At 66.6% G+C, this 56916-nt stretch carries 52 protein-coding genes and 2 riboswitches (2 of these 54 running past the window's edge); of the genes, 31 read left to right on the top strand and 21 right to left on the bottom strand.

Going from position 1 to position 56916, the window contains the following annotated elements; genetic code table 11:
• On the top strand, window positions 1–266 hold the final stretch of the coding sequence (locus WIX39_RS07960) for an ABC transporter permease (protein ID WP_106935806.1). The gene continues 538 nt to the left of window position 1, outside the view; the window shows 266 of its 804 coding nt (coding positions 539–804); its start codon lies beyond the left edge, outside the window; its stop codon occupies window positions 264–266.
• Between the two features lie 3 nt (window positions 267–269).
• Window positions 270–971, top strand: a complete 702-nt coding sequence (locus tag WIX39_RS07955) for an ABC transporter ATP-binding protein (RefSeq protein ID WP_106935807.1) — start codon at window positions 270–272, stop codon at window positions 969–971.
• 3 nt (window positions 972–974) lie between these two features.
• Here WIX39_RS07955 and WIX39_RS07950 read toward each other — a convergent pair whose 3' ends face one another.
• The 11 genes from WIX39_RS07950 to rfbB form a co-directional block, all read right to left on the bottom strand.
• Window positions 975–2048 (bottom strand): glycosyltransferase family protein, encoded by a 1074-nt coding sequence (locus tag WIX39_RS07950; RefSeq protein ID WP_409194827.1) that lies wholly within the window; start codon window positions 2046–2048, stop codon window positions 975–977.
• 95 nt (window positions 2049–2143) lie between these two features.
• Window positions 2144–3496: a hypothetical protein gene (locus WIX39_RS07945; protein ID WP_409194826.1), complete on the bottom strand. Its 1353-nt coding sequence runs from the start codon at window positions 3494–3496 to the stop codon at window positions 2144–2146.
• A 170-nt stretch (window positions 3497–3666) separates the two neighbouring features.
• Complete coding sequence (locus tag WIX39_RS07940) at window positions 3667–4071, bottom strand: GtrA family protein (RefSeq protein ID WP_409194825.1); 405 nt, start codon at window positions 4069–4071, stop codon at window positions 3667–3669.
• A gap of 56 nt (window positions 4072–4127) precedes the next feature.
• A complete protein-coding gene (locus WIX39_RS07935) occupies window positions 4128–5084 on the bottom strand; it encodes an NAD-dependent epimerase/dehydratase family protein (RefSeq protein WP_409194824.1) in 957 nt (318 codons plus the stop codon).
• Entirely contained in the window at window positions 5081–6052 is a 972-nt protein-coding gene (locus WIX39_RS07930; RefSeq protein ID WP_409194823.1) for a glycosyltransferase, read from the bottom strand. The genes WIX39_RS07935 and WIX39_RS07930 overlap by 4 nt, the downstream gene beginning before the upstream one ends.
• Window positions 6053–6230: 178 nt before the next feature.
• Window positions 6231–6998: a glycosyltransferase family 2 protein gene (locus WIX39_RS07925; RefSeq protein ID WP_409194822.1), complete on the bottom strand. Its 768-nt coding sequence runs from the start codon at window positions 6996–6998 to the stop codon at window positions 6231–6233.
• Complete coding sequence (locus WIX39_RS07920) at window positions 6985–8913, bottom strand: glycosyltransferase family 4 protein (protein ID WP_409194821.1); 1929 nt, start codon at window positions 8911–8913, stop codon at window positions 6985–6987. The genes WIX39_RS07925 and WIX39_RS07920 overlap by 14 nt, the downstream gene beginning before the upstream one ends.
• A gap of 153 nt (window positions 8914–9066) precedes the next feature.
• The gene (gene rfbC, locus WIX39_RS07915) at window positions 9067–9615 is read right to left on the bottom strand and encodes a dTDP-4-dehydrorhamnose 3,5-epimerase (RefSeq protein ID WP_409194820.1); all 549 of its coding nucleotides are present in this window, start codon (window positions 9613–9615) and stop codon (window positions 9067–9069) included.
• Entirely contained in the window at window positions 9612–10508 is an 897-nt protein-coding gene (gene rfbA / locus WIX39_RS07910; RefSeq protein WP_409194819.1) for a glucose-1-phosphate thymidylyltransferase RfbA, read from the bottom strand. The genes rfbC and rfbA overlap by 4 nt, the downstream gene beginning before the upstream one ends.
• A 29-nt stretch (window positions 10509–10537) precedes the next feature.
• Window positions 10538–11428: a dTDP-4-dehydrorhamnose reductase gene (gene rfbD, locus WIX39_RS07905; RefSeq protein ID WP_409194818.1), complete on the bottom strand. Its 891-nt coding sequence runs from the start codon at window positions 11426–11428 to the stop codon at window positions 10538–10540.
• Window positions 11425–12495: a dTDP-glucose 4,6-dehydratase gene (gene rfbB, locus WIX39_RS07900; RefSeq protein ID WP_409194817.1), complete on the bottom strand. Its 1071-nt coding sequence runs from the start codon at window positions 12493–12495 to the stop codon at window positions 11425–11427. The genes rfbD and rfbB overlap by 4 nt, the downstream gene beginning before the upstream one ends.
• Window positions 12496–12620: 125 nt before the next feature.
• Window positions 12621–12724, top strand: a riboswitch (glycine riboswitch).
• Between the two features lie 17 nt (window positions 12725–12741).
• Window positions 12742–12849, top strand: a riboswitch (glycine riboswitch).
• Between the two features lie 93 nt (window positions 12850–12942).
• On the opposite strand from rfbB, the gene WIX39_RS07895 reads away from it, so the two are divergent.
• The gene (locus WIX39_RS07895; RefSeq protein WP_409194816.1) at window positions 12943–14244 is read left to right on the top strand and encodes a D-amino acid dehydrogenase; all 1302 of its coding nucleotides are present in this window, start codon (window positions 12943–12945) and stop codon (window positions 14242–14244) included.
• Window positions 14245–14262: 18 nt separating this feature from the next.
• Here the strand turns inward: WIX39_RS07895 and WIX39_RS07890 are convergent, their stop codons facing one another.
• From WIX39_RS07890 to WIX39_RS07880, 3 genes are all read right to left on the bottom strand, one after another.
• Window positions 14263–15543, bottom strand: a complete 1281-nt coding sequence (locus WIX39_RS07890; RefSeq protein ID WP_285413482.1) for an FIST signal transduction protein — start codon at window positions 15541–15543, stop codon at window positions 14263–14265.
• 45 nt (window positions 15544–15588) lie between these two features.
• Entirely contained in the window at window positions 15589–16368 is a 780-nt protein-coding gene (locus WIX39_RS07885) for a PhaM family polyhydroxyalkanoate granule multifunctional regulatory protein (protein WP_409194815.1), read from the bottom strand.
• A gap of 91 nt (window positions 16369–16459) precedes the next feature.
• The gene (locus tag WIX39_RS07880; protein WP_409194814.1) at window positions 16460–17923 is read right to left on the bottom strand and encodes a PLP-dependent aminotransferase family protein; all 1464 of its coding nucleotides are present in this window, start codon (window positions 17921–17923) and stop codon (window positions 16460–16462) included.
• A gap of 122 nt (window positions 17924–18045) precedes the next feature.
• Here WIX39_RS07880 and WIX39_RS07875 point away from each other — a divergent pair, with 122 nt between their 5' ends.
• The 10 genes from WIX39_RS07875 to WIX39_RS07830 are packed head-to-tail and all read left to right on the top strand — an operon-like array spanning window position 18046 to window position 26334.
• Window positions 18046–18645 carry a LysE family translocator gene (locus WIX39_RS07875; RefSeq protein ID WP_081268328.1) on the top strand — a complete coding sequence of 200 codons (600 nt, stop codon included), beginning with the start codon at window positions 18046–18048 and terminating at the stop codon, window positions 18643–18645.
• Entirely contained in the window at window positions 18642–19628 is a 987-nt protein-coding gene (locus WIX39_RS07870; RefSeq protein WP_409194813.1) for a DMT family transporter, read from the top strand. Before WIX39_RS07875 ends, WIX39_RS07870 begins: the two co-directional genes overlap by 4 nt.
• Window positions 19629–19681: 53 nt before the next feature.
• Window positions 19682–20884, top strand: coding sequence for a PLP-dependent aminotransferase family protein (locus WIX39_RS07865; RefSeq protein ID WP_409194812.1), 1203 nt, complete (start codon window positions 19682–19684; stop codon window positions 20882–20884).
• 26 nt (window positions 20885–20910) lie between these two features.
• The gene (locus WIX39_RS07860) at window positions 20911–21549 is read left to right on the top strand and encodes a LysE family translocator (protein ID WP_409194811.1); all 639 of its coding nucleotides are present in this window, start codon (window positions 20911–20913) and stop codon (window positions 21547–21549) included.
• A 12-nt stretch (window positions 21550–21561) separates the two neighbouring features.
• Window positions 21562–22398: a PhzF family phenazine biosynthesis protein gene (locus WIX39_RS07855; protein WP_409194810.1), complete on the top strand. Its 837-nt coding sequence runs from the start codon at window positions 21562–21564 to the stop codon at window positions 22396–22398.
• Window positions 22399–22433: 35 nt separating this feature from the next.
• The gene (locus WIX39_RS07850; RefSeq protein ID WP_106935840.1) at window positions 22434–23075 is read left to right on the top strand and encodes a glutathione S-transferase; all 642 of its coding nucleotides are present in this window, start codon (window positions 22434–22436) and stop codon (window positions 23073–23075) included.
• 5 nt (window positions 23076–23080) lie between these two features.
• Window positions 23081–24004, top strand: coding sequence for a PhzF family phenazine biosynthesis protein (locus WIX39_RS07845; protein WP_409194809.1), 924 nt, complete (start codon window positions 23081–23083; stop codon window positions 24002–24004).
• 14 nt (window positions 24005–24018) lie between these two features.
• Entirely contained in the window at window positions 24019–24711 is a 693-nt protein-coding gene (locus WIX39_RS07840) for a VOC family protein (RefSeq protein WP_409196331.1), read from the top strand.
• Between the two features lie 5 nt (window positions 24712–24716).
• A complete protein-coding gene (locus WIX39_RS07835) occupies window positions 24717–25349 on the top strand; it encodes a LysE family translocator (RefSeq protein ID WP_106935842.1) in 633 nt (210 codons plus the stop codon).
• A 13-nt stretch (window positions 25350–25362) separates the two neighbouring features.
• On the top strand, window positions 25363–26334 hold the full coding sequence (locus WIX39_RS07830) for a threonine dehydratase (RefSeq protein ID WP_409194808.1): 972 nt from the start codon (window positions 25363–25365) through the stop codon (window positions 26332–26334).
• Window positions 26335–26343: 9 nt separating this feature from the next.
• On the opposite strand, the gene WIX39_RS07825 is transcribed toward WIX39_RS07830, so the two are convergent.
• Window positions 26344–27174, bottom strand: coding sequence for a creatininase family protein (locus WIX39_RS07825; protein ID WP_106935843.1), 831 nt, complete (start codon window positions 27172–27174; stop codon window positions 26344–26346).
• Window positions 27175–27563: 389 nt separating this feature from the next.
• Between WIX39_RS07825 and pgaA the strand changes: the two genes are divergently transcribed.
• From pgaA to WIX39_RS07800, 5 genes are all read left to right on the top strand, one after another.
• Window positions 27564–30068, top strand: a complete 2505-nt coding sequence (gene pgaA / locus WIX39_RS07820; RefSeq protein WP_409194807.1) for a poly-beta-1,6 N-acetyl-D-glucosamine export porin PgaA — start codon at window positions 27564–27566, stop codon at window positions 30066–30068.
• A gap of 23 nt (window positions 30069–30091) precedes the next feature.
• Window positions 30092–32164, top strand: a complete 2073-nt coding sequence (gene pgaB / locus WIX39_RS07815; protein WP_240204940.1) for a poly-beta-1,6-N-acetyl-D-glucosamine N-deacetylase PgaB — start codon at window positions 30092–30094, stop codon at window positions 32162–32164.
• Window positions 32161–33438 (top strand): poly-beta-1,6-N-acetyl-D-glucosamine synthase, encoded by a 1278-nt coding sequence (gene pgaC / locus WIX39_RS07810; RefSeq protein ID WP_081268316.1) that lies wholly within the window; start codon window positions 32161–32163, stop codon window positions 33436–33438. The genes pgaB and pgaC overlap by 4 nt, the downstream gene beginning before the upstream one ends.
• A complete protein-coding gene (gene pgaD, locus WIX39_RS07805; RefSeq protein ID WP_081268315.1) occupies window positions 33428–34012 on the top strand; it encodes a poly-beta-1,6-N-acetyl-D-glucosamine biosynthesis protein PgaD in 585 nt (194 codons plus the stop codon). Before pgaC ends, pgaD begins: the two co-directional genes overlap by 11 nt.
• 127 nt (window positions 34013–34139) lie before the next feature.
• Window positions 34140–34937 (top strand): SDR family oxidoreductase, encoded by a 798-nt coding sequence (locus WIX39_RS07800; protein ID WP_106935847.1) that lies wholly within the window; start codon window positions 34140–34142, stop codon window positions 34935–34937.
• A 290-nt stretch (window positions 34938–35227) separates the two neighbouring features.
• Here WIX39_RS07800 and WIX39_RS07795 read toward each other — a convergent pair whose 3' ends face one another.
• Window positions 35228–36136: a LysR family transcriptional regulator gene (locus tag WIX39_RS07795; RefSeq protein WP_106935848.1), complete on the bottom strand. Its 909-nt coding sequence runs from the start codon at window positions 36134–36136 to the stop codon at window positions 35228–35230.
• An 85-nt stretch (window positions 36137–36221) separates the two neighbouring features.
• On the opposite strand from WIX39_RS07795, the gene WIX39_RS07790 reads away from it, so the two are divergent.
• A complete protein-coding gene (locus tag WIX39_RS07790; RefSeq protein ID WP_409194806.1) occupies window positions 36222–37232 on the top strand; it encodes a zinc-binding alcohol dehydrogenase family protein in 1011 nt (336 codons plus the stop codon).
• 6 nt (window positions 37233–37238) lie between these two features.
• On the opposite strand, the gene WIX39_RS07785 is transcribed toward WIX39_RS07790, so the two are convergent.
• Window positions 37239–39008: a chloride channel protein gene (locus WIX39_RS07785; protein ID WP_409196330.1), complete on the bottom strand. Its 1770-nt coding sequence runs from the start codon at window positions 39006–39008 to the stop codon at window positions 37239–37241.
• 5 nt (window positions 39009–39013) lie between these two features.
• The gene (locus tag WIX39_RS07780) at window positions 39014–39439 is read right to left on the bottom strand and encodes a MarR family winged helix-turn-helix transcriptional regulator (protein ID WP_081268311.1); all 426 of its coding nucleotides are present in this window, start codon (window positions 39437–39439) and stop codon (window positions 39014–39016) included.
• A 74-nt stretch (window positions 39440–39513) separates the two neighbouring features.
• Between WIX39_RS07780 and WIX39_RS07775 the strand changes: the two genes are divergently transcribed.
• On the top strand, window positions 39514–40068 hold the full coding sequence (locus WIX39_RS07775) for a GNAT family N-acetyltransferase (protein WP_409194805.1): 555 nt from the start codon (window positions 39514–39516) through the stop codon (window positions 40066–40068).
• Window positions 40069–40074: 6 nt separating this feature from the next.
• Here the strand turns inward: WIX39_RS07775 and WIX39_RS07770 are convergent, their stop codons facing one another.
• Entirely contained in the window at window positions 40075–41463 is a 1389-nt protein-coding gene (locus WIX39_RS07770) for a PQQ-dependent sugar dehydrogenase (protein ID WP_409194804.1), read from the bottom strand.
• Window positions 41464–41594: 131 nt separating this feature from the next.
• Here WIX39_RS07770 and WIX39_RS07765 point away from each other — a divergent pair, with 131 nt between their 5' ends.
• The 8 genes from WIX39_RS07765 to WIX39_RS07730 all read left to right on the top strand — a co-directional run bounded on the left by WIX39_RS07765 (window position 41595) and on the right by WIX39_RS07730 (window position 52137).
• Window positions 41595–42368 (top strand): alanyl-tRNA editing protein, encoded by a 774-nt coding sequence (locus WIX39_RS07765; protein WP_409194803.1) that lies wholly within the window; start codon window positions 41595–41597, stop codon window positions 42366–42368.
• Window positions 42369–42411: 43 nt separating this feature from the next.
• Entirely contained in the window at window positions 42412–44640 is a 2229-nt protein-coding gene (locus WIX39_RS07760; RefSeq protein ID WP_409194802.1) for a protein-disulfide reductase DsbD family protein, read from the top strand.
• A 94-nt stretch (window positions 44641–44734) separates the two neighbouring features.
• Entirely contained in the window at window positions 44735–45427 is a 693-nt protein-coding gene (locus WIX39_RS07755) for a thioredoxin family protein (RefSeq protein WP_409194801.1), read from the top strand.
• Window positions 45427–46035: a class I SAM-dependent methyltransferase gene (locus WIX39_RS07750; protein ID WP_409194800.1), complete on the top strand. Its 609-nt coding sequence runs from the start codon at window positions 45427–45429 to the stop codon at window positions 46033–46035. Before WIX39_RS07755 ends, WIX39_RS07750 begins: the two co-directional genes overlap by 1 nt.
• Before the next feature lie 84 nt (window positions 46036–46119).
• Window positions 46120–47460, top strand: coding sequence for an MFS transporter (locus WIX39_RS07745; RefSeq protein WP_409194799.1), 1341 nt, complete (start codon window positions 46120–46122; stop codon window positions 47458–47460).
• Window positions 47461–47507: 47 nt separating this feature from the next.
• On the top strand, window positions 47508–48617 hold the full coding sequence (hemE, locus tag WIX39_RS07740) for a uroporphyrinogen decarboxylase (protein ID WP_409194798.1): 1110 nt from the start codon (window positions 47508–47510) through the stop codon (window positions 48615–48617).
• Between the two features lie 480 nt (window positions 48618–49097).
• Window positions 49098–51173, top strand: coding sequence for a primosomal protein N' (locus WIX39_RS07735; protein WP_409194797.1), 2076 nt, complete (start codon window positions 49098–49100; stop codon window positions 51171–51173).
• Between the two features lie 49 nt (window positions 51174–51222).
• On the top strand, window positions 51223–52137 hold the full coding sequence (locus WIX39_RS07730; protein ID WP_409194796.1) for a hypothetical protein: 915 nt from the start codon (window positions 51223–51225) through the stop codon (window positions 52135–52137).
• A gap of 22 nt (window positions 52138–52159) precedes the next feature.
• On the opposite strand, the gene WIX39_RS07725 is transcribed toward WIX39_RS07730, so the two are convergent.
• Window positions 52160–52369, bottom strand: coding sequence for a hypothetical protein (locus tag WIX39_RS07725; protein ID WP_081268301.1), 210 nt, complete (start codon window positions 52367–52369; stop codon window positions 52160–52162).
• Between the two features lie 270 nt (window positions 52370–52639).
• Here WIX39_RS07725 and WIX39_RS07720 point away from each other — a divergent pair, with 270 nt between their 5' ends.
• Window positions 52640–53329: a hypothetical protein gene (locus tag WIX39_RS07720; protein WP_409194795.1), complete on the top strand. Its 690-nt coding sequence runs from the start codon at window positions 52640–52642 to the stop codon at window positions 53327–53329.
• Between the two features lie 12 nt (window positions 53330–53341).
• Here WIX39_RS07720 and WIX39_RS07715 read toward each other — a convergent pair whose 3' ends face one another.
• Window positions 53342–54361 (bottom strand): AEC family transporter, encoded by a 1020-nt coding sequence (locus tag WIX39_RS07715; protein ID WP_409194794.1) that lies wholly within the window; start codon window positions 54359–54361, stop codon window positions 53342–53344.
• Window positions 54362–54473: 112 nt separating this feature from the next.
• On the opposite strand from WIX39_RS07715, the gene WIX39_RS07710 reads away from it, so the two are divergent.
• Together WIX39_RS07710 and WIX39_RS07705 are read left to right on the top strand one after the other, a co-directional pair.
• Entirely contained in the window at window positions 54474–56576 is a 2103-nt protein-coding gene (locus tag WIX39_RS07710) for an ATP-dependent helicase (RefSeq protein ID WP_081268299.1), read from the top strand.
• A protein-coding gene (locus WIX39_RS07705) for a hypothetical protein (RefSeq protein WP_409194793.1) crosses the window boundary here: on the top strand, window positions 56573–56916 show its 5' portion. Its footprint extends 136 nt past the window's final position; 344 of the gene's 480 nt are visible here — the first part of the coding sequence; the start codon lies at window positions 56573–56575; its stop codon lies off the right edge, out of view. Before WIX39_RS07710 ends, WIX39_RS07705 begins: the two co-directional genes overlap by 4 nt.

Below are 56916 nucleotides of genomic sequence, written 5' to 3'. Positions count from 1 at the left end.
ACGTGACGCAGATCGTCACCAGCGTCATGCAGATGCTGATGTTCCTGACCCCAGTGTTCTGGCTGCCCGAGAACCTCCCGGGCCGCGCCAAGTACGTGCTGTGGAACCCTTTCGCGCAGATGCTCGACCTGCTGCGCACCCCGCTCATGGGCGGCGTGGCCCACATTCACAGCTGGATCGGCATCGGCGTTTGGACAGTGCTGTGCCTGTCGCTTGCCAGCGTGCTGTTCGTCAAATACCGCCGTCGCGTCGTCTACTGGCTCTGATCCATGGCTTCCATTTCACTCAAGAACGTTTCGGTCAGCTTCCCCATCTACGGCGCGGGCTCGGCATCACTCAAGAAGACACTTGCGGCTTCGGTTACCGGGGGGCGCTTCGGCAAGGAAACCGGGGTCACCGTGGTGCAGGCCCTCAGCGGCCTCAACCTCGAACTGAAAAGCGGCGACCGGCTGGGCCTCATCGGCCACAACGGCGCGGGCAAGTCCACCCTGCTGCGTACGCTGGCGGGTGTCTACGAGCCGTCATCGGGCGAGTTGACGCGCCAAGGCTCGGTAGCCAGCCTGATCGATCCCGCGCTCGGCATCGAGATGGATGCAACCGGCGTCGAGAACATCATGCTGCGCGGCCTCGTGATGGGCATGAGCAAGAAAGAAGTCGACCGGCTCACACCCGAAATCTGCGAATTCAGCGGACTGGGTGAGTACGTGAACATGCCCGTTCGCACCTACTCCACCGGCATGATGATGCGCCTCGCATTCTCGATCTCGACCAGCGTAGAAGCCGACATCCTGCTGATGGACGAGTGGCTCTCCGTGGGCGACGCCGCCTTCACTGAAAAGGCCGAGCAGCGCATGCGGGACGTGGTGTCGAAGTCAGGCATTCTGGTGCTGGCATCTCATTCACCCGAATTGATTGCCAAGGAATGCAACCGGGTGATCCACATGGAGCACGGGCGGATCGTCGAGCGCTGAATTTCAGGCCAGTTGCAAGGCGTTGAGGATGGTTTCGCGCTGGTGCTGCCAGCCGAACTTGCGCAACGCATCCTCACGCGCCCGCGCTGCCATCGACGCATACACCTCGGTGCTCTGGTCTATCGCTCGAAGAATCGATTCGGTCCATTCGTGGGCCTTCGACAGATAGCCGGTTTCGCCGTCGCTGATGGCGCGGCTGTAAGTGAAGCTGGGTGACGCGATGCTCAAGGTCCCAACGCTTGCCGCTTCGAAGTATTTCAACTCCGACTTGCAGTCGGTGAAAGCATTCGATTGCAGCGGCATCAGGTTGAATTCCACCGTGCCGAGCAGTCGCTGCAGGTTCACGTAGTCATGGAACGGCTGGCGGCTTATTCGATGCCGGAACTCGCGCATGGCAGGGCCGTGGTCAATGTAGCCAACGACCATCACCTCCACATTCGGCCGCTCGGCGAGCACATCCACCAGCGATGGCTCCACGATCGCGTAATCGAGGCGGTGCGACGGCGAACCGCTGAAATACCCAAGGGTGGTCTTTCCGTTGCCTGAGAAGCGCGCGCGTTCCTTCGCTGCAAAGACCTTCTCCGCCAAGTCGAGCTGCTCCTTGTTCATGAAGTTCGGGATGACCGCCACAGGCAGGCCGGAGCAGTCTGCGATCTTCTGTGCGAGGAACGCGTTTGTCGTGATCGCGCCGTCACACAGTCTCAGCGTCTGGTGCATCCGGGCGATCATCGCAAACCAGTCGTCCCAAACGCCCTTCTGGGTCACGTCGAGGCCCAGAGTCGCCACGACGAGGTGCGCGTAGTCGGTGTCGACCACCAGGTCATCGACATCGAACAGCACGCGCTTGCCGCGCGCCCTGAACTTGGTGATCAGGCCATTCACTTGATGGCAATACCGCGACCGGCAGATCACAAGCAGATCAGCGGCGTCGGCGATCTCGTCGAACCGATCGCTGTCCGACAGGAAAAAATAGCTGGCCGACACGTCGCCTGCGTCAGGCTCATTCAGCACCTGGACCATGTTGTAGGCACGGTAGCGGAAGGTGCTGTTGTTGGGCTCTTCGTAGAAGTAGGCCACGCGGACCTTGCTTCTGTACAACATGGACAGCCGAGTCGACAGCGGCTGCAGCCACGGGTCCGCGTAGGGGACGGGAGGGATGTCCAGGGCAAACATCAGCGTCGCGCAACAAGGGTTTGGAGCGTTTGCTCGAACGACTGAACCCAATCCGCGCCCAATCCGTTGGCCGCCAGATTTCGAGTTCGCGTTTCGTTGTCGTCGGCAAGCGCGACACCAGCGCGAAGCGCATCGACCAACACATCGGTGTTTAAGTCTGCGCACAGAATGTTGGCCGAATAGTTCGACAGGTCCTGCTTGTTGGCAAACCTGTTGGTAACAACCACGGCACCGCTGGCGGCAAGATCGAAAGGTGGATAGCTGGGATGCGGCGTGTACATCAGGCACAGCCCAAGATCGATCGTTCCCGCCAAGTCGGCATACGCTTCCCAATCAAGCCCTTCACATCGCTCTGGCACGTAACCATCGCCGAAGCTCACGTTCGGAATGTCCTTGCCGACCAGAAAAATGTCCCACTGCGCGAGATCGAGCACACCTTCGTTGACTGCACGGTCGATAAGGTCGAGGCCAATGTGGAACAGATTGCGTGGATTGTTCGGCCTTGCATAGAAGAAGAAGCGTTTCTTGCCACCTGCCTCGCGCGACCGCTGGTGGAAGAGCGTCTTGGGAAATGAGGGCTCGAACCACAGGCTATTGCGTTCAAGGTTCGTCAACCCGGTGGCGACGAGGTGTTCGAACAGCAACCGTGTGTTGACCACGAAGCGGATCTGCTGATTGCGCAACACGCGCTCGCATTGAACGCGGTCTTCGCCGAACGGATAGAACATCCGCTCATCCTCTTGAAGCAAATAGATGATCGAGGCGGGCGGCACGCTGGCAAGTGTTGCGGCGGTGGTCCACCACGACGTCGTGATGAAAAGTTCTTCGGCGTGGATATCCAGGCTGGCCCGCGCCTCTGCGGCTGGAAGCAGTCCAGTATCCGCCCCCGAGTGCGCAGCGAAGGCAAACTGAATTTCATGCACCAGTTCGATGCCGTACGCGCTCAGGATCTGAGCCGCGTTCGCGGGCGAAGGTGCTTCGGTCCGGGTCACGATACGCAGCGTTGCATTCATCCGGTTTGCCAGCAGTGCCGCAAACAACAATGCTGTGCCCACACCACCGAAAAGACTGCCTGAGCCGATGCTGTCGGTTACCAAGCTGACCCGCGGCAGTTCTGGCCGGGGAATTGAGTATGTACGCAGCGGCTCTTGCGCCACGAAACGTTTGCCCAGCAGTTCGGGAACCGTGGTCTGTACGCGATTCGCAGCGCCGCGAAGCGCCGCCGCGTCTTGAATGGCCTGCACAGGATGCCCGGCTACAGCCGCACCTAGCTTTGCGCGAACCAACCTTGCGGTCGCAACCGTTCCTTTTGCTCGCCAGAAGGCGATAAATCTTCGAATTCGCGCACTCATTTATTAATTCCAGTCTTATTATTTGACTTCAGCATTCAATTTCGAAGAAGACGCATGGATCAAACCAGGATTCAACCAACTCATCCCAGCAAAAATACAAAAATTTCCATCGACTTATTAATCTTGGAAAGCAACATCATCTAAAGCCTGGCGCAATGATCAGTCCAAAGCTAACCAGCACCGCCCACCTTGCGAAACACTATATACCGGCTGGCCAAGTAAGCTGTAACCGTGTAAACCGGCATACCCATCGCCTGGGCAAGGTAGGTATTCAGATTTAACAAATCTATCGCAGTCACAACTGTCGCCAGATTTGCCACATAGGCAATGCCCGTAGCAACAAAAAATTTCACAACCGCCGGAACCCAGTCACCTTTATATGCAAAAGTCCAGCGACTGTTCAGCGTAAAACTCACGCAAATTCCAACCGCATATCCGATTGCATTAGCAACCACGTCACGAGCGTCGAAAAAATATTTAGCAGCAAAAATTACAGACAGTCCAACCAATGTATTGGCAACGCCGACCACCAGAAACCGAGCGAACTGAAATGAAAGGATTTTTCCGGCGATCATAGGAGTACAGCCAAGTCAATCCAGCATTACGATAGGATGCAATATTTGCATGCGACTTAAGTTTCGCGCCGGTTCGGATTGGCGTGCAATGCACGCTCAAAACTAAGAAGTTGAGCAATTCCGACAGTCAAACTGCGAGCATAAGACTTTCCATTCTCATTCAACACAATTGAACGGAACTGAACACGCCGAAGATACAGGCTTGAAGCCTTGCTTGCACCAGTGGTGATTCGAGGCGTTTTCCTCGCGATTCGCCTGAATATCGAAATTATTTCTGCAATTGTCGCGGGACGTTCGGACGCAATTATTTTCATCCAGACGCCGCTTTGCCTAGCCAGGCCACGCAATACCTTTACGATGCTCATCGCCGCGTCGTCGACAGATATGTAGTCGCGTATCGTATCGATGGGTACATAGATACTGACTGGCCGGTTACGAACAATGCTGCGAGCGATGTGGGTCAACAAACCCTGGGGCTTTCCCGGCGCTTGGCCTGCACCATAAAGTGTGGAAATTCGGGCAAGAAGCACAGCCATATTCGAGTTGCCAGCACCAAAAGCCCGAAGCAACTCTTCCTGTTTCAGTTTTTCCCGAGCATATGCGTTGCTTGGGGCAATGGGTGACGCTTCCGTCACTACATCAACACCACAAGCGCCGTAGATTGCGCCTGCGGAGCTGGAAAAAACAATGCCACCCGGCATTGCCATCAGAGGTTTGCTTGCTTGAAGCAACGACAGCAGTCTTTCGATCGCACGCGTTTCGGGCATCAGGTCTTCAGCAGTGCTGCCCATCGTTCCTACGCCTGCCGCCCAGTAGATCTCCCATCGCTCATGGGAATAAGCATTCAAAGCGAACGTCTCGACCGCCTCTTCAAGCTGCGCAGCCAGTCGCAATTCGTCTGACCATTGAAAGCGCTCAACCGGTGCAAATGACGTTGTTTCATCAAATGAAAGCGCTCGACCGAAAGCCGAACCCAGCAAACCACGAGCACCAATCACCCAAGCCAACGTCATGGTCGATTCGATCGCGTCGGCTTCGAACTGACCACGTATAACGGCTTCCCCATAACGATACCCATCGTCACTGCCAAATACTCCGCAATTACGCCGAGCGCGGTGAGAATCACGCCGGAGAAAAAAGCCACAACTACTGCGAGCGAAGTCCAGCCTTCGACCGGCACCTGACCGGTATATTTTTCATAGACTGCGTAAAGAGCAAACCCAAGTGCGAGAAGAATCGAGAAGAAACCAACGACCGTGATAAGGCGAAGAGGTCTTGTTCCCGTCGTAAGAACGAGGCTCCAGAAATGCCTGATCAAAGAAAGGAACGAGTATCCAGATGGCCTTCCCATTTCTTCTCTGAGACGCAAAGGACAATGCCCAACCCGGCCGGTGATCCAAAACAGTCCGACATCAAGGTAAACGCCGTTTCCACAGTAGGCAGAGAGCGTGCGAGCAATTTCTCCGTCTATCAATCTGAAGCTATTGAAGCGACCAATTGATTTGTTGCCCAGCAACCGCTTACTGATCGCCTTGGCAGTAAAGCTGGCCAAATTCCTTAACCACCCGTGCGGAGGAGGATTGGTTGGCTGTGCGTAAACAAGCTGAAGCGCATCTTTTTGCGCCATGTCGAGCATTTCAGCAATGCTTTGTGGATCCTGCTGCCCATCTTCGTCCATTGTGACGACCCAGTCCCCGGTCGCGCTCGCCATTCCAGCCAACGTTGCAGCATGTTGTCCATAATTACGCGACAACCATATCGGGTGAACAAATTCGTGGATCTTAGCCAATTCTTCAATAGCGAGATCCGAGCGATCCGGCCCACAATCATGAACAAGCAATACTTCGCAAACGACGAACTCATTGCCATCATGTGTCACCTGAGGCTCAGTGAGTTTCGCGAGTTCGTCCATAAGCACAGGCAGCGTTCGCTGCCCAGCATAAACTGGGATCACTACAGAAACCCGTTGAAACGTCTTCATGGCAAGGCCCTGATAACTAACTCTTTAATGATTGACATCGGAATGCAGGGCACATTTCGTGAATTATTCGCGATTCGCAACAACGACCAAAATTGGCGATTCAGAGACAATTCGCCGGACTTGCAACTCAAACAATGCATACGGCGTAAAATGGGGAACCTGATCATCCTCATTAAAACTACGCCGCGATACGAATCATAGAATTTGCTTTTTTCGACCGATTCTTCAATGCAGCTGGAAAAATATCGCTTGGCTCGGCAATGCATGCAGCAGAATTGGTCTGACGAACAAGTGACACGCGTTTCATACGTATAGCATGCCCTGTTTCTGGAACACACTTGTGGAGTGCGCCTGCAGAAATCGCCTTTAGATTCCAACCCCAATCTTCATACCCCATTTGCTCCAGCAAGTTTGTTTCTGGATAGGGATTCGAAACCAAGAAAGCCGTACGCACGAAGCAAAGAGACGTCCAATAATTAACCAATGCGAGTCCTGCCAGATCAAATTTCAGGTCTTCGCTATCAATGTGTACAAAGACATGGGGATCCTGGCCGAAATAGACATTAACTTCAGGGTGAAGCACCAGTTCGCGAGCATCGGCCTGTGCCATCTTGAACGCGTCTACGATCCAGTTTTTTCCCCATAAATCGTCGCCATCGAGAAATGCAACATATTTCCCTTGGGCCAGCAAGGCGGCTTGATTTCGGCAATGTCCCACATCGCCATAGTCCATCGGAACGATTCGAGCGTTATCAATATCCGCGATGCCGTGTTGGACAACCTCAAGGGTTAGCTCATCCGAACGATCCATAGCTACTAGTAGTTCAACCGCTAGCTTTTTTTCCCGCGCCAACTCGAAGCATCTGCGAACGCTGTCCAGCGTCGGCTTCAACAATAGACCTTCCCTGTGCGCGTTGACAACTGCAGTTACATCAACCTTCGGCAAATCCGTCTCCAAAAGAACTTTTCGAAGGAACGAAAAGCTTTGATTTAAAGGCGCTCCACGAACGCTCCGTTCCTAATTTTTTCCTCATCGACTCCGAACGCCTTGCTACCTCTTCTGGATCGTTAATAATCTGACGGATTGCCTCGCAATATGCGGCCTCATCGTCTAAATCGTCAATCAGCCAGCCTGTCTCATGAGTAACCAACTCCGAAACTCCACCGACATTGCTTGCGATGATCGGCAGTCCTGCTGCTGCCGCATTGATCAATACAGTTGGCATTCCTTCGAACCTAGAGGTAAAAAGAAACGCACTGTATTTTTCCAACGGAAGCTTGTTGAATGAAGGGAAAAGCCCTAATACATTTACTCCTGGATACTCAGCTGCGAGCTGCAGTAATTCGGTCTCTATTCTTGCCTCTCCGCCTCCATAAATGTCCAAAGACACCTTCGGTCGACTTTTGATGATTCGCGCCAGTAGCTCAGTATTTTTTTGATAACAAAATCGCCCAGCCCAAAATATTGCCGGAACAGATTCAAATTGATGTTTGTTGACAGTTATTTCTTTAATATCATCCAGCACAGGCTGAGGCAGGAACTTCAACTTCTTCTTCAGCGACACAGTAAGCCCAAATCTTTGCGCCACCTCGTCGAGAAAAATTTGGGTATCGAAATAGACCAAATCGACATTTGCGATACCAGCTCGAAAATGAGTATCCGCGTAGCCCGCACCGCGGCCATCTTCAGTGAAGTCACGACAAAATAATGCAACGTGAATACGGCATATTTTTTTGAAAGCACGACCTTTTTCGAGAATTGCATCCCAACAGGCCATACTGTTCACATTCATTATGGAGGCGGGTTGAACAGAAAATATGAGCGCCTCAACAATGCGCTGCCTGTGTTTCGGACTTAGTTTTCTATCGTAATCGGAAAGAACCAGTACTTGCGTTCCCTCGGGCAACCAATCGAAGGCATCCACATTTGCATGATCAGTCAATACCAGAAGCACAGCTTTGACACCTAGTTTTTCCTGGGCGGCGCGAATCATATTCACACCAGCTAGATCGGCCCCCCCCTTAACCAGCCAAGGCATAAAAACGATATGCTCAATCTCACCTGGAAGATCATCAAAAATGCGGCGCCATGCAACGCCCACCTCATCAGAGGGAATGCTGAAATTCGGTCGCAACCTCAGGTGTTTACCATGCAAAGAGTGGCATGCTTCGATTTCGGGATCGAGAACCATCAGATCTGCAACAGTCTTTTTCACAACCTCCGAAATGCTTGGATTCATGCCCTTGAAGCGGCCCTCCTTAATTCCATGCTCGAGGTAATGAAGCAAGGGATGCACGTTGTGCAAAACAACATCAGGATATATATCTCTGTACCATGCACAATCAAATTCTTCGCTCGCCTTAAGCCCTTCAAATCCGCCGTGCCTGAGGAAGTGTAGATAAGGGTCCTGACCCTCTAGATGAGGATAGGTTTTTAAATACCACTCGGGATTGAATAGATCCGTGCCGCGAAGTATTTCAACATCCCGCACCTCTTGTTCTGTCGGCGGGTCGCTGCCGAGGGAAGGAATCGGCGCTCCTTCGGCATCTGAGTCAGTGCCGGTTGTTTCACGACCTTCGCGGCTTCCCCAACGGAGATAATGGACGAGAGGATTTGTACCGCTGATCGCCACATCGCCATATTTTTTCAAATACCATGCTGAGTCGAATTTTTCGCTTGGAGATCTTCCCTCATTTCCTCCGAAGCGAATAAAGTGGGACAAAGCATTTTGGACTGGAACATCAGGGTTCTGACCAGCATACCAATCCTTGTCAAAGAAACCCGAATTTTTTACGAGCTTGGCGGCTCGATATTCACTCACATATCGAACAACTCGGGCCAGCACATCCTTGACATTCATCATCTACTTCCAGCGACCATAAGCTGCAGAACTTCAAATGCATTCATTATTTCCACGCTTTCATGCCTAACACACGACTTCGACTACAGTGAACTTAAAAACATCGTGACATCAAGCATGAGACCTTAGTTTGAAAAGCAAGAATCTCATTTTTTAAGCGAACGTATTCGCCTGCTTCAGAAAAACACCCTCGCTGTCCTTTTTTGACAACTGAGGTGATATGCCGATATCTGGCCATTTGATGTTCAAATCGACGTCATTCCAAGCAATACACCTTTCATACTCAGGAGAGTAGTAGTCAGTAGTCTTGTATAAGAAGTCCGCACTTTCGGTTAGCACGAAGAAGCCGTGGGCGAAGCCTGGCGGGATCCACAGCTGCCTTTGGTTCTCTTCGTTGAGTTCGGTACCAACCCAACGGCCAAACGTCGGCGACGAGCGCCTGATGTCTACAGCCACGTCAAAGACCGCCCCCCGCGCCACCCGCACCAGCTTGCCTTGTGCATTCTGAATCTGGTAGTGCAAGCCACGGAGCACGCCGCGCGAAGATCTGGAATGGTTGTCTTGAACGAATTCAAACTTCTTGCCAACCGCCTCGTCAAATGCGCGCTGGTTGAAGCTCTCGAAAAAGAAACCACGCGCATCGCCGAATACTTTCGGCTCGATGATCAGCACCTCTGGAATGGCGGTTTTGACCACATTCATGAGCGAACCTCCTCGGCGAGCAGGTGGTTTAGGTATTTGCCGTAACCATTCTTTTGCAGCGGCGCGGCAAGCTTGGCCAACTGATCGCGATCGATAAATCCGTTGCGCCAAGCGATTTCTTCCGGGCAGGCAATCTTCAGCCCTTGGCGATGCTCAAGCGTCGCAATGAATTGGCCCGCTTCAAGAAGGCTCTCGTGCGTGCCAGTATCCAGCCACGCGTAGCCGCGCTGCATGATCTGCACATTGAGCTGGTCGAGGTCTAGGTACGCCTGATTTACAGCCGTGATTTCCAGTTCCCCGCGCGAGCTCGGCTTCACCGCCTTCGCGATATCCACGACCTGGTTGTCGTAGAAGTAGAGGCCCGTCACCGCATAGCTACTCTTAGGCTTCAGCGGCTTTTCTTCGATGCTGCTGGCCTTGCCCTTGGCGTCGAATGCCACCACTCCATACCGCTCGGGGTCGTGCACGTGATAAGCAAAGACGGTGGCACCAGAGTTCTTCGCATCAGCACCGCCGAGCAGGTGTGCCAGGTCATGCCCATAAAAGATGTTGTCACCCAAAACCAGAGCGCTTGGCGAATTGCCAACGAATTTCTCGCCAATGATGAAGGCTTGCGCCAGCCCATCCGGACTCGGCTGCACTGCGTACTGCAGATTGATGCCCCACTGGCTGCCATCGCCCAACAGTTGCTGGAACCGCGGCGTGTCCTGCGGCGTGCTGATGATCAAAATGTCGCGCATGCCGCCGAGCATCAGCGTGCTGAGCGGGTAATAGATCATCGGCTTGTCGTACACCGGCAGCAGTTGCTTGCTCATGGCAAGCGTGGCCGGGTGCAGGCGAGTGCCCGAACCGCCGGCCAGGATGATGCCTTTGCGTTGCGTCGTCTTGGTCATGCTTTTGTTTTTTCGTGGGTGTTTGTTCTTCAAAGCGTCTCGCGCAGCATGCGCGCAACGCCTTCCTGCCAAGGCGGCAGGCGCAGGCCGAAAGTGGTCTGCAGCTTGGTGGTGTCAAGACGCGAGTTGTGCGGGCGCTTCGCCGGGGTCGGGAAGGCGCTGGTCGGCACGGCCTCGACAGCCTGCGGGCCGGCCTTGAGCTCAACGCCGGCCTGCTGCGCCATTTCGAGCACGAAGCGCGCATAGCCGTGCCATGTCGTTTCACCACCCGCAATCGCGTGATAGAGCCCGGCCTTGGTCGGATCCTGCAGCGTGGCGCGGATGGCATGGGCCGTCACGTCGGCCAGCAACTCGGCCCCTGTGGGCGCACCGAACTGGTCGTCGATGACGGTCAGCTTGTCGCGCTCCTTGGCCAGGCGCAGCATGGTCTTGGCGAAGTTGCCGCCGCGCGCCGCGTACACCCAGCTTGTGCGGAAGATCAGGTGGCGCGGGCAGTGCTGCGCCACCAGTTGCTCGCCTTCGAGCTTGGTCTGGCCGTACACGCTGAGCGGGCCGGTCGCGTCGTCTTCCTTCCAGGGCTTGCTGCCGCTGCCATCGAAGACGTAGTCGGTCGAGTAGTGCACCATCAGCGCGCCGATCTGCTGGGCGGCCTGGGCCACCACGCCGGGCGACGTGGCGTTGAGCTTGCGCGCGAATTCGGGTTCGCTCTCGGCCTTGTCGACGGCCGTGTGTGCTGCGGCATTCACGATCACGTCGGGGCGGACCTTCAGCACCGTCTCGGCCAATTGCTCCGGCCTGCTGAAGTCGGCGTGGAAATCGGTGCTGTCGAAGTCGAGCGCCACCAGTTCGCCCAGCGGCGCGAGGCTGCGTTGCAGTTCCCAGCCGACCTGTCCGCCCTTGCCCAGCAGCAGCAGCTTCATGCCGCGGCCTTTGCGTCGTATTGCTTCTCGACCCACTCGCGGTAGGCGCCGCTTTGCACGTTGCGCACCCACTCGCTGTTCGCGAGGTACCACTCGACGGTCTTGCGGATGCCGGTGTCGAAGGTCTCGGCGGGCTTCCAGCCGAGTTCGGCTTCGAGCTTGCGTGCGTCGATGGCGTAGCGGCGGTCGTGGCCGGGGCGGTCGGTGACGTAGGTGATCTGCTCCTTGTAGGGCTTGCCGTCTGCCTTGGGGCGCAGCTCATCCAGCAGCGCGCACACGGTATTGACGATCTCGATGTTCGGCTTCTCGTTCCAGCCGCCCACGTTGTAGGTCTCGCCCAGTTTGCCGGCCTCGAGCACGCGGCGAATGGCGCTGCAGTGGTCCTTCACGTACAGCCAGTCGCGCACCTGCATGCCGTCGCCGTACACGGGCAGCGGCTTGCCGGCCAGCGCGTTGACGATCATCAGCGGGATGAGCTTCTCGGGGAAGTGGAACGGGCCGTAGTTGTTGGAGCAGTTGGTGGTGAGCACCGGCAGGCCGTAGGTGTGGTGCCACGCGCGCACGAGGTGATCGCTGGCGGCCTTGCTGGCCGAGTACGGGCTGTTGGGCTCGTACTTGTTCTCTTCGGTGAAGGCCGGGTCTGTCTTCGAAAGCGAGCCGTAGACCTCGTCCGTCGACACATGCAGGAAGCGGAAGGCCGATTTCTGCTCGGCCGGCAGCGCGCTCCAGTAGCCGCGCACCGATTCGAGCAGGCGGAAGCTGCCGAGCACGTTGGTCTGCACGAAGTCTTCGGGACCGTGGATCGAGCGGTCCACATGCGACTCGGCGGCAAAGTTGACCACGGCGCGCGGCTTGTGCTCGGCCAGCAGGCGGTCGACCAGGGCGCTGTCGCCGATGTCGCCCTGCACGAAGATGTGCCGTGGGTTGTTCTTGAGCGATGCGAGCGTCTCGAGGTTGCCGGCGTAGGTCAGCTTGTCGAGGTTCACGACAGGCTCGTCGCTGCTCGCGATCCAGTCGAGTACGAAATTGGCGCCAATGAAGCCAGCGCCGCCGGTAACCAAGATCATGGGGTCCCCTGAAGTTGAAAGTCATCGCCGTGTCGCAATGAACCTTAACGTTCGATTATCCCATTGGGCCAATTGGCGGAAACACAAGACGTTACCGTTCTGCCCTCGGCGTGTTTACAATCGTTCGCGATACCGCAGGAGAGCGGGCCACCCCGGTGGCCCTACCGAAGGCGCAAACTCCCATAAACGCTCAGGTCGGCCCGACGAAGTCTTGGATTTCGGCAAGGGGTCAGTACTGCATCAACTGAAACGCCGTCTGGAGAGACGCCACTTCACGTGGCGCACCGAAGGAGCAAATTCGTTGCAATGGCGCAACGAATGAATCTCTCAGGTACCGAGGACAGGGGGAGCGGCAACTTGGACAGCGGTCGTCCGGTTGCTTGCTATTAATTCAATAGTATTCATCCTCGCCCGCCGTTCAAGCGCAGCACCTCAAAGGTACTTGAAATGCGCGTGATCGTTCTTGGCGCCGGCCTGCTCGGCGTGACCTCGGCTTACTACCTCCAGCAACTCGGCCACGAAGTGACCGTGATCGACCGGCAGGCCACCCCGGCCGCCGAAACCAGCTTCGCCAATGGCGGGCAGATTTCCGTCAGCCATGCCGAACCCTGGGCCAACCCCAGCGCGCCGCTCAAGGTGCTGCAGTGGCTGGGCAAGGAAGACGCCCCGCTGCTGTTCCGCATCCGCGCCGACATGCGCCAGTGGCTGTGGGGCCTGCAGTTCCTGCGCGAATGCACGCCGGCGCGCACCCGCCACAACATCGAGCAGATCGTGCGTCTTGGCACATACAGCCGCTCGATGTTGCAACAGTTGCGCCGCGACACCGGCATCGCCTACGACCAGCGCACCCAGGGCATCCTGCACTTCTATACGACGCAGAAGGAATTCGACGGCGCCCTCGCGCCCGCCGAGCAGATGCGCGCGCTGGGCTGCGAACGCCAGGTCATCTCCGCCGATGAGGCCGTGAGGATTGAGCCCGCCCTCGCGCACATCCGCCCCAAGCTGGCCGGCGCCACCTACACGGCCGAGGACGAATCCGGCGATGCCAACCGCTTCGCGCGCGAACTGTCCCGGCTCGCGGCCGAAGCCGGCGTGAAATTCCTCATGAGCCACACCGTCACCGCCCTGCGCGAGGCCGGCGGCAGCATCGACCACGTGGAGGTCACCGATGCCGAAGGCCGCTTCCAGCGCATTCGCGGCGACGCCTTCGTGATGGCGATGGGCTCGCTGAGCCCGTTGCTCGCCGCGCCGCTGGGCATCCGCCTGCCGATCTATCCGGCCAAGGGCTATTCGGTCACGCTGCCCGTCAAGGACGCCTCCAAAGCGCATCAGGTCTCGCTGACCGACGACGAATTCAAGCTCGTGTTCTCGCGCTACACCTCGGAGTCCGGCGACCGCCTGCGCATCGCGGGCACGGCCGAACTCAACGGTTACGACCGCGACCTGAACCGCGTGCGCTGCGAAGCCATCGTGCGCCGTGTCGAAGAGCTGTTCCCCGGCGCCGGCGACACCACGCAGGCCCAGTTCTGGACCGGCCTGCGCCCCGCCACGCCAAGCAACGTGCCGCTGATCGGCAAGACGAAGCTCGCCAACCTGTTCCTCAACACCGGCCACGGCACGCTCGGCTGGACGCATGCCTGCGGCTCCGGCAAGTCGATCGCGCGCATCGTGAGCGGGCTGGCGCCGGAGGTGGATTTCGCGTTCATGGGAATGCCGGCGCCGCAGCCGCGCATGCTGCAGCCGGCGTGATCCGCGGCTGAAAGGTGTTCAGTCGTTGGACGTGAACACCGTCAGCACCCCGGTATAGCCATACAGGTGGTGCCGCGCGATCTCCCCGGCGGCAAAGAACCCGACCAGCGGCACGTCGCCCAGCGCGTGCCGCACGATCTGCAACTCGGCGCCCGGCGCGCCGAAATGCGGGCCGCCGCGCCCGGAACAGCTCACGTACACCGCACCCGCGATGCGCCGCGCGGGGTGCGGCGCCGCCTCGGCCTCGCCGGCAGCCACGGCGCGCGCGGTGGCCAGCGTCTGCTCTTCGGGCTCCAGCTCTTCGCGGATCTCGGCGCAGATGCGCATCAGGTCGGCCCGCGCCGCCTGCGCATTGCGGCGGCAGAAGGTCAGCCGCATGCCGGCTTCGGCCGTGTCGGCAATCGCGATGCCGCGCCGCGTCGGGTCGAGCCCGATGATGTGGCGCACCAGCACGTCGGCGCCCAGGTCGCCGGTGCGGCGGATGCCGTCGCTGCCCGCGTCGGCCAGCCCGACCAGCGTGTTGCGCACGGCGTCGATGGCTTCCTGCGGCCTCTCCAGCGACACCTGCAGGTCGGCCAGCAGCACGTCCAGGGCGGGTTCGCCGTCGAGCCTGAGCAGCAGGTTGCCGTCGGCTTCGGTGATCTCGCGCTCGCGCACCGCGCCCGAGCGCAGCGGCTGGCAGCCCTGCGTGACGCGCGACACCAGCCGCACGCCGTCGCCGAACACCACGCCCGACAGGCCGCCTGAGAACACACCGCCCGCCGCCCCATGGCCGCGGATGTTGCCGTTGCCGCCGACCGCGAACTGCAGCGCGCCGCCACGGCCCGACGAGAGCCCGCCGAACAGGTAGCCGGTGTCGGTGCGGCCCGCCATCTCGGCGATCAGCTCGGTCAGGTCGGGCGTGGCCGGGTCGGCGTGCACCAGCGCGGTGTGGGCCTCGAAGCCGCTCATTTCGGAGTTGCCCAGCGGCGCGACGCCGGAGAACACGCGGTACTGGTCGCTCGGCAGCGCGCAGAGCATCAGCGTCATGCCCGGCTCGTCGAAATATTCGGCGTTGTTGGCCGCCACGCCGATGCCGACGGTGCCCGACCAGTCGGTCACCTCGGGCAGTTCGGCGCTCAGGTGGTCGAGGATGTCCTGCGCCTCGGCGGCGTAGTGGTCGGTGATGTAGAGCAGCCCGAGCGTCGGCGACGGCGCGTAGTCGGGCAATGCCATCTGTGCGCGCAACTGGGCCAGCACGAGGCCGGCCGCCATGCGCCATTGCGGATGGGTGGCATGACCGGAGGGAAACAGTTTCATGATGCGTGCCAACCCGTTCTTTCCAAAAAATGTATGGGTATGACGTCAGCGCCGGCTGGAGGTTCGCTTGCGCGCGGCGGTCGTCGTCTTTTTCCTGGCGGCCGGAGCCGCCGCCTTCTTTGCCGCGGCAACGGGCTTGCGGGCCTTGGTTGCCGCCGGCTTGCCGCCCATCGCCTTGCCGACCGCGTCGGCCAGCGGCTGGGCCATGGCCGGCACCTTCAGCTGCGCGGCGTCCTGCAGCGCCGAGCTGGCGATCTGCTGGAACTGCTCGGTGAGCGAGCCCCACCACTGCATGGGATCGATCACGCCGGCGCCCTCGCCGGCCGTCGATTTCGCGGCGGCCGGACGCGCGCGCGTCTTCGTCTTCTGCGGCGCCGGCGCTTCCTCTTCCTCTGGCAGCTCGTCTTCTTCCTCGACCTCCTCGGGCTCCGGCTCGGCTGGGGCTGCCGAGGCGGCCGGGGCTGCTGCCGCGGGCGCCGGGGCCATGGCCGCGGCCTGCTTGGTGAACGCGCTGGCGATGTCCTCCATGCGCACGTTCATGCCGCGCAGCGTCGACAGCGTCATCTTCTGCACCTCGAGCGCCTGGATGGTGGCCTTGAGCGCATGGCCGTTCTGCTCGAGCCAGTACTGGACCGTCTTGAGTTCCTGGATGCGCTTGTCGACTTCTTCCACGCTCAGCGTAGGCGCGACCCAGCTCGCGAGGCTCGGAATTCCCGGCACCGAACCCGCACCGGCACCCGCCGCGGCACCGCCGGCGAGGTTCTTCAGGAAGTCGAATCCGGGGACGAACTGGCTGAAGTCGAAGGGCTTGCTGGCGTTGCTCATGCGGAAGGTCTCCTGGGAGGGTTTTCTTGTGTTCCCAGCTTACTCCAAGCCCTTGCCGTCCGGCCCGGCCGGCGCGGGGATTTACCTGCCGTCAGAGTTCGTCGCGGACCTTGCTGAAAACCTTCCAGAAAGTGGCGTCCTGCGAGGTCGCGAAGTTGATGCGCATCATGGTGCTCGGCGGCCGGCGCGCATGGAACAGCGAGCCCGGCGCCAGCAGGTAGCCCTGGTCGAGCATGCGCTGCGTGAGCGCGTCGGTGTCCACGCCCGTGTCGACCCAGCCGAACAGCCCCGCCGGCTCCGACGCGAAGGTGCAGCCGTGCGACATGGCGAGCTTCACCGCCCGCCCTCGCGCCCCGTCGAGGCGGATGCGCACCCGCTCCGAATGCCGGCGCAGCTGGCCTTGGTCGATGCACCACGACAGCGCCCGCTCGAAGAGCGTGGGCGAGGTCAGCGTGGCCAGCAGCTTGGTCTCGAGCAGCCGCTCCTTCAGCGCGGGCGGCGCGGCCAGGAAACCGATGCGCCAGTTGGGCGCCAGGATCTTGGCGAAGCCGCTCACGTAGATGGTGCGCTGCAGCCCGTCGAGCGCGCTGAGCCGGGTGGCGTGCTCGGGCGCGAGGTGGCTGTAGGTGTCGTCCTCGACAACGTGGAAGTCGTGCTCGTTGGCCAGCTTGAGCACGCGGTGCGCGCTGCCCGGCGTGAGGCTGTAGCCGGTCGGGTTGTGCAGCACGCTCACGCTCACGAACAGCTTGGGGCTGTGCAGCTTGCAGTACTGCGCCATCACCTCCAGGTCGGGCCCGTCGGCACGGCGCGGCACCGGCAGGATGCGCATGCCCAGCGCCTCGAGCCGCGCGAATTCGAGCGCCCATCCCGGCTCCTCGACCATCACCGGGTCGCCCGCGCGCAGCAGCGTGCGGCTCACGATGTCCAGCGCGTGGGTGGCGCCGATGGTGGTCACGATCTGGTCGGGCGTGGCCGGCACGTTGATGCCCACCAGCTTCTGCGACAGGCTGCGCCGCAGGCTCATGTCGCCGGCGGGCTCGCCGTACTGGAGCGACAGCTCCTGCAGGGCGGCCGTGCTGGTCATGCGCCGCACGGCCGTGGGCATGAAGGTCGACGACATCCAGTCGGGCGGGAACACGCCCATGCCCGGCTGCGGCTTGTCGCTGGGCCGGTGGAACATGCTGCGGATCAGCGAACTGGCGTCCGCCGGCACGCGCGAGGCCATCATCTGCACGGCGATGGCCGCCGGCATGCCGATGGCATCCGGGCCATTGGTGCCATGGGTGCCATTGGTGCGGCTGGCCAGGCGGCCTTCCTGTACCGGCGCGGCGTCGCGCACGTAGAAGCCGCGCTGCCGGCGGGCCTCGACCAGCCCCTGCGCCAGCAGCTGGTCGTACGCGGCGACGACCGTGTAGGGGCTCACCCCCTGCTGCCGCGCGCATTCGCGCACGGAGGGCAGCCGCGCGCCGGGCGGCAGCAGCCGGGTACGGATGCGTTCGGCCAGCCGGTCTGCCAGCTGCCCCGTGAGCGACTGGGTGGAGGTTCTTGTCAGCATGCGTGCCCGTGTTCCAGAAGAGCCTTGTGGGCTCTGTGCCGAGGGAATGACCAATACAGTTTCAGTGTTTGTTCGATCATCTGTACTGGAACTGTAATGGTCTCAAGTTTAGAGTGTGTGTCATGAACTGGCAAGAATTCACCGCGCTGCTGGTGCTGGCCACGGCGATGAGTTTCTCGCCCGGTCCCAACACCACGCTCTCGACCGCCCTGGCGGCCAACGGCGGCCTGCCGCGCGCGATGCGCTTCGTGGTCGCGGTGCCGGTCGGCTGGACGCTGCTTCTGGTGCTGTGCGCCGCAGGCATCGGCGCGCTGGTGGTGGCGGTGCCGCCGCTGCGGGTGGCCATCAAGGCCCTGGGCATCGGCTACCTGCTGTGGCTGGCCTGGAAGCTCAGCGGCAGCGCGACGCTCGGCAACGCCGACAGCGCCAGGCTGTCGGTCGGCTTCGGCCAGGGCGTGATGCTGCAGTTCGTCAACATCAAGGCCTGGCTGCTGGCGCTCACGCTGGTGGCCGGCTGGATCGCCGGGCAGCCCGATGCGCTGCGCCGCTTCGCCATCGTGGCGCCGGTGATGCTGTTCTTCGCCTTCGCCAGCAACTTCGCCTATGCGCTGGTCGGTGCCCTGCTGCGCGACTGGTTGTCCAAAGGCGCGCGGCTGCTGTGGTTCAACCGCGCGATGGGCCTGGTGCTGGTGCTCACCGCCTGGTGGATGGTGAGCGTATGAGGCCGGGCATCAAGGACGAGACGCTGGGCATGTGGCTCGGCGTCGTCGGCGTGGCCATGTTCGCCATCACGCTGCCGATGACGCGGCTGGCCACCGGCTCTCAAGACGCGCCGCAGTTGTCGCCCTGGTTCGTCACGCTCGGGCGCGCGGCGCTGGCCGGCGTGCTGTCGGCCGTCTTCCTGCTGGTGACGCGCTCGCCGCGTCCGGCCCCGCACCAGTGGCGGCCGCTGGGCATCGCGGTGCTGGGCAATGCCGTCGGCTTTCCACTGCTGCTGGCCTACGCGCTGCGCGTGGTCACGGCCAGCCATGCGGCGGTGGTGACGGCGCTGCTGCCGCTGGTCACCGCGGCCGTGGCGGCCTGGGTGCTGCACCAGCGCGCACGGCTGGGTTTCTGGCTCTGCGCTATCGCGGGCAGCCTGCTGGTGGTGGTGTTCTCGGTGCTGCGCGCCAGCCAGGCGGGGCACGGCTTCGGTTTCGAGTGGGCCGACCTGCTGCTGGTCGGCGCGGTCGTCGCGGCATCGTTCGGCTACATCTACGGCGCGCAGGTCACGCCGTCGCTGGGCGCCGAGCGCGTGATCTGCTGGGTCTGCGTGATGGCGCTGCCCGTCACGCTGCCGGCCACGCTGGCGCTTTGGCCGCGGCAGCCCGTTGCCACCTCGGCCTGGCTCGCCTTCGTCTACGTGGGCATGTTCTCGATGTGGATCGGCTTCTTCGCCTGGTATCGCGGCCTGGCGCTGGGCGGGGCGCTGCGTGTGAGCCAGACGCAACTGCTGCAACCATTCCTGTCGATCCTGGCGTCGATCCCGCTGCTGGGCGAGCCGCTCGACGTGGTGACGCTGGGCTTCGCGATCGCGGTGGTGTCCACCGTGGTCGTGGGCAAGCGGCTGTCGCAGCCGGCCAGCCCCGCCACCAACCCGGCACAGGCCGCAGCGCCGAAAATGACGCCTGCCGCCGCCCGCAAGGTCAGCCCGCACGGACGCTGATCCGCCGTACCCTCTCCTTCGAATCTCACCTCACCGCCTGAAAGAAGAAAGCCATGAACTGGAAACTCGCCGCCCGCGCCGCAAAGATGAACCCCTCGGTGCTGCGTGAAATCCTGAAGGTCACCGAGCGCCCCGGCATCATCAGCCTGGCCGGCGGCCTGCCCTCGCCCAAGACCTTCCCGATCCAGGCGTTCGCCGACGCCTGCGCCGAAGTGCTGCACAACGACGGCCAGGCCGCGCTGCAGTACGCCGCCAGCGAAGGCTACGCGCCGCTGCGCCAGGCCGTGGCCGACATGCTGCCCTGGGACGTCGACGCCTCGCAGGTGCTCATCACCACCGGCTCGCAGCAGGGGCTGGACCTGGTCGCCAAGGTGCTGATCGATCCGGGCAGCAAGGTGCTGGTCGAGACGCCCACCTACCTCGGCGCGCTGCAGGCCTTCGGCCCGATGGAGCCGACCCCCGTGGGCGTGGCCAGCGACGACGAAGGCGTGATCGTCGACGACCTCGTGGCCAAGGCCAAGGACGCGCGCTTCGTCTACCTGCTGCCCAATTTCCAGAACCCCACCGGCCGCACCATGACCGAGGAGCGCCGCGCCGCCGTGTCCGCCGCCGCCGCGCAAGCCAACCTTCCGATCGTCGAGGACAACCCCTACGGGGAGCTCTGGTTCGACGAAGCCCCGCCGCTGCCGCTGGCCGCGCGCAACCCCGAAGGCGTGATCTACCTGGGCTCGTTCTCGAAGGTGCTGGCGCCCGGCCTGCGCCTGGGCTTCCTGGTGGCGCCCAAGTCGATCTACCCGAAGCTGCTGCAGGCCAAGCAGGCGGTCGACCTGCACACGCCGATCTTCACGCAGCGCATGGTGTCGGCCGTCATGAAGGACGGCTTCCTGGACCGCCACGTGCCCACCATCCGCGCCCTCTACAAGCGCCAGCGCGACGCGATGATCGCCGCGCTCAAGCGCGAGATGGCCGGCCTGGACGTGAAGTTCAACGCGCCCAAGGGCGGCATGTTCCTGTGGGCGCGCCTGCCCGAGGGCGTCGACACCGTCACGCTGCTGCCCAAGGCGGTGGAGCGCAACGTGGCCTTCGTGCCGGGCGCGCCGTTCTACGCGGGCGAAGGCGATCCGCGCACGCTGCGCCTGTCGTTCGTGACCGCGAGCGTGGAAGAGATCGACACCGCCATCGCCGCGCTGGCACAGACGCTGCGCGAAGAACTGGTGCTGCTCGGCGACAAACAGCTCGCAGCCGCGCAGATCTGAAGAAAGCGCAACCCAGGAGCCCTCCCTTGATCGGCCTCGCGACGCTCTCGCTCTTCCTGCTCGCGGTACTGGCGCTGTTCCTGTCGCCGGGCCCGAACATGGCGTTCGTGCTCTCGCACGGCGTGGCCCATGGTCCGCGCGGCGGGTTCGCGGCGGCCGTCGGCATCTCGGCGGCCGACCTGGTGCACACGCTGTTCGCGGCCACCGGCGTCACCGCGCTGGTGGCGGCGTGGCCGCCGTCGTTCGACGTGCTGCGTTATGCGGGCGCGCTGTACCTGGTGTGGCTGGCGGTGCAGGCGCTGCGAACCGGCGGCGGCCTTCGCATCGGCGCGCGGGCGCAGCCTGCCGGCTTCGGCCGCATCGTGCGCATGGCGCTGCTGAACAACCTCGTCAATCCGAAGGCGCTGCTGTTCTTCATGGTGTTTTTGCCGCAGTTCGTCGACCCCTCGCGCGGCAGCGTGCCGTTGCAGCTGGTGCAGCTCGGCGTGGTGCTGTCGATGGCCGCGCTGGCCTTCAACACGCTGCTGGGCGCGTGCAGCGGCCAGATCGGCCGCTGGCTGCACGACCGGCCTGGCGCGGCGCGGTTCCAGAGCGGCCTGCTGGCCGCCGTGATGCTGGGGCTGGCCGTGCGCCTGCTCTTCCTCGATCGTCCTTCACCTCGCTGAAGAGGGCTTGCCATGAACGTCCTGAAGATCGCGGCCTTCTCCGATGGCGAGACGGGCGGCAACCCCGCCGGCGTCTTCATCGCCGATGCGCTGCCGCCCGAGGCGCAGATGCAGCGCATTGCCGCGGAAGTCGGCTTTTCGGAAACCGCGTTCGCCGCCCGCGCCGATGACGGCGGCTGGCGCGTGCGCTACTTCGCGCCGCAGTCCGAAGTGCCCTTCTGCGGCCACGCGACGATCGCGCTGGGTGCCGCGCTGGCAATGCGGCAAGGCGACGGCGTGTTTGCGCTCGCGCTCAACAATGCGCGGATCACGGTGGAAGGCCGGCGCAGCGGCAGCCTGGTCGAGGCCGCGCTGCAGTCGCCGCCCACGCGCAGCGCAGCGGCGTCCCCCGAGCTTGTGGCCGAGGCCCTGACCCTTTTCGGCCATGGTCGGGAAGACCTGGATCCGCGCATCCCGCCGGCCGTCGCCCATGCGGGTGCCGACCATCTGGTGCTGGCCTTGAAAAGCCGCGCGGCGCTTTCGGCGATGCACTACGAGCTGGAGGCCGGCCGCGCGCTGATGGCCCGCGCCGGGCTCACGACCATCGTGCTGGTCTTTGCCGAGACCGCGCAGCGGCTGCACACGCGCAACCCTTTCGCGTCCGGCGGCGTCTACGAAGACCCCGCCACCGGCGCCGCCACGGCCGCGCTGGCCGGCTACCTGCGCGACATCGGCTGGCCGCACGGCGGCGCCATCGACGTGGTGCAGGGCGAAGACATGGGCATGCTGTCGCGCCTGCGCGCCGACATCTCGCCCGTGCCGGGCAGCTCCATCCGCGTGTCGGGCACCGCGCGCATCATGCGGCCCTGAGCCGCCGAAGAACCAGCAAAAGAAAGAACCCGACCATGCTCAATATCTGGGGCCGCATCAGCTCGATCAACGTCCGCAAGGTGGTGTGGTGCGCGCAGGAACTCGGGCTCGACTTCCAGCGCACCGAGGCCGGCGGCAAGTTCGGCATCGTGCAGACGCCCGAATACCTGGCGCTCAACCCGAATGCCATGGTGCCCGCCATCGACGACGGCGAAGGCGCCGAGCGCGTGACGCTGTGGGAGTCGAACGTGATCGTGCGCTACCTCTGCGCCAGGCATTCGCACGGCAATTTCTACCCGAGCGAACTGCCCGCGCGCTTCGACGCCGAACGCTGGATGGACTGGCAGCAGACCACGCTCAACCGCGCGAGCCGCGACGCCTTCATCCAGTGGGTGCGCACGCCGCCGTCGGAACGCCAGAGCGCGCTCATCGACGCCTCGGTGCGCGAGAGCGAGGCGCTGTTCGCGATTCTCGACGCGCACCTGGCCAGGCGCGCCTATCTCGGCGGCGACAGCTTCACCATGGCCGACATCCCCGTCGGCTGCGAGGCGCACCGCTGGTTCGGCCTGCCCGCGGCCGAGTACCGCCGGCCGAGCTGGCCGAACGTGGAGCGCTGGTACGCCGATCTCCTTTCCCGCCCCGGCACGCGCGGCGTGCTCGATCTAAGCCTCGAATGAAACTGATGAAATCCCGCCCCTTCAAGCAAGTCGACGTCTTCACGGCCACGGCCTACCGCGGCAATCCGCTGGCCGTGGTGATCGACGGCGACGGCCTCGACGACGCCGCGATGCAGCGCTTCGCGCAGTGGACCAACCTGTCCGAGACCACCTTCCTGCTGCCGCCCACCGAACCCACGGCCGACTACCGCGTGCGCATCTTCACGCCCGGTGGCGAGCTGCCCTTTGCCGGCCACCCGACCATCGGCAGCTGCCATGCATGGCTGCAGGCTGGCGGCAAGCCCAAGGCGCCCGGCATGGTGGTGCAGCAATGCGGCGCGGGCCTGGTGCCGCTGCGCCGCGAGGGCGATCGCCTGGCCTTTGCCGCGCCGCCGCTCAAGCGCAGCGCGCCCAGCCCCGCGCTGCTGGCCAAGGTGGCCGGAGCGCTGGGCCTGAAGGCGCAGCAGATCATTGCGGCGCAGGTGCTCGACAACGGCCCGGTCTGGTTCGGCCTGCTGGTCAATGACGCCGACGCCGTGCTGGCGCTCACGCCCGACCACCGCACGCTCAAGGAGCTCGGCGTGAAGGCCGGCGTGGCGGGCGTTCCCGCGGCCATCGACACCTCGCCGCTGATCGGCCGCTCGAACCGCGAGGCCCGCGCCTTCGGCAACCGCCCGGCCGCCGAGTACGACGACGGCGCAAAGATCGACCTCGAAGTGCGCGCCTTCGCCGAGCCCGTCGGCGTGCAGGAAGACCCGGTCACCGGCAGCCTGAACGCGAGCCTGGCCGAGTGGCTGATCGCCGACGGCCACATGCCCGAGCGCTATCTCGCGGCGCAAGGCCAGTGCCTCGGCCGCGCCGGGCGCGTGTACATCGAGCGCGACGCCGAAGGCCGGATCTGGGTCGGCGGCGACGCCGTGACCTGCATCGACGGCCAGGTCACGCTGTAGGCATGACGACCGCCATGCGTGCGCGACTCGACCACCTCGTGATCGCCGCGGCCTCGCTCGACGAGGGCGTGGCGTGGTGCGAAGCCACGCTCGGCGTCATGCCGGGGCCGGGTGGCACCCATCCGCTGATGGGCACGCACAACCGGCTGCTGAATATCGCGAGCGATGCATTCCCGGCGGCCTACCTGGAAATCATCGCGATCGAGCCCGGGCGGCAGCCCTCGCGGCCGGGCACGCGCCGCTGGTTCGACCTGGACGACCACGAACTGCGGGCCGGCCTGGCCCGGCAGGGGCCGCGGCTGATCCATTTCGTCGCGCGCGTGCCCGACGCGCATGCGGCCATGCGCGCCCTGGCGCACGAAGAGCATGCGCACATCGACCGCGGCCAGTTGCTCGAAGCCTCGCGCGACACGCCGGCCGGCCGGCTCGAATGGCAGATCACCGTGCGCGACGACGGCCAGCGGCTGTTCTACGGCGCGCTGCCCACGCTGATCCAGTGGGGACCGGTGCACCCCACCGACGCGATGCCGGCGTCCGGCCTTGCGATGCGCGCGTTGCGGGCCTCGCACCCGCGCGCACCCGCCCTCGCGGCGGCCCTGTCGGCCATCGGCATGCAGGACATGCGCGTCGATGCCGGCCCGCCCAATCTCGTCGCGCTGCTCGACACGCCGCGCGGCCCCGTCACGCTCGAATCCAAAGGACTCTGACGATCATGCTGACACTCACGGAAATCGCGTGGTTCGCCCTCGCCTCCCTGCTGCTGGCGCTCACGCCGGGGCCGAACATGATCTATTGCGTATCGCGCACGCTGATCCAGGGGCGCCGGGCCGGACTCATCTCGCTGGGCGGCGTGCTTTCGGCTTTTCTGGTGCACCTGTTCGCGGCGGCGCTGGGCCTCACCGCGCTGCTGCTGGCCGTTCCGCTCGCATTCGACGCGATCCGCATCGCCGGCGCGGCCTACCTGATGTGGCTGGCCTGGCAGGCCGTCAAGCCCGGCGGCAACGCGCCCTTCGAGGCCCGCGCGCTGCCGGCCGATCCGCCGGCCAGGCTGTTCCGCATGGGGTTTCTCACGAACCTGCTGAACCCGAAGGTGGCGATGTTCTATCTCTCGTTCTTTCCGCAGTTCATCCATCCCGAGCGCGGCTCGGTGCTGCTGCAGAGCATGCAGCTGGGCGCCGCCCAGATCGCGACCAGCGCGGCGGTCAACACCGTGATGATCGTCGGCGCCGCCAGCATCACCGCGGTGCTGTCGCAAAGCGCGGGCTGGCTGCGCGCGCAGCGCTATGTGATGGGCAGCGTGCTGGCCGCGCTGGCGGTGCGTGTGGCGCTGACCGAACGCAAATAGCCAAGGACCTCCGATGAGATTCACCCGAGAAGAGATCGAGGCCGCCCAGCGCACCGTGCGCTCGGCCATGCCGCCCACGCCGCAGTACGCATGGCCGCTGCTCGCCCGGCGCCTGGGTGCCACCGTGTGGGCCAAGCACGAGAACCACACGCCGGCCGGGGCATTCAAGATCCGCGGCGGGTTGACCTACTTCGAGACGCTGGCGCGCGAGCAGCCCGGCGTGCGCCACGCCATCAGCGCCACGCGCGGCAACCACGGCCAGTCGGTCGGCTTCGCCGCGCGGCGCCATGGGCTGGCCGCGACCATCGTGGTGCCGCACGGCAACTCGCTCGAGAAGAACGCGGCCATGCGCGCACTCGGCGTCACGCTGGTGGAGCATGGCGACGACTTCCAGGCCGCCGCCGAACACGCGGCGCTGCTGGCCGAACGCGATGCGCTGCACCGCGTGCCTTCGTTCCACCGCGAACTGGTGCGCGGCGTGTCCACGGCCTATGTGGAGTTCTTCGACGCACTGGCGCACACGCCGCCCGACGTGATGTTCGTGCCCATCGGCCTGGGTTCCGGCTTTGCCGCCGCGGCCGCGGCGCGCGCGCATTGCGGGGCGAAGACCAAGCTCATCGGCGTGGTGTCCGCGCACGCCACGGCCTACCGCGATTCCTTCCATGCCGGCAAGCCGGTCGAGTCGCCTGTGACCACGCGGCTGGCCGACGGCATGGCCTGCCGCACGCCGGTGCCCGAGTCGGTGGAAGTGATCCTGCGCGAAGCCGACGACGTGATCGCCGTCACCGACGACGAAGTGGCCGAGGCCATGCGCATCCTCTTCAGCGACACGCACAACGTGGCCGAAGGCGCGGGCGCGGCGGCGCTGGCGGGTGCGCTGCAGCAGCAGGAGCGCTGGCGCGGCAGGACGGTGGGTATTAGCGTCAGCGGCGGCAATGTCGATACGGACATGTTCGCCGGAGTGCTGGCGCGCGCCGCTTCCTGAGCCGCGGGGCTACGGCAGCGGCCCCGTGTTGGCGGTGCTCAACGGCAGCCGCGACACCTCGGCCAGCAGCAGCGCCAGTTGCCGCGCGGCCGCATCGATCACGGCCTGGCCGCTCTCGGGCGTGGCCGCGGCCGCGTTGCCGGCGGCGCCGTGCGCGTTGTAGTCCTCCATCGCCCAGCCGAGCTTGGCGCTCTTGCCGTTGCCCAGCAGCGCGTAGTCGGCTGAGCGCTGCTGCGACGTCGAGCTGAAGTCGCGCGCCTCGCCCATGCGCACCAGCTGGGGCGTCAGCGCCAGCATCATCGAAGTCTCGATTTCGCCCGCATGCACGCCGAATCGATGCTCGTGCGCGCTGAAGCGCTCGCCGGCCTCGCCCAGCGGCAGGTTGAACCAGCTCACGCTGTAGACGATGAGCCCGTGCGCCGCGCGCAGCTCGCGCGCCACGATGTCCATCGCGCCCACGTGGCCGCCGTGCGCATTGAACAGCACCAGCTTCTTCACGCCCGCGCGCGCCACGCCGGCGCCGATCTCGTTCCACATGCGGATGAGCGTCTGCGCCGACAGCGTGAGCGTGCCCGCGAAACGCGCGTGCTCCGGGCTCAGGCCGATCTGCTGCGTGGGCAGGAACAGCACCGGCAGCCCCGCCGGCAGCAGCGGCAAGGATGCGGCGACGATGCCGTCGGCCAGCACCGTGTCCACGCCCAGCGGCAGGTGCGGCCCGTGCTGCTCGGTCGCGCCCAGCGGCAGCACCGCGACGGTGGAAGCCGCGTCCAGCCCCGCGAAATCGCGCGTCGTGAGCTGGGACCAGTAACGGGGCAACGAAGAGGCCGTGGATGCGTTCATCACGCGATCTTAGGCCGTGCGTGCCGCCGTTTCCGAGCGCGCTTGTCTGACAGAACCTGTCAACGCTGACCCCAAAAACGCCAATCTATTCACATTTAGAACCGTTTCTTGGCACTTAAGTTTGCTTTTGTTAACAGTTCTATCTAGAGTCGATTGCAGATTCAATTTTTCATGGAGCTTTCGGTCCTGACGCATTCGGGGCCGGGAGTTCGGCTTTTGCGGCGGCCCCAGGCCGCGCAAAAGGCGCAATTTAAGGGAGCAGAGTGTTCATCCAGAAAAAAGCTGGAGGCACGGTCTTGGGTGGGCGTCCGTCGGCGCTTGCCTGCGCCTTGTCTCGTCACCTCGAACAAGCAGCACGAGGATTTCCCCCGATCGTTTGCGCGCTGGCCATGGGTGCTTCACCCGCGGCCTTCGCGAATCCGCCCATCGCAGCCACCGCACCCGCGGCCAACCCATCGGCGGCCTATGGCGCGCAGCAGCACGACGCCTTGATCGCAGCGCGCCGCGCCGACCGCATCGGCGCCGCGCAGGCTTTGCAGCAGTTGAAGGACTGGCTCGCCGCGCCGCTCACTGACGCCGAACGCCGGCGCGTGGTGTCCGACGCGGTGGCCATCGCGGCGACCGACAGCCAGTTCGCCGAAGCCATCGCGTTCGCCCGCCAGGTTCCGCTCGCCTCGCTGAACGACTATGCATTGGGCCCGCTCGCGCTGGCCGCGCGCCGCACGCATGACCTGTCGCTGCAGGGCGAAGTCATTGCCCGGTGGCGCGCACGGCAGCCGCAAGCGCGCGAGCCGCGCATCCACGAAGCTTTCTGGAAGCTCGACAGCGGCGACGTCGCCGGCGCCAAGGCGATCTACGACGCCCTCGCGCGGCAACCGGTCCCGCAGGTCGAAGACCGCGTCGCCCTGCTCGAGCTGCGCGGTGCCGTGGCGCGCGCCGAAAAGCAACCGCTGCAGGCGCTCGCCGCCTACACCGAGGCCGGCGCGCTGCGGCCCGAGCGCCGCGACCTGCGCCGCGAAACCGACTTCCTGCTCGCGGACAGCGGCGCCGCATCGACCGCGTTCGACGACGCCGATGCCGCCGAGCGCGCGCATCCCGGCAGCTTCTCGCCGCTGGCGTTGTCGACGCTGCAGCAGCAGGCGCTGGCACAGCGGCTGCGCTGGGCCATCGAGGAACGCGACCAGCGCCTGGGCGCGTCGCGCCTGACGGCACTCGACCGCGTGCTGGCCGACGAGGAAACCGCGCTGGCCCGGCTAGACACATCGGCCGCCCAGGCCGCGCCGGAAGATGCCGACGCATGGCGCCAGTTGCGCGTGCGGCTGCTGGCCGACCGGCTGCTGGCGCTGGTGGAGCGTGGCCGCCCCGCGGATGCCATCGCGCTCTACGAATCGCTGCGCGCTGCCGGTACCGACCTGCCCTTCTGGGGCCTCGGTGCCGCGGCCCGCGCCTTCGCGCAGGAGCGCCGCTCGATAGACGCCGTGCCGCTCTACGAAGCGGCCGTGGCCAAGGGTGGCGCCGACCTGCCGATGCCCGACGACCTGTATTTCGGCCTGATCTACGCCTACCAGGACACCGGCCGCTTCGAGGACGCCGAGGCGCTGCTCAAGCGGCTCGAAGAAGCCACGCCGGCGCTGATGCGCCTCTCGCCCGAAGCCGGCCGGCCCAACGGCCAGTACACCGACGTGAGCGGCATGCGCGGCCTGCTGCAGCTCTACACCGACCGCGCGGCACTCGCGCAGCAGAGCTTCTCGACGCTGACCGGCGAAGCGCCGCTGAACGCCGGCTACGCCTACGGCGCGGGCCAGACCGAGCGGCTGCGCGAGCACCCCGAGGCCGCCGTCGCGCGCTTCGAGGCACAGGCCGCCGACCAGCCCTACGACATCAGCGCGCGCGCCGGCCATGTCGAGGCACTGCTCGACGCCGGTGAATTCCGCCAGGCCCGCGAACGCGCAGAGTCGCTCGCGGCCGACGTGCCCGAGGCCGCCGAGGTGCGAGACGTGGAGCGCAAGCGCCGCGCCGCCACCGGTCCGCGTCTCGATGTCGACGCCGAGGCCTCGTCGGGCGGCGCGGCCATCGCCAACCGCGAGTGGCGCATCGACAGCCGCCTCAGCTCCGGCCTCATCGACGACCAGTGGCGCGTGTTCTACGACCAGACGCTGGGCCGCGGCACCACCGACATCGGCAACGCCAACTGGGCGCGCGGCGGCCTGGGCCTGGGCTGGCAGCAGGGCCGGTGGCTGGCCGAAGGCGTGCTGCAGCACGCGAACAGCGGCCCCTACCGCAACAGCGTGGCGGGCCGCGTCGACTACCGCGCGGGCGACGCATGGCGCCTCTCGGCCACCTACGACGGCGACAGCAAGGAGCTGCCGTGGAAGGCCCGCGTCGCCGGCATCGGCGCGCGCGAGACCGGCGCGAGCGTGGGCTACGTGGTGAACGAATCGCGCCGCTTCGACCTGCAATGGCAGCGCCTGGACTTCAGCGACGGCAACCTGCGCAACGGCCTGGAGCTGGGCTGGCGCGAACGCTGGGTGAGCACGCCGCGCTTCCAGCTCGAGACCCGTCTGGGCGCCGGCACCAGCCGCGGCCGCGACATCGACACGCCCTACTTCAACCCGTCGAGCGACAGCACCGTGCAACTGGCGGTGCGCGCGCAGTGGCTCAACTGGAAGCGCGACGACCGCCAGTTCTTCCAGGCCGTGGAGCTCACGGGCGGCAACTACCGCCAGGCCGGCTTCGGCAGCGGCCCACTGTGGAGCCTGCGCTACGAGCACCGCTGGGACCTCGGCCCCAAGTTCACGCTGCGCTACGGCCTGAGCATTTCCAGCCATCCCTACGACGGCGTGCGCGAGCGACAGCGCGGCGTCTTCCTGAACCTCTCGATGCCCCTGCAGTGATGCGAACGACCGACAACAACCCCATGACCTTCCTGCGCGCGGCCATGCTGTGGCTGGTGATCGCGGCGGCATCCGCGCTGGCGCTCCCCGCCTTCGCGCAGCCATTGCCGCCCGCCGACCCCGACGACGGCCTGAGCTTTCGCGTGCTGTCCTTCCACGACGTGCGCACCGGCGTGCGCGCCAGCTTCGAGCAGTCGCCCGACGAGACCGCCGTGGACGACAGCACCCTGGCCGAGGTGTTCGCCTGGCTGCAGTACAACGGCTACCACCCGGTGAGCCTGCAGCAGATCGTCGACGCGCGCGCCGGCGGCAAGCCGCTGCCTTCGCAGCCCGTGCTGCTGACCTTCGACGACGGCTACCGCAGCGCCTACACCAAGGTGTTTCCGCTGCTCAAGCGCTTCAACTACCCCGCGCTGTTCGCGCTGGTGACGAGCTGGCTAGACGTGCCCGAAGGCCAGCTGGTGCATTGGGGCGACAAGCCCGCGCCGCGCGAGAACTTCCTGCTGTGGCCCGAGGCGGCCGAGATGGCGCGCTCCGGCCTGGTCGAGTTCGCGAGCCACACCGACGCGATGCACACCGGCGTTCTCGCGAATCCGCAGGGCAACATGCTGCCGTCCGCCGCCACGCACCGCTACGACCCGAAGACCGGCCGCTACGAGGACGACGAGACCTACGTGCGCCGCATCGAGGCCGACCTGCGTCGCAGCCGCGAGATCATCGAGGCGCGCACCGGCGCCAGGGTGCGCGCCACCGTGTGGCCCTACGGCGCCTACAACACGGCCGCGCTGGAAGCCTCGAAGCGCGCCGGCATGCCCATCACCTTCACGCTCGACGACGGCGCCAACACGCAGGCCGTGCCGCTCACGCGCATCCGCCGCGCGCTTGCCGCGTACGACAACAAGGCGCCCGACTACGCGCAGCTGCTGCGCAGCCCGGTGGGCGGCGAGGTGCGGCCGGTGAACCGCGTGATGCATGTCGACCTCGACTATGTGTACGACCCCGACCCCGCCCAGCAGGAGCGCAACCTGTCGGCGCTGATCGACCGCGTGGCCGCCGTGCGTCCGCGCTCGGTGTTCCTGCAGGCCTACGCCGACCCCGACGGCGACGGCGTGGCCGACGCGCTGTATTTCCCGAACCGCCACCTGCCGATGCGCGCCGACCTGTTCAGCCGCGCCGCCTGGCAGCTGCGCACCCGCACCGGCGTGAAGGTGTACGCATGGATGCCGGTCACGGCCTTCCGGCTGCCAGCGTCGAACCCGCTGGCCACGCACACGGTGATGGCGCAGGGCGGCACGATGCCGCCCGGGCGCTACCACCGCCTCACGCCCTTCGACCCCGCGGTGCGTACGCTGGTGGGCGACATCTACGAAGACCTGGGCCGCCACGCATTCTTCGAGGGCGTGCTGTTCCACGACGACGCGACGCTCTCCGACGACGAGGACGCAAGCCCCGCCGCGCTCGCCGCCTATGCGAAGTGGGGCCTGCCACCCGACGTGGCCGCGATCCGCGCCGACCCGGCGCTGGCGGCGCGCTGGAGCGCCGCCAAGACGCGCTACCTGATCGACTTCACGCACGAGCTGGCCGCGCGACTGGGCGCCTGGCGGCCCGCGCTGGAAACGGCGCGCAACCTCTACGCGCGCCCGGTGCTCGAGCCCCAGGCCGAGCAGTGGTTCGCGCAGAACTACGAAGCCTCGCTCGCCGCCTACGACTACGTCGCGCTGATGGCCATGCCGCGCATGGAACAGGAAGCCGACGCCGACGCCTGGCTCGCCCGCCTGGCGCGCCGCGCGGCCGACACGCCAAGAGGCCTGGACGGCACCGTGTTCGAACTGCAGGCGCGCGACTGGCGCACCGGCAAGCCCGTGGCCGATGCCGAACTGGCCCGGCAATGGACGCTGCTGCAGCGCGCCGGCGTGCGCCACCTGGGCTACTACCCCGACGACTTCCTCAACAACCAGCCCTCGCTCGACGTGGTGCGCCGCGCCATCTCGGTCCGCACGCTGCTGCCGCGGGCCCTGCGCGCGTCGGCCGCCGAGACCACGCCACCCCAGGCACCACAAGCATCACCACCGGCGCACGGAGAGCGGACCCCATGACCACCAGCCACTTCCTTGCGCAGACGCTGCCGTCGCTGCTGTTCGGCTTCGTCTTCTATTACCCGTTCTTCATGGCCTACGTGTGGATGGCGGGCGGCCTCTCGCATGCCTGGGTGTTCGAGCGCAAGCGCGACGTCGATGTCAACCCGCTCGACCTGCTGCCCTCGCGCCCGCTGGTGACGGTGGTGGTGCCCTGCTTCAACGAGGCGCCGCACCTGCGCGAAGTGATCGAGCAGCTCATGCGCACACGCTACCCGAACTACGAGGTGATCGCCGTGAACGACGGCAGCACCGACGGCACCGGCGAGCTGCTCGACGAGATGACGAAGGAATACAGCCGGCTTCGCGTGATCCACAACGCCAGCAACCAGGGCAAGGCCGTAGGGCTCAACACCGCCTGCCAGCTCGCGCGCGGCGAATACATCCTGGGCATCGACGGCGACGCGCTGGTCGACGAGGACGCCATCGCCTGGATGCTGCGGCCCATGCTGGCGTCGGAGCGCATCGGCGCCGTGACGGGCAACCCGCGCATCCGCACCCGCACCACGCTGCTCGGGCGCATGCAGGTGGGCGAGTTCTCTTCGATCATCGGCCTCATCAAGCGCTCGCAGCAACTGGTGGGCACGCTGTTCACCGTGTCGGGCGTGATCGCGATGTTCCGCCGCCGCGCGGTGATCGACGTGGGCTTCTGGAGCCCCGACGTGCTCACCGAGGACATCGACATGAGCTGGAAGCTGCAGCTCGGCGGCTGGAAGCTGCGCTTCGAGCCGCGCGCGCTGTGCTGGATCCTGATGCCCGAGACCTTGCGCGGTCTCTGGAAGCAGCGCCAGCGCTGGGCCATCGGCGGCATTCAGACCATGCTGCGCAACACCACCAGCATCCTGAAGCCGCGCAACTGGCGCATGTGGCTGGTGTATGCCGAGTACATGACCAGCGTCGTCTGGGCCTATGCGATGGCGGCGGTGCTCGTGGTCAGCCTGGCTCGGCCTTTCCTGCCGATCGAGTCGGCCTGGCACTCCGCGCTGCTGCCGCACTGGCAGGGCACGCTGCTGGCCATGACCTGCATCCTGCAGATGCTGCTGAGCCTGTGGATCGACCGCCGCTACGACCGCGACCTGATGCGCTATTTCGCAGGAACGATCTGGTACCCGATCGCTTTCTGGACTATCACGATGGCGACCACCGTCATCGCCCTGCCCAAAGCCCTGATACGCCGCCGCGGCAAGCGCGCGGTGTGGACGAGCCCTGACCGAGGAGTTTCCGATGCCCCATGAAGACACAATGACCCACAGCCGCTTTCCCGATACCGACCACGACACGCCGCCGCCGAGCCGCCGCCCCTCCTGGGGCCAGCCTGCGGTGGAGGAGCCCATCATCGATGCCGCGCGCATCTCGCTGAGCGCCTTCGGCAACGGCCGCTCGCGGCAGCGCACGATGGCCATGTACCTGTGGCTGCGCGTGCTGCGCCCGGCCGTGACCATCGCCATCTGGTTCTGCGCCATCTGGTACGCATGGCCCTATGTGCTGGGCGCGCGCTCGCAGCCGGAGGTGCTGCACCTGCTGGGGCTGTACGCGTTGGTGATCGGCGCGATCCTGGTGTCGATGCTGGCGATGGCGCCGTGGCGCCGCCGCCAGCAGAAGCGCGAGTCGCCGCCCGACCAGGAACAGTCGTCGCTGTTCGCGCTGGCCTCTTACATCGAAGTGCCGCCCGCGCGCCTGTCGACCTGGCAGCGCACGCGCCAACTGCTGGTGCACCACGACCGCGACGGCCAGCTGCGCGACGCCACCGACACCGCGCCCGGCGCGCTGGAGCCCGAGCCGCTGCGCCACGCGGCGGCACGCCGCTGACCGAGGCGGCGGCACGCCGCTGAGCAAGGCGGCCGGAGGTCCGCAAGGCGCGGCATAGGGCCGCGCGCGTGCAGGGGTTTAACGGCGGTGCTTCAATCGCGCCACCCCCTCCACCAAGGACCTCTTCATGGATCTCCAGCTCCAGGACCAGCACGTACTCATCACCGGCGGCAGCAAGGGCATCGGCCTGGCTTGCGCGCTCGGCTTCCTGCGCGAAGGCGCCCGCGTGAGCCTCGTCTCGCGCGAGCTCGGCAACCTGGAGCGGGGCAAGAAGACACTGATCGACTCGTTCGCCCAGGCCGACGGCCGCGTGTCGGTGCATGCCGCCGACCTCAAGGACCCGGCCGGCGCCGAGGCCGCGCTCGACGCGGCCGAGCAAGTGTTCGGCCCCGTCGACGTGCTCGTCAACTCGGCAGGCGCCGCCCGCCGCACCCCGCCCGACGAGCTGACCGCCGCCTCATGGCACGACGCGATGGACGCCAAGTACTTCACCTACGTCCACATGATCCACCCCGTGGTCAGGCGCATGGGCCAGCGCGGCCGCGGCGCCATCGTCAACGTCATCGGCCAGGGCGGCAAAGTCGCGAGCCCCGTGCACATGGCCGGCGGCGCCGCCAACGCCGCACTGATGCTCGTGAGCGCAGGCATGGCCGCCGCCTATGCCGGCAAAGGCGTGCGCGTGAACGCCGTGAACCCCGGCCTCACCCTGACCGAACGGCTGCAGGAAGGCATGAAAGCCGATGCCAGGCTGCAGGGCATCGACACCGAAGAGGCGCTCCAACGCGCAAAGGCCAGGCTGCCGCTGGGCCGCATCGCGACACCGGAAGAAGTCGCCAACACGGTGGTGTTCCTGGCGTCGCCGAAGGCGAGCTACGTGACCGGCGCGATCGTCGCGATGGACGGCGCAGTCACTCCGATGATCTGAAAAAAGAAAAGGTAACGGAACCCAAGGGCCGAGCGAAGCAAAGGCCCGAGTGGGCTCCTCTCCCCTCTGGCTGCGCCGAGGAGCGCAGCGTTTCGCGGATCAGGGCTCGCCCTTGTCTGAGCGCAGCGAGTTTGGGCGAGACCCCGCGAAACGCGAGCACCGCAGGTTGCCCGCAGCGAAGCGGAGGGACGCAGACAGTGGGGTCGCCTTTCTTTTGCCTACGTTTCTTTGGCGAAGCAAAGAAACGTAGGTCGCCCGCCGGGGCGAGTCCCGGCCCCGGAACGCAAACCTCAGGCAACCGCCAGCAAAGCCTCGAACTTCAACCCCAGGAAGTCGACGAACGCCCGAACCCGAGCCGGCACGAACCGCCCGCTCGGCAACAGCGCATGCAGCGGATAGGGCTCCGTCTCCCAATCAGGCAGGAGCCGCACGAGACGCCCTTCGCGAATGTCCTCCCGCACATCCAGCGCGGACTTCAGCGAAACGCCGTAGCCCGCCACAGTCCACTCCCGCGCCAGCGAAGCATCGTCCACGCTGCGGTTGCCATTCACCCGCACCTCCGTCCACTGCCCGTTCTGCGCAAACCGCCAGACCCGATGCCGCCGCCCTGAACGGTTGAAGATCAGGCAGTTGTGATGCGCCAGGTCCTGCGGCACCTTCGGCGCGTCGTGGCGGCGCAAGTAGCCGGGCGAAGCGGTCAACACCGGGTTGGTCAGCGCAAACGGCCGCGCCACCAGCCGCGAATCGGCCAGCGCGCCATAGCGCAGCGCCACGTCGACCTCGTCGCGCATCACGTCCAGCGGCCGGTCCCCCACCGACAGCGACAGCTGCACACCAGGGTGCAAGGCAAGGAATTCGTCGAACCACGGCAGCAGCGTGCTGCGCGTGAGGTCCGACGGCGAAGCCACGCGCAGCGTGCCGACCAGCTCGCCGCGGTCGGCGGTGACCAGCGACTCCCCCTCGTCCAGCAATTCGAAGGCGCGCACCGCGTAGTCGAGCAGCGTCTGGCCCTGCGGCGTGAGGCGCATCGCGCGGGTCGAGCGCTCGAACAGCCGGGCGCCGAGCTGGGCCTCCAGCCGCTTGAGCGTGGCGCTGGCCGCCGCCGGCGTGATGCCCAGCGCATGCGCCGCAGCGGTGAGCGTGCCGCCGCGCGCAGTGTGCACCAGCACCTGCAGGTCGGAGATATTTTCAATCTTCATTTGAAAGTGTTGCTGTTCCAGGCCGTCTTATCAAACCGGCCTTGCGATCCTACATTCGACGCATCGTCACTGAAAGGCCATTGCCATGAAAGCCGTCGGCTACTACCAGCCCCTCCCCATCGACAACCCCGAATCGCTGCAGGACATCGAGCTGCCCGCGCCCCAGGCCGGCCCGCGCGACCTGCTGGTGCGCGTGAAGGCGGTGTCGGTCAACCCGGTGGACACCAAGGTCCGCAAGAACGCCGCGCCGGAAGCCGGCCAGGCCAAGGTGCTGGGCTGGGACGCCGTCGGCACCGTCGAGGCGGTCGGCAGCGGCGTGAAGAACTTCAAGGTGGGCGACCGCGTGTACTACGCCGGCTCGATCATCCGCCCGGGCGCCAATGCCGAGCTGCATGCGGTCGACGAACGCATCGCCGCCCTCGCACCCCGGAGCCTCGACGACGCGCAGGCCGCCGCGCTGCCGCTGACCACCATCACCGCCTACGAACTGCTGTTCGACCGCCTGCAGGTGCCCAAGGGCGGCGGCGAAGGCCAGACGCTGCTCATCACCGGCGGCGCGGGCGGTGTCGGCTCCATCCTGATCCAGCTGGCGCGCCAGCTCACCAAACTGCGCGTGGTAGCCACCGCCTCGCGCGCCGAGACGCGCGAATGGTGCCTGGCGCTGGGCGCGCACACCGTCATCGACCACTCCAAGCCGCTGGCGGCAGAGCTGAAGGCGGCGGGCATCGGCGAGGTCGACATGGTCGCCAGCCTCACCCAGACCGAGCAGCACTACGCGCAGATCATCGAAAGCCTCAAGCCCCAGGGCCAGCTCGCGGTGATCGACGACATGAAGATGCTCGACGCCATGCCGCTGAAGACCAAGTGCATTTCGCTGCACTGGGAAATGATGTTCGCGCGCTCGCGCTTCGAGACGCCGGACATCGCCGAGCAAGGCGCGCTGCTGGCCGAGGTGGCGGGGCTGGTCGACGCGGGCCGCGTGCGCACCACGGCGAACGCGAGCTTCGGCACCATCAACGCGGCGAACCTGCGGCGTGCGCATGCGCTCATCGAGAGCGGCAAGGCACAGGGCAAGGTGGTGCTGGCGGGCTTTTGAGCTGGCTCAGCCCGACTGCCACGGCAGCCCGCGCACGCGCTCGCGTATTTCTTCTTCGTCGAAGTGCGCGAGCGAGGGCTTGATGAGGTCGCTGCGCGCCACGATGCCGGCCAGCGCGAGCGACTGCGCGTCCTTCACCACCGGCATGCGCTCGAGCCGGTGGCGCGCGAGCCGCGTGGCGACCGCGCGGCAGTTCTCGCCCGGCAGCGCGAAGTACAGCGGCAGGTCGGCGCAGGCGTCGCCCACAGTGGCGACCGGGTCGCGCGTGCCTTGCGCCGCCAGCATTGCGCGGTCGGCCACGCCGACGACCGCGCCGTTGCGCAGGACCGGGAACGCACGGTGCGCCTGGCCTTCGCCGAAGTAGTCGGCCAGCGCGCGCGTCACCGGCAGCGCGGCGTCGATGCTTCGCACCTCGCGCGTCATCACTTCCTCCACCGAATGCCGCTCCAGCGGATCGATGCCGTACTCGCGGTAGATGTGATAGCCGCGGCGTGCGATCTTCTCGGTGAGGATCGAGCGTCGCATCGTGAGCACCGTGAAGCCGTAGGCCACGGCGGAGGTGGCGAGCAGCGGCAGCAGCGCGTTGCTGTCGTGCGTGAGCCCGAAGGCGAAGATGGTGGCGGTGAGCGGCGCGCGCATCACGCCGCCCAGTGTGGCTGCCATGCAGACCAGCGGCCACAGCATGGGGTCGTTGCCCGGCAGCAGGTGCGACAGCACCGCGCCCAGGCCGGCGCCCATCATCAGCAGCGGCGCGAGCACGCCGCCAGACGTGCCCGAACCCAGCGCGATGACCCAGATGACGGCCTTGACCGCCAGCAGCGCCAGCACCACGCCGAGCGCGAGGTGGTTGTGCAGCAGGTCGCCGATCACGTCGTAGCCCACGCCCAGCGCGCGCGGCTGCAGCCAGCCGCCGATGCCCACCGCGAGCCCGCCGATGGCCGGCCACCACATCCAGTGCAGCGGCAGCTTGCCGAACCAGTCTTCCACCTTGTAGAGCGAGAGGGAGAGCGACGCCGACAGCGCGCCGCACAGCACGCCCGCGACCACGCACGACAGCATGGCGAGCGGGCCGGGCACTGCCGTCTGCAACGGGAACAGCGGGCCGGCGTCCATCAGCAGCGGCCGGGTGAAGCCCGCGACCGCGCAGGCCACGGCCACCGGCAACAGGCTGCGCGGGCGCAGTTCGAAAAGCAGCAGCTCGACGGCGAGCAGCACGGCCGCCACCGGCGTGCCGAACACCGCCGTCATGCCGGCCGTGGCACCCGCGACCAGCAGCGCCTTGCGCTCGGCTGCGGTGAGGTGGAAGTGCTGCGCGATGAGCGAGCCGATGGCGCCGCCCGTCATGATGATCGGCCCCTCGGCGCCGAACGGCCCGCCGCTGCCGATGACGATGCCCGAAGACAGCGGCTTGAGCAGCGCGACCTTCGGCGACATCTTGCTTTTGCCGAACAGGATAGCCTCGATGGCTTCGGGAATGCCGTGGCCGCGGATCTTGTCGGAGCCATAGCGCGCGACCAGCCCCACGATCAGCCCGCCGATCACCGGCACCGCGATGACCCACGCGCCCAGCGTGTTCGTGGCCGGCGAGCGCTCGGCCAGCGAGAAGGTCTGGAAGAAGAACAGGTTGGTGAAGAAGCGGATCAGGTCGAGCAGCACGCGCGCGGCCACCGTGCTGATGGCGCCGATCACGGCGGCCATGACCGTGATGCGCATGAGCCGCGTATTGAGCGCAAAGTCGCCGCGCGGCGGGTGGGAGTGGGAAGCCTTGGTGGTCATGATGTTCATGCGGCGTCGGGCAGATCGATCTGCGGCACGTCGAACACGCCCTGGAGCGAGCGCAGTTCCGCACGGTGGAGTTCGGCCAGCCGCAGCAGCAGCTTCTCGCCACTGTCGAGCAGGTGCACCTCGACCTGGCGGCGGTCGGTTTCGCTGGGCCGGCGCTGCACCAGCCCGAGCGCCTCGCAGCGCGTGACCAGCGTGACCGCGCCGTGCGGCTGCAGCTGCAGGCGCTCGGCGATCTCGCCCACCGAGGCCCAGTCGCGCCCGGGCACGCCCTTGATGTGCAGCAGCACCAGGTACTGCTGCGGCGTCAGGCCCTCGGCCTGCGCGGCACGCTCGGAGAAGCGCTCGAAGCGGCGCATCTGGTATCGGAACTGGGACAGCGCCTCGAAGTCTTTCTTGGCGAGCTTGCGAGCGGATGTGGCCATGGCAGCGGGAGAAAACGCAGGGGCCGCGAATATATCACGACGTGATGTATTTGCCCTGCGCCACAATCGGCGGCATGACTGCGGACACCATCGAATTCGACACGCCCCGGCTGCGCCTGCGCCAATGGCGCGAGAGCGATCTCGCGCCGTTTTTCGAGCTGGCCTGCGACCCGCAGGTGATGGAGTTCCTGCTGCCTTTGCCCACGCGCGCCGACAGCGATGCGATGGTCGAACGCATCCACGCGCTCATCGCCGCGAACGGCTGGGGCTTCTGGGCCGTGGAGCACCGCGAGTCGGGCGCGTTCATGGGCTTCACCGGACTGAACTCGCCGCTGGCGGACCTGCCGTTCTCGCCGTGCGTGGAAATCGGCTGGCGCTTCGCCCGGCAGTGGTGGGGGCAGGGCTTCGCGAGCGAGGCGGCGCGCGGAGCGCTCCAGGTGGGGTTCGAGCGGCTGGCGCTGGACGAGATCGTCGCCTTCACCGCTTGGAACAACACCCGCTCGGCGGCGGTGATGGAGCGCATCGGCATGCATGAAGACGTGGGTGGCGCATTCGACCACCCGCTGGTACCCGAGGGCCACCCGCTGCGCCGGCACCGGCTCTACCGCATCGCCCGCCCGCGGCGCTGAAGAAAGCTACTTCGCCTTCGACACCCGCCACACGGCGTTGCCCACGTCGTCCGCAACGATCAGCGCGCCGCTCTTGTCCAGCGCCACGCCCACCGGGCGGCCCTGCGCCTTCTCGTCGGGCGACAGGAAGCCGGTGAGCACGTCGACCGGCGGGCCGCTCGGCTTGCCGCCGATGAAGGGCACGAACACCACCTTGTAGCCCGACTTGGGCTTGCGGTTCCACGAGCCGTGCTCGCCGATGAAGGCGCCGCTGGCGAACTGCTCGGGCATGCCGCCCGGGCGCGAGAACGCCATGCCGAGCGGCGCGACGTGCGAGCCCAGCGCGTAGTCGGGCGCGATGGCCTTGGCCGTCATGGCGGGGTTCTGCGGCGCGACGCGCGCGTCGACGATGCCGCCGTAGTAGCTCCAGGGCCAGCCATAGAAGGCGCCGTCCTTCACCGAGGTGAGGTAGTCGGGCACGAGGTCGCTGCCGATCTCGTCGCGCTCGTTCACCACGGTCCACAGCACCTTGGTCTCAGGCTCCCAGCCCATGCCGTTGGGGTTGCGCAGGCCGCTGGCGAACATGCGCTTCTCGCCGGTCTTCGTGTCGACCTCCCAGATGGCGGCGCGGCCCTCTTCGGCGGCGAGGCCGTTCTCGCCGATGTTGCTGTTGGAGCCGACCGTGACGTAGAGCTTGCTGCCGTCGGCATTGGCGATCACGTTCTTGGTCCAGTGGTGGTTGATGCCGGCGGGCAGCTGCGTCACCAGCGTGGGGTTGGCGCTGACGGAGGTCTGGCCTTCGGTGTAGGGCACCTTCACCAGCGCGTCGGCGTTGGCGATGAAGAGCTCGTTGCCCACCAGCACCATGCCGTAGGGCGACATCAGGTTGGTCATGAAGACCTGCTTCACCTCGGCCACGCCGTCGCCGTCGGCGTCGCGCAGCAGGGTGATGCGGTTGGCGCTGGGCACGCCGGCACCGGCGCGGCCCATGACCTTGCCCATGACCCAGTTGCGGATCTTGGCGACGGGGCCGTCGCCGCCGTCGGTGGCGCCGCCGCCGGGCTTGGGCGGCTTGTTGCTCTCGGCCACCAGGATGTCGCCGTTGGGCAGGGTGTAGACCCAGCGCGGATGGTCGAGCCCGCGCGCCAGCGCCGTGACCTTCAGCCCCTCGGCCGGCGTCGGCATGGCGACGTCCGTCCAGCCGACCGCGGGGGCGACGTTCACCGTGGGAATCAGCGTCTTGTTCGGCTCGGCCAGCTGCGGGCGCGGCCCGACCGTGACTTCCGGCGGGAGCTTGGCGGACTCGCCGCAGCCGGCGAGGAACAGCGCGGCGCCCACGGCCAGGACTGCCGCGGCGGGAGAGGCCGAAGAAAAGGGCGATGCGGTGCGGGTGGGTACTTGCTGCGGTGCCTTCATGCGTGTTCCTTGAGCGGCCGATGCCGCATGGCGGTCGGATCATCGCCGGCCTGCCCGCGCGGCCGGTGTCGGTCGTGGGCGCTTTATGGCGTGGGCGCACCTCATTGGCGCATCGCCGCTACCATCGCCGGATGACCGAAGACCTGTTCCGCGCCGACGCCTACCTGCGCACATGTGAAGCCCGCATCCTGCGCATGGATGACACCGGCATCGTGCTGGACCGCACCGTGTTCTATCCACTGGGCGGCGGCCAGGCCGGCGACACCGGCGTCCTGGTTCTGGCGGACGGGCGCGAACTGGCCATTGCGGACACCCGCAAGGCGAAGAACGAAGAAGGCCAGCCGACGAACGAATTCATCCATGTGCCGGCCGAGGGCCAGGCCGGCCTGCTGGCCGCGCTGAAGCCCGGCGACGCCGTCACCGCCCGGCTCGACTGGGAGCGCCGCCACCGGCTGATGCGCTTCCACACCGCTTCCCACCTGATGTGCCACCTCGTGCCGGTGCCGGTGAACGGCTGCTCCATCACGCCCGAGTACGCGCGCATCGACTTCCACATGACCGACCCGCTCGACAAGGAAGCGCTGACCGCCGGCCTCGCCAGGCTGGTCGAGGCGGCCCACCCGCTGACCGTGGGCGCCATCACCGACGAGGAACTCGACGCCAACCCGGCGCTGGTCAAGAGCATGAGCGTGCAGCCGCCACGCGGCACGGGCACGGTGCGCACCATCCGCATCGGCGGCGGCAATGAGGGCGCCGACCAGATCGACTTCCAGCCCTGCGGCGGCACGCATGTTGCAAACACCGCGGAGATCGGCGCCGTGATCGTCACCAAGATAGAGAAGAAGAGCGCCAACACCCGCCGGGTGGTGCTGGGCTGGGCGCCTTCGGCGGCAGCGGCCGCTTGAACCGCCCGGAACTTCACCCCCGCAGATCGCTCCGACCCTCGGCATGATTTTTTCGCGCATCCATTTCGCTACGCTTCTGATAGCAGCCGCCGCAGCCAGCATGCCGGCCGCGGCGCAGCTGGCTTCCAAGCCGGGCGCGGTGGTGACAACCCCGCACGTGCGGGCCGAACTGATCGCCCATGCCCCCGACGGCGTGGCGCCCGGCAGCCCGGTGTGGGTGGGCCTGCAGATCACGCACCAGCCCGAGTGGCACACCTACTGGAAGAACGCCGGCGATTCGGGCCTGCCCACCGAAATGACGTGGACGCTGCCGGCCGGCGTGTCGACCGGCGAGATCGCGTGGCCGGTGCCCGAGAAGATCCCGGTCGGCAACCTCGCCAACTACGGCTACGAAAACACCGTGCTGCTGCCGGTGCCGCTGGAGGTGTCCACGCTCTACAAGCCGCCGATGGCGCTGGGCGGCAGCACGCCGGCCATGGACATCCAGCTCAAGGCTTCCTGGCTGGTCTGCCGCAAGGAGTGCATTCCGGAGGAAGGCACCTTCTCGCTGTCCCTGCCGCTGCAGGGCTCGACCGCGCTGCACAAGGCCGAGTTCGACACCGCGCAGGCCGCGCAGCCGCAGCCGCTGGCCCAGGCCGGCGCCGTGGAAGTCGACGGCCACAACCTGAAGGTGCGCCTCGACGGCCTGCCCGCCGCCGCACAGGGCAAGACGCTGGGCTTCTTCCCCGAGACCCCCGAGGTGATCCGCACTGCGGCCGTCTCCGGCAAGGACTGGACCCAGTCCTGGCAAGGCGGCACCTGGACCGCCACCATTCCGCTGGCCGACCAGCGCAGCGCCAGCCCCACGGTGATGCCGGTGGTGGTGGCGCTGGCCGAAGCCGACCGGCAGGCTGGGCAGCCCGTCGCATGGCGCGCCGAGGCGCCGGTCAGCGGCAACTGGCCCGCCACCGCGGCACCGCGCGCCGAGGTGTCGCCGGCGCTGCAGGCCGCGCTGGCCGCCAACGCAGCCAACGCAACCAATGCGGCCAGGCCCGCCGAAGCGCCCGCCCCTTCTTTCACCACCTTCATGGCCGCCCTGCTGGGCGCCCTGCTCGGCGGCCTGCTGCTCAACCTGATGCCCTGCGTGTTCCCGATCCTCGCGATCAAGGTGCTGGGCTTCGCGCGGCAGGCCGGCAACGACAGCGCGCACCGCCGGGCCGGGCTGGCCTACACGGGCGGCGTGATGCTGTCTTTCCTCGCGCTGGGCGGCGCCATGCTGGCGCTGCGCGCTGCCGGCGCCGGGCTGGGCTGGGGCTTCCAGCTGCAATCGCCGGGCGTGGTGGCGGCGCTGGCCGCGCTGTTCACGCTGATCGGCCTGAACCTGGCGGGCGTTTTCGAGTTCGGCCGCGCCGCGCCGTCGTCCATCTGCAGCGCCCAGGCCAAGCATCCGCTGGCCAACGACTTCCTCTCCGGCGTGCTCGCCGTGGTGATCGCCTCGCCGTGCACCGCGCCCTTCATGGGCGCATCGCTGGGCTTCGCGATCGGCCTGCCGGCCGCCCAGGCGCTGCTGCTTTTCGCGGCGCTGGGCTTCGGGCTGGCGCTGCCTTACCTGGCCGCCAGCTTCGTTCCCGCCGTGGCGCGCCTGCTGCCCAAGCCGGGACCATGGATGCACACGCTGCGCCGCCTGCTCGCGTTCCCCATGTTCGCGACCGTGGCGTGGCTGGTCTGGGTGCTGGGCCAGCAAAGCGGCATCGACGGCGCCGGCACGCTGCTGGCGCTGCTGGTGTGCATGGCCGCCATCGTCTGGGCGTTCACGCTGCGGGGCCGCACGCGGATCGTGATCGCGGCGGTGATGATCGCGTTCACCGCGGTGCTGACCGCCGCCATCGGCCGCAATGTGTTGCAAGTCGTTGAGCCCGCCAGGCTGGCCGCGGCGGACGGCACTGGCCAGCCGCAGCGCTGGCAGCCGTGGTCGGCCGAGCGCGTGGCCGAGCTGTCGGGCGCGGGCCGGCCGGTGTTCATCGACTTCACCGCCGCCTGGTGCGTGACCTGCCAGTACAACAAGAAGAGCACCCTGGCCGATGCCCAGGTGCTGGCCGACTTCGACGCCAAGAAGGTGGCCATGCTGCGCGCCGACTGGACCCGGCGCGACCCCGCCATCACGGCGGCGCTCACCGCGCTCGGCCGCAGCGGCGTGCCGGTGTACGTGCTGCAGGCGCCGGGCAAGCCGCCGGTGGTGCTGACCGAGATCCTGGGCAAGGACGAAGTGCGCGCCGCCATTGCCGCGCTTTGACCACCGGCATGACATGGGTTGTCACATCCACTTGAAGAAACCGTTCTAAGCTGCAGCTGTTGTTTGGAATTTTGTTTTGGAGTTCAAGCTGGCCATGTCTCTTTCGCCAACCACAGACTCGCGTTCCCTACGTGCCGCGCGCCAAGCCCGCGCCGCCCTGAGCCGGGCTTCCCGCCGCGCCGTCGTCGCCGCGGCCGTGGCGCTGGGCGCCACCTTCCTCATGGGTTCCAATGCCGTCGCCGCCCCCGCCGTGGGCCAGCAGGCGCCCGATTTCGTCGCCGTCGACACCACCGGCGCCAAGCACAAGCTGTCCGACTTCGCGGGCAAGTTCGTGGTGCTCGAGTGGACCAACCCCGGCTGCCCCTTCGTGCGCAAGCACTACGGCAGCGGCAACATGCCGGCCACGCAGAAGGCCGCCACCGACAAGGGCGTGGTCTGGCTCGCCATCAATTCCACCGAGCGCGCCGCCAGCGATTACCTGAAGCCCGATGCGCTGGACGCATGGATGAAGTCGCAGAAGGCCGCGCCCACCGCCGTGCTGATGGACGAAGACGGCCTCATCGGCCAGGTCTACGGCGCGCGCACCACGCCGCACATCTTCATCATCGACCCCAAGGGCACGCTGGTGTATGCGGGCGGCATCGACAGCATCGCCTCGGCGCGGCCCGACGACATCAAGACCGCGACCAACTACGTGAACCAGGCGCTCGGCGAGGCCTTCGGCGGCAAGCCCATATCGGCGGCCAGCACGCGGCCCTACGGCTGTTCGATCAAGTACAAGACCTGATGACGAGCGAAGTCGGGGGAACGGCCGGCTACGGCGCCAATGCCGCGGTGCTGGCGCAGCAGTACGAAAGCCTGCGCTTCGAAGACGTCCACCGCGAGGTGCTGCACCTGTTTCCCCGCGCGCCGGGCCGGGTGCTGGACATTGGCGCGGGTTCCGGGCGCGACGCCGCCGCGCTCGCCGCGCTGGGGCACCGGGTGGTGGCTGTCGAGCCCACGCCCGAACTGCGCGCCGAAGGCATGCGCCGCCACGCCGCGCTGCCCATCGAGTGGATCGACGACCATCTGCCCGGCCTGCAACGCACACGGGCGCTGGGCGTGCGCCACGACCTGATCCTGCTGACCGCCGTCTGGATGCACCTGGACGCCGCCGAACGGGCCACGGCCATGGAAGCCCTGGCAGCGCTGGTGGCCGAAGGCGGCCAGGTCGCGATGTCGCTGCGCCACGGCCCCGTGCCCGAAGGCCGGCGGATGTTCGACGTCTCCCACCGGGAAACCGCCGAACTCGCGGACCGGCACGGACTGCGGCAGCGCTTCCTGGGCAAGCGCGAGGACATGCTCGGCCGCGCGGACGTGCGCTGGAGTTTCCTGGTCCTCCAGCGCCCCGCGTGACAGCTACCTGACCCGCGCAGTCAGGCAGCGGTCGGGAAGCCCGGCCTACCCTCGGCAGATACACATGCCACAGGGGACAACGAGATGAATCCCGCGCCTTCCACCGCGCAAAAGGGCACTGCCGCCGCGCACGCTTCGCCCGCAAGCTCCTCCAAATTCGCCACCGTCCTGCGCGTGACCGGCGGCAATTTCATGGAGATGTTCGACTTCTTCCTGTTCGGCTTCTACGCCACGCAGATATCGAAGGCGTTCTTCCCGGCCGGCAACGAGTTCGCCTCGCTGATGCTGACCTTCATGACCTTCGGCGCCGGCTTCCTGATGCGGCCGCTGGGCGCGATCTTCCTGGGTGCGTACGTCGACCGCGTCGGCCGGCGCCAGGGCCTGATCGTCACGCTGGCGCTGATGGCACTGGGCACGCTGCTGATCGCCTGCGTGCCTTCATACGCCACCATCGGCCTCGCGGCCCCGGTGCTGGTACTCATCGGCCGGCTGCTGCAGGGCTTCTCGGCCGGCGTGGAGCTGGGCGGGGTGTCGGTGTACCTGTCGGAAATGGCCACGCCGGGCCACAAGGGCTTCTACGTGAGCTGGCAGTCGGCCAGCCAGCAGGTGGCCATCGTCGTCGCGGCAGCGCTCGGCTACTGGCTCAACGTGACCTTCACCTCGCAGGAAATCGGCGACTTCTACTGGCGCGTGCCCTTCTTCGTGGGCTGCCTGATCGTGCCGGTGCTGTTCATCATCCGCCGCTCGCTGCAGGAGACCGAGGAGTTCATGGCGCGCAAGCACCGCCCCGACGCGCGCGAGATCTTCCAGTCGATGCTTGCCAACTGGGGCGTGGTGCTCGCCGGGATGATGCTGGTGTCGATGACCACCGTGTCGTTCTACCTGATCACCGTCTACACGCCCACCTTCGGCAAGGCCGTGCTGCACCTGAGCACCACCGACGCGCTGATCGTCACGCTGTGCGTGGCCATCTCCAACTTCATCTGGCTGCCGATCATGGGCGCGCTGTCGGACCGCGTGGGCCGCAAGCCGCTGCTGATCCTGTTCACGGTGCTGACCATCCTCACGGCATACCCGTCGCTCAAGTGGCTGGTCGGCGAGCCGAGCTTCGCGCGCATGCTCGCCGTCGAGCTGTGGCTGTCGTTCCTCTACGCCAGCTACAACGGCGCGATGGTGGTGGCACTGACCGAGGTGATGCCGGTGAACGTGCGCACGGCCGGCTTCTCGCTGGCGTACAGCCTGGCCACCGCGGTGTTCGGCGGCTTCACGCCGGCCATCGCCACCGGGCTCATCGAGATGACCGGCGACAAGGGCGCACCGGGCCTGTGGATGACGGCCGCCGCGGTGTGCGGCCTGATCGCGACGCTGGTGCTGTACCGCCGCAACCTGAACCCGGCGGACGCGCGGCGCGTGCCGGTGGTCTGAGCAGCACCGGGCCGGCCAGGGACGGGGTGCCCTGCGACAATGTCGCAATGCCCTTCGCCCCACTGCAAAACGACACTTTCCTGCGAGCCTGCTGGCGCCAGGCCACCGATCACACGCCCGTCTGGCTGATGCGCCAGGCCGGCCGCTACCTGCCGGAATACGTGGCCACCCGCGCCAAGGCGGGCAGCTTCATGGGACTGGCCACCAACACCGACTACGCCACCGAGGTCACGCTGCAGCCGCTGGCGCGCTATGAACTCGACGCGGCCATTCTCTTCTCCGACATCCTGACGGTGCCCGACGCCATGGGCCTGGGCCTCTCGTTCGAGGCCGGCGAAGGCCCGCGCTTCGCGCGCCCGGTGCGCGACGAAGCAGCGGTGGCCGCGCTCGAAGTGCCCGACATGGAAAAGCTGCGCTACGTGTTCGACGCCGTGGCCTCGATCCGCAAGGCCCTGAACGGCCGTGTGCCGCTGATCGGCTTCTCGGGCAGCCCGTGGACGCTGGCCTGCTACATGGTGGAAGGCGCGGGCTCCAGCGACTACCGCCTCGTGAAGAGCATGCTGTACGGCCGCCCCGACCTGATGCACCGCATCCTCGCGGTCAACGCCGATTCGGTGGCCGCCTACCTCAACGCCCAGATCGATGCCGGCGCGCAGGCCGTGATGGTGTTCGACAGCTGGGGCGGCGTGCTGGCCGACGGCGCGTTCCAGGAATTCAGCCTGGCCTACACCGCGCGCGTGCTGGCCGGCCTGAAGCGCAACGGCGCCGACGGCCAGCCGGTGCCGCGCATCGTGTTCACCAAGGGCGGCGGGCTGTGGCTGGACGCCATGCGCGAGCTCGACTGCCAGGTGCTGGGCGTGGACTGGACCGTGAACCTGGCATCGGCCCGCAAGCAGGTCGCCGAGGGCACGGACGGCAAGGCCAAGGCGCTGCAGGGCAACATCGACCCGAACGTGCTGTTCGCGCAGCCCGCGCAAATCGAAGCCGAGGCGGCGAAGGTGCTGGACGCCTTCGGCAAGCCCCACACCGACCGCGGCACCCAGGGCCCGACGCACATCTTCAACCTGGGCCACGGCATCAGCCAGTTCACGCCGCCGGAACATGTGGCGGCGCTGGTGAAGGCAGTGCATGCCCACTCGCGCGCCATGCGCGGTTAACACGGCTGTCATCGAGCGCGAGCTTGCCGGTGGGGACGCCCGGCATCCGAAAAGTCGGTTCGCGGCCGTTTGTCAAGCGCAAAAACGGCATATGGGTCTGACTTATGCACAAAACCCGTGCTGCACTGCGCAAGATTGTCCGGGGGTGCACCTTGTTTGCTCCCAAAGCGATAGCGACGCTAAGTCATTGATTTATATAGGATTTGGTTTTTGCTTTTTTTCCGGGCAATCCAGCGAGAGCCTTGATTTTCAAGGCTCGCCGACGTAACGAGCCCGCTTGTCAACAAAGTTATCCACAGAAACTCTGGATGGCGCCCAAAGCCCAGAAGAATCAACGACTTAAGCGGATTTGCTCAAAGCCGCATTAACAAACCTTGCCAAGAAGGACCTCGAATCGCCACCGCCGCCCTCCCCCTCGACGGGACAAGCCAACCGACGAACGGTAGCCCGCCGGCCCTGCCATGGCGGCTCGACATCGCGGTGCAGACGCCCGCGCATGCCGCGCTGGGCGACCTGCTGAGCTACGCCGGCGCCGAGCCGATGCCGCCCGGCACGCTGGTGCGGGTGCCGCTGGGCAAGCGCGAAGTGCTGGGCGTGGTCTGGAACGAGCCGGTCTCGCTGGAAGGCGCCGAGCCCGACATGGCGCTGAAGCCCGTGGGCGCGGCGCTCGACGCGCTGGCGCCGCTGGGCGAGGCCTGGCGCGACCTCGTGGCCTTTGCCGCGCGCTACTACCAGCGCTCCATCGGCGAGATCGCGCTGGCCGCCCTGCCGCCGCAGCTGCGCGACCTGACGACGACGCAGCTGGCGCGCCGGCTCAAGCGCAAGACCACGGCCGGACCGGTGGCCGAGACGGCCGAATCGGCGAACCTGATCGCGCTGAGCGCCGAGCAGACCGCCGCGCTGGAGCGCATCGAGGCCGCCGGCGGCACCTTCCTGCTGGTCGGCAGCACCGGCAGCGGCAAGACCGAGGTCTACCTGCGCTGCGTGGCCGACCTGCTGGCGCGCGAGCCCGAAGCGCAGGCGCTGGTGATGGTGCCCGAGATCAACCTCACGCCGCAGCTCGAAGCCCGCTTCAAGGCCCGCTTCGGCGAAGAGGCGGTGGTGTCGCTGCACAGCGGCATGACCAATCCGCAGCGGCTGGCGAGCTGGCTGGCGGCGCACAGCGGCGCGGCGCGCATCGTGCTGGGCACGCGCATGGCGGTGTTCGCGTCGATTCCGGGGCTCAAGCTGATCGTGGTCGACGAGGAACACGACCCCAGCTACAAGCAGCAGGAAGGCGCGCGCTACTCGGCGCGCGACCTCGCGGTGTGGCGCGGCCAGCGCGAAGGCGCGAAGGTGATCCTCGGCTCTGCCACGCCATCCTTCGAGAGCTGGCACCAGAGCCGCCCCGCCGAGGGCGACGACCCGGGCGGGCGCTATGTGCGGCTGGCCATGCCCTCGCGCATCGGCGCCGGCGAGCTGCCCGCGGTGCGGCTGGTCGACATGAACCTGCAGCCGCCCAAGACGGTGATTTCGGGCGCGCTGCTCGAGGCCATCGGCCAGCGCATCGCGCGCGGCGAGCAGAGCATGATCTTCCTGAACCGGCGCGGCTATGCGCCGGTGCTGGCCTGCGGCGACTGCGGCTGGAAGAGCGAATGCCCGCACTGCAGCGCCTACCGCGTGTTCCACAAGATCGACCGCACGCTGCGCTGCCACCACTGCGGCTTCACCGAACGCGTGCCGCGCGCCTGCCCGGCCTGCGGCAACCCCGACATCGCGCCCGTGGGCCGCGGCACCGAGCGGCTCGAGGAGCACCTGGCCGAACTGTTCGCCGCCGTGAAGCGGCCCGACGGCAGCGCGGTGCGCATTGCGCGCATCGACGCCGACAGCACCAAGAAGCAGGGCGCGCTCGAATCGCAGCTGGCGGCGGTGCATTCGGGCGAGGTCGACGTGCTGGTCGGCACGCAGATGATCGCCAAGGGCCACGACTTCCGCCGCATCACGCTGGTGGCCGCGGTGAACCCCGACGGCGCGCTGTTTTCCAGCGACTTCCGCGCGCCCGAGCGGCTGTTCAGCCTGCTGATGCAGTCGGCCGGCCGCGCGGGCCGCGACGCCGCCTACCTCGCCGCGCAGGGCGCGACGGCCGAGATGTGGATCCAGACGCACCATGCGCACCACCCGCTGTTCATGGCGCTGCGCAGGCACGACTACGCGGTGTTCGCCCAGCAGCAGCTCGACGAGCGACGCGCCGCCGGCATGCCGCCGTTCGCGTTCCAGGCGCTGCTGCGGGCCGATGCGCGCGAGCAGTCGGTGGCGCAGGCCTTCCTGAACATCGCCGCCGACCAGGCCGAGGCGCTGCCGGGCGCGGACCTGGTCACGCGCTATCCGGCGGTGCCGCTCACCATCCAGCGCGTGGCCAACGTGGAACGCGCGCAGATGCTGATCGAGAGCCCTTCGCGCGCGGCGCTGCAGAAGCTGCTGGCGGCCTGGCAGCCGCTGCTGCACGAACTGCGCCGCACGCCGGAGGGAAAAGGCGTGATCCGCTGGCTGGTCGACGTGGATCCGCACAGCATCTGAGCGAGTTGTCCTGCAAGGCCTTTCGCCGCGCGCGCCCAAGGTGCCGGGCATGAACACCCATTCCGCCCACCGGATCATGAACACGACGAACACGGCCCGCCGCCTTCCGCTGCTGGCCATGCTGCTGGCGGCGGCACTGTCGCTGGCTCCCGCAATGGCAACGGCGCAGACGGCCGCGCCGGCCGGGGACGCGAGCGCACTGCGCGACAAGCTCCAGGCGCTGGCGCCGCAACTGGCGCGCAACGCCTTCAAGCGCCCGCTGGCCATCGAATCGAACGAGGCCTCCGACCGGCTGAGCGGCGACATCTACGCGCTGGTGGACCATCCCTTCAACAGCGTGAACGGCGCGTTGCGCACGCCCGCCGCGTGGTGCCAGGTGCTGATGCTGCACCTGAACACCAAGAGCTGCGCCGTGAGAAACGGGGGCAGCCAGATCGAGCTGGCCGTCGGGCGCAAGTTCGACCAGCCGCTGTCGGACACCCAGAAGATCGCCTTCGACTACAGCCTGGCCAAGACCGACGCCGGCTACCTGAACGTGCGCCTGAGCGCGGCCGACGGCCCGCTTTCCACGCACGACTACAGCATCGTGCTGGAGGCCGCGCCGGCCGACAACGGCAAGACCGCCATCCACCTGAGCTATGCCTATGCCTACGGCACCGCCGCGCGCTTCGCGATGAAGGGCTACCTGGCCACGCTGGGCAGCGACAAGGTGGGCTTCACGAAGCAGGGCCAGGGCGGCGCCTACATCGGCGGCGTGAGAGGAGTGGTGGAGCGCAACACCATGCGCTATTACCTGGCGATCGACAGCTACCTGGACGCCCCTGCGCCGGGCCAGCTCGACCAGCGCCTGGGCGCGTGGTTCGATGCGACCGAGCAATACGCCCAGCAGTTGCACGAAATGGACCGCGACGACTACCTGGCAATGAAGCGCCGCGAGTTCGAACGCCTGCGCACGGCGTCCTGAAAAAACCAACAAACCGCGATTTTCAGTGGTAGCCCGTGGGCTCCTTGCCCATGTCGACGTAGCGCAGCTCGTCGTGCCGGCGCCGCGCGATGCTCACCGGCCAGGCAAACACCACCAGGCTCAGCGCGGCGAGCGCGATGGCGGTGGCCGTGCCGAACTTGCCGGCATGCCAGAACCAGCCCACGCTGGCGAGCCAGACGAACCACAACAGGATGCGAACCAGTATTGCCATAGCGCGCCCCATTCACATCTTTGACTTGCAACCACTGTAGCAGCGGTTCTGCAAACTCAAGCATTCAACTGAAGCAGTAGACGCCGCTATGCCTTACGGCCAACCCCTGGCTTACCCGCAAATTTGTGAAAAAAAGATTGACGGGAAGCCGTGCCGCTACTCAAGCTGTTACAGCGTGAACGCACGAACTCCGCGCGGAATACGCATTCAAATTTGCTCGCTCATTGCAAGGGGGTCGACGTGAAACCGCCATCTGTCTCTGGTTGGGTTTTGTCCCTGGCGTCCCTCGCCTGCGCCGTCGGCGCATCCACGGCATCCGCTGCCGAGCTGGAACTGCAGGGCAGCCGGCTGGTGGTGTCGGGCACGCTCGACGGCAGCGCGATCCAGGAATTCAACGAACGACTGGGCAGCGGCTCAGTCCGCACGGTGGTCTTCGAGGACTCGTTCGGCGGCACCGCCGAGGCGGCCGGCGCCTTTGCCGACGCCATCCGCGCCAGCGGCGTGCAGACCGAAGTGCGGGGCCAGTGCATGGCCGCCTGCGCCTATGCCTTCCTGGCGGGCAAGACGCACCGCTTCGGCTACGGCCTGCAGGTCAACGGCATCATGCTGCCGGTGGCGGCGCGGCCCACGGCGGCCGAACTCGCGGTGCGCTGGCGCGGCGACGAAGCCCACAAGACACTGGCCGACTTCACACCCGCCCCCAATCCCGTCACGGCCGCCGTCGTGACCACGGCGGCGGCGACCACTGCCGAGGCACCGGCCGCGCCGGTGGAAGCCAGCGTGCCGCCGCCCAGGGACAACTGGCAGCCCGAGCACGGCGTGCTCTTCACGGCCAGCCCGTCGCTCTTCGGCCGCATCTACAACACCTACTACTGCGACGGCACGCAGGGCCGCGACTTCTCCAAATGCGAGCGCCTGCCCGATGCCGACCCGTACAAGCTCGGCGTGCTGACGCCCTAGCGCCCCGCCGGCTCAGTGCAGCAGGCCGACCGCCAGCGGAAAGCTGAAGAACGCCACCACCGTCGTCCACAGGATGATCCGGGCGATGCGGCCGTTGTCGGCGCCGAAGCGCTCGGCCAGCATCGACACATTGCTGGCGCTCGGCAGTGCCGCCACCAGCACCATCACCACCAGCGCGGCGGGCGCGAGCGGCAGCCCCAGCGCCATGGCGCCCAGGCCCAGCCCCCAGATCAGCAGCGGGTGCACCAGCAGCTTCACCGCCACCACGGGCAGCACGTCGCCCCACGGCGCCCTGGGCGCGGGCTGCACGCCGGTGCCCAGCGCCTCGGCCACCGCCGCGCTGGCGTCGTGCTCGCGCGCCAGCAGCGCCGAGCGGGCCAGCACCGCGCCGATGGTGAACAGCGCCACCGGCGACGCGGCATCGGCCAGCATGGCCACGGTGCGCTCCAGCGGCCCCGGCAGTTGCCAGCGCGCGGCCGACAGCAGCACGCCCAGCAGGATCGACCAGGGCATCGGGTTGACCAGGATGCCGCGCAGCGCCTTGCGCGCCGCCTGCGTGGCGCCGCCTGCCGCGCCCGCCCCCACCCCGTCGAGCCGCGACAGCCCGATGCACAGCGACGAGGTGACGACCATGTCGAACGCGATCGCGATGATCATCGGCCCCGCAGCCTGCGCCCCGAGGATCGCCACCAGCAGCGGCACGCCCATGAAGCCGGTGTTCGGGAATGCCGCCACCAGCGCGCCGAATGCGGCGTCGTTCCAGCCGACACGGGCGTTGCGCGTGAACGCCACCACCCCCGCCACCACGGCCAGCGCCCCCAGGCCCCAGACCAGCGCCACGCTGCCGTCCAGCAATTGCCCGATGGGCGTGCCCGCGCCGAAGCGCAGCAGCATGCAGGGCAGCGCGAAATAGAGCACGAAGGCGTTCAGGCCGGGAATCGCGTCCAACGGCAGGATGCGGGCGCGCGCGGCGCCGTAACCGGCGGCGATTAACGCGAAGAAAGGGAAAGTAACAAGAAATACAGGCAGCACATGCCGATTGTCGGGGGCACCGGCCTACAACCCCGGGAAAGGCCGTCCCCGTATCATTGCCCGCTTTGCGCATGCCCTTCCCCAGGGCGTTTTCCGGCTCTTTCTCTCCCCAATGTCTCACGGACTCAATCCCGCGCAACTCGAAGCGGTCAACTACATGTACGGTCCCTGCCTGGTGCTCGCCGGCGCGGGCTCGGGCAAGACGCGGGTGATCACTCACAAGATCGGACGCCTGATCCAGTCGGGGCTCGAGCCCCAGCGGATCGCGGCCATCACCTTCACCAACAAGGCCGCCGCGGAAATGCGCGAGCGCGCCAAGGACCTGATCGGCAAGGACGCGCGCAAGGTCGTGGTCTGCACCTTCCACGCACTGGGCGTGCGCATGATGCGCGAGGACGGCGCGGTGCTGGGCCTGAAGAAGGCCTTCAGCATCCTGGACTCCGACGACGTCACCAAGATCCTGAAGGACGCCGGCGGCACCACAGACATCGCCACCGCGCGCATCTGGCAGTGGACCATCAGCAAGTGGAAGAACATGGGCCTGAACGCCGCGCAGGCGGAGGCCGCCGCGGTGGACGACAACGAGCGCATCACCGCGCGCATCATGGCCCGCTACGAAGAGCGGCTGCAGGCCTACCAGAGCGTCGACTTCGACGACCTGATCGGCATGCCGCTGAAGCTGCTCTACGAATTCCCCGAAGTGCGCGCCAAGTGGCAGGCCGCGCTCGGCCACATCCTGGTGGACGAATACCAGGACACCAACGCCACCCAGTACGAAGTGCTCAAGGCCCTGGCCGGCGAGCGCGGCCACTTCACCGCGGTGGGCGACGACGACCAGTCGATCTACGGCTGGCGCGGCGCCACGCTGGACAACCTGCGCAAGCTGCCGGTCGACTACCCCACGCTCAAGGTCATCAAGCTGGAGCAGAACTACCGCTCCACCAGCGCCATCCTGCGCGCGGCCAACAACGTGATCGGCCCCAACCCCAAGCTGTTTCCCAAGACGCTGTTCTCCGAACTCGGCGAAGGCGAGCCGGTGCGCATCGTCGACGCCGACAGCGAGCAGCACGAGGCCGAGCGCGCCGTGGCGCGCATCGTCAGCCTGCGCGCGGGCGACGCCACCACGCAGGGCAAGCAGTACAAGGAATACCGCGACTTCGCCATCCTGTACCGCGCCAACCACCAGGCGCGCGTGTTCGAGCAGGCGCTGCGCAAGGCGCAGATCCCGTACAAGGTGTCGGGCGGCCAGAGCTTCTTCGACCGCGCCGAGATCAAGGACCTGTGCGGCTGGTTCCGCCTGTGGGTCAACAACGACGACGACCCGGCGTTCCTGCGCGCCATCACCACGCCCAAGCGCGGCATCGGCCACACCACGCTCGCGAGCCTGGGCACCTTCGCCAGCCAGTACAAGCTGAGCCTGTTCGAGGCGCTGTTCAGCCCGTCGCTGCCCAGCGTGATGCCCAAGCGCACGCTGGAAGGCATCCACGAGTTCGGCCGCTACATCAACGACCTGGAATACCGCGCGCGCCGCACCATGGGCGCGGAAGACTCGCGCACCTTCATGCTCGACTGGCTGAAGGAGATCGACTACGAGAAGCACCTCTACGACGGCGAGGACAGCGAGTCGGCCGCGGCCTCGCGCTGGACCAACGTGCTGGAGTTCGTCGACTGGATGTCGCAGCGCGCCGGCGGCACCATCGACGACACCTCGGGTGCCGACAACACCATCGAGACCGAACGCAAGAGCCTGCTCGAGGTGGCGCAGACCATCTCGCTGCTGTCCACCATCAGCGAGCGCCAGCAGGACCAGGACGTGGTCACGCTCTCGACGCTGCACGCCTCCAAGGGCCTCGAATGGCCGCACGTGATGCTGATCGGCGTGAGCGAGGGCCTCCTGCCCTTCAAGCTCGACGACGACAACGGCCGCCAGCAGAAGGTCAGCGAGGACACGCTGCAGAGGCTGCAGGAAGAGCGCCGCCTGATGTACGTGGGCATCACGCGCGCGCAGCGCAGCTTGGCGGTGAGCTGGACCAAGAAGCGCAAGCAGGGCCGCGAGATGGTGCCCTGCGTGCCCAGCCGCTTCATCGCCGAGATGGGCCTGGACAAGGCCACCACCCGGGAAGACCCGCGCGAGAAACTCAAGGCGCTGCGCGCCGAGTTCGCGCGCAAGGCACAGGACAGCGCGGCCAAGGCGGCCGCCGCCGCATCATCATGAAGACGACGAAACTCAAGACCGCGATGCCGGCCGCGCTGCTGGCCGGTGCCGTGCTCGCGCTGTCGGGCTGCGCCACCGGGCGCGGCAACCCCGACTGCCCCGCCGACGCGCGCGACCTGCCGCTGCAGTCGCTCTACGGACGCTGGGAAGCACGCTTCGACGGCCTGCCCGCGGCGGCCGTGGTGCAGCTGGGCAAGCACCCCGACTACGACGGCGTGCGCGGCACCATCACGCGCAACGGCGCCAGTCCCGGCAAGGCGCGCATCGCGCAGCTGGCCGGCGACGTGGACGACGAGGGCGCGCTTTCCATCGACGAGTCGCAGGACGGCCGCGCCATCAG

Source organism: Variovorax sp. AB1(2024) (assembly GCF_037482385.2).
Lineage (GTDB): Bacteria > Pseudomonadota > Gammaproteobacteria > Burkholderiales > Burkholderiaceae_C > Variovorax.
The sequence above is the reverse complement of the archived record's forward strand: the minus strand, read 5'-3'. Positions and strand labels throughout refer to the sequence as shown.

Coding starts and splice junctions, on each gene's coding strand:
- WIX39_RS07920 (WP_409194821.1), bottom strand. CDS start 8,913: ATGAATGTCAAGGATGTGCTGGCCCGAGTTGTTCGATATGTGAGTGAA.
- WIX39_RS07770 (WP_409194804.1), bottom strand. CDS start 41,463: ATGAAGGCACCGCAGCAAGTACCCACCCGCACCGCATCGCCCTTTTCT.
- WIX39_RS07945 (WP_409194826.1), bottom strand. CDS start 3,496: ATGAGTGCGCGAATTCGAAGATTTATCGCCTTCTGGCGAGCAAAAGGA.
- WIX39_RS07885 (WP_409194815.1), bottom strand. CDS start 16,368: ATGAGCAACGCCAGCAAGCCCTTCGACTTCAGCCAGTTCGTCCCCGGA.
- WIX39_RS07855 (WP_409194810.1), top strand. CDS start 21,562: ATGAACGTCCTGAAGATCGCGGCCTTCTCCGATGGCGAGACGGGCGGC.
- WIX39_RS07750 (WP_409194800.1), top strand. CDS start 45,427: ATGACGAGCGAAGTCGGGGGAACGGCCGGCTACGGCGCCAATGCCGCG.
- WIX39_RS07880 (WP_409194814.1), bottom strand. CDS start 17,923: ATGCTGACAAGAACCTCCACCCAGTCGCTCACGGGGCAGCTGGCAGAC.
- WIX39_RS07940 (WP_409194825.1), bottom strand. CDS start 4,071: ATGATCGCCGGAAAAATCCTTTCATTTCAGTTCGCTCGGTTTCTGGTG.
- WIX39_RS07870 (WP_409194813.1), top strand. CDS start 18,642: ATGAGGCCGGGCATCAAGGACGAGACGCTGGGCATGTGGCTCGGCGTC.
- WIX39_RS07825 (WP_106935843.1), bottom strand. CDS start 27,174: ATGAACGCATCCACGGCCTCTTCGTTGCCCCGTTACTGGTCCCAGCTC.
- WIX39_RS07710 (WP_081268299.1), top strand. CDS start 54,474: ATGTCTCACGGACTCAATCCCGCGCAACTCGAAGCGGTCAACTACATG.
- WIX39_RS07850 (WP_106935840.1), top strand. CDS start 22,434: ATGCTCAATATCTGGGGCCGCATCAGCTCGATCAACGTCCGCAAGGTG.
- hemE (WP_409194798.1), top strand. CDS start 47,508: ATGCCCTTCGCCCCACTGCAAAACGACACTTTCCTGCGAGCCTGCTGG.
- WIX39_RS07840 (WP_409196331.1), top strand. CDS start 24,019: ATGCGTGCGCGACTCGACCACCTCGTGATCGCCGCGGCCTCGCTCGAC.
- WIX39_RS07835 (WP_106935842.1), top strand. CDS start 24,717: ATGCTGACACTCACGGAAATCGCGTGGTTCGCCCTCGCCTCCCTGCTG.
- WIX39_RS07830 (WP_409194808.1), top strand. CDS start 25,363: ATGAGATTCACCCGAGAAGAGATCGAGGCCGCCCAGCGCACCGTGCGC.
- WIX39_RS07745 (WP_409194799.1), top strand. CDS start 46,120: ATGAATCCCGCGCCTTCCACCGCGCAAAAGGGCACTGCCGCCGCGCAC.
- rfbB (WP_409194817.1), bottom strand. CDS start 12,495: ATGATCTTGGTTACCGGCGGCGCTGGCTTCATTGGCGCCAATTTCGTA.
- WIX39_RS07875 (WP_081268328.1), top strand. CDS start 18,046: ATGAACTGGCAAGAATTCACCGCGCTGCTGGTGCTGGCCACGGCGATG.
- WIX39_RS07780 (WP_081268311.1), bottom strand. CDS start 39,439: ATGGCCACATCCGCTCGCAAGCTCGCCAAGAAAGACTTCGAGGCGCTG.
- pgaC (WP_081268316.1), top strand. CDS start 32,161: ATGACCACCAGCCACTTCCTTGCGCAGACGCTGCCGTCGCTGCTGTTC.
- WIX39_RS07725 (WP_081268301.1), bottom strand. CDS start 52,369: ATGGCAATACTGGTTCGCATCCTGTTGTGGTTCGTCTGGCTCGCCAGC.
- rfbC (WP_409194820.1), bottom strand. CDS start 9,615: ATGAATGTGGTCAAAACCGCCATTCCAGAGGTGCTGATCATCGAGCCG.
- pgaD (WP_081268315.1), top strand. CDS start 33,428: ATGCCCCATGAAGACACAATGACCCACAGCCGCTTTCCCGATACCGAC.
- WIX39_RS07845 (WP_409194809.1), top strand. CDS start 23,081: ATGAAATCCCGCCCCTTCAAGCAAGTCGACGTCTTCACGGCCACGGCC.
- WIX39_RS07800 (WP_106935847.1), top strand. CDS start 34,140: ATGGATCTCCAGCTCCAGGACCAGCACGTACTCATCACCGGCGGCAGC.
- WIX39_RS07775 (WP_409194805.1), top strand. CDS start 39,514: ATGACTGCGGACACCATCGAATTCGACACGCCCCGGCTGCGCCTGCGC.
- WIX39_RS07890 (WP_285413482.1), bottom strand. CDS start 15,543: ATGAAACTGTTTCCCTCCGGTCATGCCACCCATCCGCAATGGCGCATG.
- WIX39_RS07930 (WP_409194823.1), bottom strand. CDS start 6,052: ATGAAGACGTTTCAACGGGTTTCTGTAGTGATCCCAGTTTATGCTGGG.
- pgaA (WP_409194807.1), top strand. CDS start 27,564: ATGGGTGCTTCACCCGCGGCCTTCGCGAATCCGCCCATCGCAGCCACC.
- WIX39_RS07865 (WP_409194812.1), top strand. CDS start 19,682: ATGAACTGGAAACTCGCCGCCCGCGCCGCAAAGATGAACCCCTCGGTG.
- WIX39_RS07895 (WP_409194816.1), top strand. CDS start 12,943: ATGCGCGTGATCGTTCTTGGCGCCGGCCTGCTCGGCGTGACCTCGGCT.
- WIX39_RS07955 (WP_106935807.1), top strand. CDS start 270: ATGGCTTCCATTTCACTCAAGAACGTTTCGGTCAGCTTCCCCATCTAC.
- pgaB (WP_240204940.1), top strand. CDS start 30,092: ATGACCTTCCTGCGCGCGGCCATGCTGTGGCTGGTGATCGCGGCGGCA.
- rfbD (WP_409194818.1), bottom strand. CDS start 11,428: ATGAAGCTGCTGCTGCTGGGCAAGGGCGGACAGGTCGGCTGGGAACTG.
- WIX39_RS07755 (WP_409194801.1), top strand. CDS start 44,735: ATGTCTCTTTCGCCAACCACAGACTCGCGTTCCCTACGTGCCGCGCGC.
- rfbA (WP_409194819.1), bottom strand. CDS start 10,508: ATGACCAAGACGACGCAACGCAAAGGCATCATCCTGGCCGGCGGTTCG.
- WIX39_RS07795 (WP_106935848.1), bottom strand. CDS start 36,136: ATGAAGATTGAAAATATCTCCGACCTGCAGGTGCTGGTGCACACTGCG.
- WIX39_RS07785 (WP_409196330.1), bottom strand. CDS start 39,008: ATGACCACCAAGGCTTCCCACTCCCACCCGCCGCGCGGCGACTTTGCG.
- WIX39_RS07790 (WP_409194806.1), top strand. CDS start 36,222: ATGAAAGCCGTCGGCTACTACCAGCCCCTCCCCATCGACAACCCCGAA.
- WIX39_RS07730 (WP_409194796.1), top strand. CDS start 51,223: ATGAACACCCATTCCGCCCACCGGATCATGAACACGACGAACACGGCC.
- WIX39_RS07765 (WP_409194803.1), top strand. CDS start 41,595: ATGACCGAAGACCTGTTCCGCGCCGACGCCTACCTGCGCACATGTGAA.
- WIX39_RS07935 (WP_409194824.1), bottom strand. CDS start 5,084: ATGACGTTGGCTTGGGTGATTGGTGCTCGTGGTTTGCTGGGTTCGGCT.
- WIX39_RS07760 (WP_409194802.1), top strand. CDS start 42,412: ATGATTTTTTCGCGCATCCATTTCGCTACGCTTCTGATAGCAGCCGCC.